The organism is Streptomyces sp. NPDC058092, from assembly GCF_042884935.1.
In the GTDB taxonomy this organism is placed as follows: Bacteria; Actinomycetota; Actinomycetes; order Streptomycetales; family Streptomycetaceae; genus Streptomyces.
This window is the reverse complement of sequence record NZ_JBHVSY010000013.1, coordinates 168,484-224,337: the sequence shown is the minus strand read 5'-3', so window position 1 is coordinate 224,337 and position 55,854 is coordinate 168,484. Positions and strand designations below refer to the sequence as shown.

At 68.2% G+C, this 55,854-nt stretch carries 52 protein-coding genes and 5 pseudogenes (2 of these 57 cut by a window edge); 24 read left to right on the top strand and 33 right to left on the bottom strand.

Annotated features, from left to right (window positions below; all coding sequences use genetic code 11):
* From ACFVV1_RS22880 to ACFVV1_RS22845, 8 genes are all read right to left on the bottom strand, one after another.
* Positions 1-300, bottom strand: the start of a protein-coding gene (locus ACFVV1_RS22880) for a GDSL-type esterase/lipase family protein (RefSeq protein ID WP_389992068.1). It extends 348 nt beyond the left edge of the window; the window shows 300 of its 648 coding nt (coding positions 1-300); its start codon is at positions 298-300; the stop codon falls past the left edge of the window.
* Between the two features lie 160 nt (positions 301-460).
* Positions 461-1,234: a sugar phosphate isomerase/epimerase family protein gene (locus ACFVV1_RS22875; RefSeq protein ID WP_389992065.1), complete on the bottom strand. Its 774-nt coding sequence runs from the start codon at positions 1,232-1,234 to the stop codon at positions 461-463.
* 227 nt (positions 1,235-1,461) lie between these two features.
* Positions 1,462-2,889, bottom strand: a complete 1,428-nt coding sequence (locus tag ACFVV1_RS22870; protein ID WP_389992063.1) for a chondroitinase-B domain-containing protein — start codon at positions 2,887-2,889, stop codon at positions 1,462-1,464.
* A 130-nt stretch (positions 2,890-3,019) separates the two neighbouring features.
* The gene (locus ACFVV1_RS22865; protein ID WP_389992060.1) at positions 3,020-4,453 is read right to left on the bottom strand and encodes a polysaccharide lyase 6 family protein; all 1,434 of its coding nucleotides are present in this window, start codon (positions 4,451-4,453) and stop codon (positions 3,020-3,022) included.
* A gap of 44 nt (positions 4,454-4,497) precedes the next feature.
* Positions 4,498-5,853 carry an alpha-L-fucosidase gene (locus ACFVV1_RS22860; RefSeq protein WP_389992057.1) on the bottom strand — a complete coding sequence of 452 codons (1,356 nt, stop codon included), beginning with the start codon at positions 5,851-5,853 and terminating at the stop codon, positions 4,498-4,500.
* A 150-nt stretch (positions 5,854-6,003) separates the two neighbouring features.
* Positions 6,004-6,870, bottom strand: a complete 867-nt coding sequence (locus tag ACFVV1_RS22855) for a carbohydrate ABC transporter permease (RefSeq protein WP_389992055.1) — start codon at positions 6,868-6,870, stop codon at positions 6,004-6,006.
* Positions 6,867-7,841: a carbohydrate ABC transporter permease gene (locus ACFVV1_RS22850; RefSeq protein WP_389992052.1), complete on the bottom strand. Its 975-nt coding sequence runs from the start codon at positions 7,839-7,841 to the stop codon at positions 6,867-6,869. The genes ACFVV1_RS22855 and ACFVV1_RS22850 overlap by 4 nt, the downstream gene beginning before the upstream one ends.
* Positions 7,838-9,166, bottom strand: a complete 1,329-nt coding sequence (locus ACFVV1_RS22845) for an extracellular solute-binding protein (RefSeq protein ID WP_389992049.1) — start codon at positions 9,164-9,166, stop codon at positions 7,838-7,840. The genes ACFVV1_RS22850 and ACFVV1_RS22845 overlap by 4 nt, the downstream gene beginning before the upstream one ends.
* A gap of 488 nt (positions 9,167-9,654) precedes the next feature.
* On the opposite strand from ACFVV1_RS22845, the gene ACFVV1_RS22840 reads away from it, so the two are divergent.
* The 3 genes from ACFVV1_RS22840 (at position 9,655) to ACFVV1_RS22830 (ending at position 13,504) form a co-directional block, all read left to right on the top strand.
* A complete protein-coding gene (locus ACFVV1_RS22840) occupies positions 9,655-10,665 on the top strand; it encodes a hydroxyacid dehydrogenase (protein ID WP_389992046.1) in 1,011 nt (336 codons plus the stop codon).
* 183 nt (positions 10,666-10,848) lie between these two features.
* Positions 10,849-12,438, top strand: a complete 1,590-nt coding sequence (locus tag ACFVV1_RS22835) for a N,N-dimethylformamidase beta subunit family domain-containing protein (protein ID WP_389992043.1) — start codon at positions 10,849-10,851, stop codon at positions 12,436-12,438.
* A gap of 172 nt (positions 12,439-12,610) precedes the next feature.
* On the top strand, positions 12,611-13,504 hold the full coding sequence (locus ACFVV1_RS22830) for a sulfurtransferase (RefSeq protein WP_389992041.1): 894 nt from the start codon (positions 12,611-12,613) through the stop codon (positions 13,502-13,504).
* Between the two features lie 158 nt (positions 13,505-13,662).
* Here the strand turns inward: ACFVV1_RS22830 and ACFVV1_RS22825 are convergent, their stop codons facing one another.
* Positions 13,663-14,271: a GPP34 family phosphoprotein gene (locus tag ACFVV1_RS22825; RefSeq protein ID WP_389992038.1), complete on the bottom strand. Its 609-nt coding sequence runs from the start codon at positions 14,269-14,271 to the stop codon at positions 13,663-13,665.
* Between the two features lie 646 nt (positions 14,272-14,917).
* Here ACFVV1_RS22825 and ACFVV1_RS22820 point away from each other — a divergent pair.
* The 4 genes from ACFVV1_RS22820 (at position 14,918) to ACFVV1_RS22805 (ending at position 20,247) form a co-directional block, all read left to right on the top strand.
* Positions 14,918-15,862: a polyphosphate kinase 2 family protein gene (locus ACFVV1_RS22820; protein WP_389992035.1), complete on the top strand. Its 945-nt coding sequence runs from the start codon at positions 14,918-14,920 to the stop codon at positions 15,860-15,862.
* A gap of 184 nt (positions 15,863-16,046) precedes the next feature.
* Positions 16,047-16,211: a hypothetical protein gene (locus tag ACFVV1_RS22815; RefSeq protein ID WP_389992033.1), complete on the top strand. Its 165-nt coding sequence runs from the start codon at positions 16,047-16,049 to the stop codon at positions 16,209-16,211.
* Between the two features lie 113 nt (positions 16,212-16,324).
* Positions 16,325-18,706 carry a phosphoketolase gene (locus ACFVV1_RS22810; protein WP_389992030.1) on the top strand — a complete coding sequence of 794 codons (2,382 nt, stop codon included), beginning with the start codon at positions 16,325-16,327 and terminating at the stop codon, positions 18,704-18,706.
* A gap of 365 nt (positions 18,707-19,071) precedes the next feature.
* The gene (locus ACFVV1_RS22805) at positions 19,072-20,247 is read left to right on the top strand and encodes a macrolide family glycosyltransferase (RefSeq protein WP_389992027.1); all 1,176 of its coding nucleotides are present in this window, start codon (positions 19,072-19,074) and stop codon (positions 20,245-20,247) included.
* Positions 20,248-20,483: 236 nt separating this feature from the next.
* On the opposite strand, the pseudogene ACFVV1_RS22800 reads toward ACFVV1_RS22805, so the two are convergent.
* A pseudogene (locus ACFVV1_RS22800) lies at positions 20,484-21,182 on the bottom strand (ATP-binding protein); the annotation flags it as partial.
* Between ACFVV1_RS22800 and ACFVV1_RS22795 the strand changes: the two are divergent.
* Positions 21,123-21,470, top strand: a pseudogene (locus ACFVV1_RS22795) (hypothetical protein); the annotation flags it as partial. The pseudogenes ACFVV1_RS22800 and ACFVV1_RS22795 sit on opposite strands and share 60 nt — an antisense overlap.
* 53 nt (positions 21,471-21,523) lie before the next feature.
* Here the strand turns inward: ACFVV1_RS22795 and ACFVV1_RS22790 are convergent.
* Entirely contained in the window at positions 21,524-21,700 is a 177-nt protein-coding gene (locus ACFVV1_RS22790) for a hypothetical protein (protein WP_389992024.1), read from the bottom strand.
* Between the two features lie 526 nt (positions 21,701-22,226).
* On the opposite strand from ACFVV1_RS22790, the gene ACFVV1_RS22785 reads away from it, so the two are divergent.
* Positions 22,227-22,535, top strand: coding sequence for a hypothetical protein (locus ACFVV1_RS22785; RefSeq protein ID WP_389992021.1), 309 nt, complete (start codon positions 22,227-22,229; stop codon positions 22,533-22,535).
* Here the strand turns inward: ACFVV1_RS22785 and ACFVV1_RS22780 are convergent.
* Together ACFVV1_RS22780 and ACFVV1_RS22775 are read right to left on the bottom strand one after the other, a co-directional pair.
* Positions 22,467-23,000, bottom strand: a complete 534-nt coding sequence (locus ACFVV1_RS22780) for a hypothetical protein (protein ID WP_389992018.1) — start codon at positions 22,998-23,000, stop codon at positions 22,467-22,469. The genes ACFVV1_RS22785 and ACFVV1_RS22780 overlap by 69 nt on opposite strands.
* Positions 23,001-23,118: 118 nt before the next feature.
* Positions 23,119-23,274 (bottom strand): DUF6131 family protein, encoded by a 156-nt coding sequence (locus ACFVV1_RS22775; protein ID WP_389992015.1) that lies wholly within the window; start codon positions 23,272-23,274, stop codon positions 23,119-23,121.
* 511 nt (positions 23,275-23,785) lie between these two features.
* Between ACFVV1_RS22775 and ACFVV1_RS22770 the strand changes: the two genes are divergently transcribed.
* From ACFVV1_RS22770 to ACFVV1_RS22730, 9 genes are all read left to right on the top strand, one after another.
* Positions 23,786-24,178 carry a gas vesicle protein gene (locus ACFVV1_RS22770; protein WP_389992013.1) on the top strand — a complete coding sequence of 131 codons (393 nt, stop codon included), beginning with the start codon at positions 23,786-23,788 and terminating at the stop codon, positions 24,176-24,178.
* A 90-nt stretch (positions 24,179-24,268) separates the two neighbouring features.
* Positions 24,269-24,733, top strand: coding sequence for a gas vesicle structural protein GvpA (locus tag ACFVV1_RS22765; protein WP_389992010.1), 465 nt, complete (start codon positions 24,269-24,271; stop codon positions 24,731-24,733).
* Between the two features lie 3 nt (positions 24,734-24,736).
* On the top strand, positions 24,737-25,450 hold the full coding sequence (locus ACFVV1_RS22760) for a GvpL/GvpF family gas vesicle protein (protein ID WP_389992007.1): 714 nt from the start codon (positions 24,737-24,739) through the stop codon (positions 25,448-25,450).
* A 9-nt stretch (positions 25,451-25,459) separates the two neighbouring features.
* Entirely contained in the window at positions 25,460-25,711 is a 252-nt protein-coding gene (locus ACFVV1_RS22755) for a gas vesicle protein GvpG (RefSeq protein ID WP_389992005.1), read from the top strand.
* A gap of 79 nt (positions 25,712-25,790) precedes the next feature.
* Positions 25,791-26,237 (top strand): gas vesicle protein, encoded by a 447-nt coding sequence (locus tag ACFVV1_RS22750; RefSeq protein WP_389992003.1) that lies wholly within the window; start codon positions 25,791-25,793, stop codon positions 26,235-26,237.
* Positions 26,234-27,049, top strand: coding sequence for a GvpL/GvpF family gas vesicle protein (locus tag ACFVV1_RS22745; RefSeq protein WP_389992001.1), 816 nt, complete (start codon positions 26,234-26,236; stop codon positions 27,047-27,049). The genes ACFVV1_RS22750 and ACFVV1_RS22745 overlap by 4 nt, the downstream gene beginning before the upstream one ends.
* Entirely contained in the window at positions 27,046-27,294 is a 249-nt protein-coding gene (locus ACFVV1_RS22740) for a gas vesicle protein (RefSeq protein ID WP_389991998.1), read from the top strand. The genes ACFVV1_RS22745 and ACFVV1_RS22740 overlap by 4 nt, the downstream gene beginning before the upstream one ends.
* Positions 27,284-27,691, top strand: a complete 408-nt coding sequence (locus ACFVV1_RS22735; protein WP_389991995.1) for a gas vesicle protein K — start codon at positions 27,284-27,286, stop codon at positions 27,689-27,691. Before ACFVV1_RS22740 ends, ACFVV1_RS22735 begins: the two co-directional genes overlap by 11 nt.
* Before the next feature lie 16 nt (positions 27,692-27,707).
* Positions 27,708-27,881, top strand: a complete 174-nt coding sequence (locus ACFVV1_RS22730) for a CsbD family protein (protein WP_389991991.1) — start codon at positions 27,708-27,710, stop codon at positions 27,879-27,881.
* A 286-nt stretch (positions 27,882-28,167) separates the two neighbouring features.
* Here the strand turns inward: ACFVV1_RS22730 and ACFVV1_RS22725 are convergent, their stop codons facing one another.
* The 6 genes and pseudogenes from ACFVV1_RS22725 to ctaD form a co-directional block, all read right to left on the bottom strand.
* Entirely contained in the window at positions 28,168-29,115 is a 948-nt protein-coding gene (locus ACFVV1_RS22725) for an SRPBCC family protein (protein WP_389991988.1), read from the bottom strand.
* A gap of 6 nt (positions 29,116-29,121) precedes the next feature.
* Positions 29,122-30,015, bottom strand: coding sequence for a histone protein (locus ACFVV1_RS22720; RefSeq protein ID WP_389991985.1), 894 nt, complete (start codon positions 30,013-30,015; stop codon positions 29,122-29,124).
* Between the two features lie 487 nt (positions 30,016-30,502).
* Positions 30,503-30,964 carry a 50S ribosomal protein L11 methyltransferase gene (locus tag ACFVV1_RS22715; RefSeq protein ID WP_389991983.1) on the bottom strand — a complete coding sequence of 154 codons (462 nt, stop codon included), beginning with the start codon at positions 30,962-30,964 and terminating at the stop codon, positions 30,503-30,505.
* Positions 30,965-31,166: 202 nt separating this feature from the next.
* Positions 31,167-31,315, bottom strand: a pseudogene (locus ACFVV1_RS22710) (LLM class flavin-dependent oxidoreductase); the annotation flags it as partial.
* A gap of 223 nt (positions 31,316-31,538) precedes the next feature.
* Positions 31,539-31,901 (bottom strand): hypothetical protein, encoded by a 363-nt coding sequence (locus ACFVV1_RS22705; RefSeq protein WP_389991981.1) that lies wholly within the window; start codon positions 31,899-31,901, stop codon positions 31,539-31,541.
* A 48-nt stretch (positions 31,902-31,949) separates the two neighbouring features.
* Complete coding sequence (gene ctaD, locus ACFVV1_RS22700; protein WP_389992130.1) at positions 31,950-33,602, bottom strand: cytochrome c oxidase subunit I; 1,653 nt, start codon at positions 33,600-33,602, stop codon at positions 31,950-31,952.
* A 653-nt stretch (positions 33,603-34,255) separates the two neighbouring features.
* Here ctaD and ACFVV1_RS22695 point away from each other — a divergent pair.
* Positions 34,256-35,950: a GAF domain-containing protein gene (locus tag ACFVV1_RS22695; RefSeq protein ID WP_389991979.1), complete on the top strand. Its 1,695-nt coding sequence runs from the start codon at positions 34,256-34,258 to the stop codon at positions 35,948-35,950.
* A 12-nt stretch (positions 35,951-35,962) separates the two neighbouring features.
* On the opposite strand, the gene ACFVV1_RS22690 is transcribed toward ACFVV1_RS22695, so the two are convergent.
* Positions 35,963-36,709, bottom strand: a complete 747-nt coding sequence (locus tag ACFVV1_RS22690) for a response regulator (RefSeq protein WP_389991976.1) — start codon at positions 36,707-36,709, stop codon at positions 35,963-35,965.
* 242 nt (positions 36,710-36,951) lie between these two features.
* Between ACFVV1_RS22690 and ACFVV1_RS22685 the strand changes: the two genes are divergently transcribed.
* A complete protein-coding gene (locus ACFVV1_RS22685; protein ID WP_389991973.1) occupies positions 36,952-38,289 on the top strand; it encodes a globin domain-containing protein in 1,338 nt (445 codons plus the stop codon).
* Here the strand turns inward: ACFVV1_RS22685 and ACFVV1_RS22680 are convergent.
* Both ACFVV1_RS22680 and ACFVV1_RS22675 read right to left on the bottom strand, forming a co-directional pair.
* The gene (locus tag ACFVV1_RS22680) at positions 38,240-38,890 is read right to left on the bottom strand and encodes a vitamin K epoxide reductase family protein (protein WP_389991970.1); all 651 of its coding nucleotides are present in this window, start codon (positions 38,888-38,890) and stop codon (positions 38,240-38,242) included. The two genes, ACFVV1_RS22685 and ACFVV1_RS22680, sit on opposite strands and share 50 nt — an antisense overlap.
* A gap of 26 nt (positions 38,891-38,916) precedes the next feature.
* The gene (locus tag ACFVV1_RS22675) at positions 38,917-39,396 is read right to left on the bottom strand and encodes a hypothetical protein (protein ID WP_389992128.1); all 480 of its coding nucleotides are present in this window, start codon (positions 39,394-39,396) and stop codon (positions 38,917-38,919) included.
* A 238-nt stretch (positions 39,397-39,634) separates the two neighbouring features.
* Between ACFVV1_RS22675 and ACFVV1_RS22670 the strand changes: the two genes are divergently transcribed.
* Both ACFVV1_RS22670 and ACFVV1_RS22665 read left to right on the top strand, forming a co-directional pair.
* Positions 39,635-40,141, top strand: coding sequence for a pyridoxamine 5'-phosphate oxidase family protein (locus ACFVV1_RS22670; protein ID WP_389991968.1), 507 nt, complete (start codon positions 39,635-39,637; stop codon positions 40,139-40,141).
* Positions 40,142-40,872: 731 nt separating this feature from the next.
* Positions 40,873-41,118: pseudogene (locus ACFVV1_RS22665) on the top strand (LysR family transcriptional regulator); the annotation flags it as partial.
* A 363-nt stretch (positions 41,119-41,481) separates the two neighbouring features.
* On the opposite strand, the gene ACFVV1_RS22660 reads toward ACFVV1_RS22665, so the two are convergent.
* From ACFVV1_RS22660 to ACFVV1_RS22650, 3 genes are all read right to left on the bottom strand, one after another.
* The gene (locus ACFVV1_RS22660) at positions 41,482-42,825 is read right to left on the bottom strand and encodes an enolase C-terminal domain-like protein (protein ID WP_389991966.1); all 1,344 of its coding nucleotides are present in this window, start codon (positions 42,823-42,825) and stop codon (positions 41,482-41,484) included.
* A 53-nt stretch (positions 42,826-42,878) separates the two neighbouring features.
* Entirely contained in the window at positions 42,879-44,216 is a 1,338-nt protein-coding gene (locus ACFVV1_RS22655) for a gluconate:H+ symporter (protein ID WP_389991964.1), read from the bottom strand.
* 106 nt (positions 44,217-44,322) lie between these two features.
* Positions 44,323-44,886, bottom strand: a complete 564-nt coding sequence (locus tag ACFVV1_RS22650) for a dihydrodipicolinate synthase family protein (RefSeq protein ID WP_389992126.1) — start codon at positions 44,884-44,886, stop codon at positions 44,323-44,325.
* A gap of 151 nt (positions 44,887-45,037) precedes the next feature.
* Here ACFVV1_RS22650 and ACFVV1_RS22645 point away from each other — a divergent pair, with 151 nt between their 5' ends.
* Entirely contained in the window at positions 45,038-45,826 is a 789-nt protein-coding gene (locus tag ACFVV1_RS22645; RefSeq protein WP_389991961.1) for an IclR family transcriptional regulator, read from the top strand.
* Positions 45,827-46,205: 379 nt separating this feature from the next.
* On the opposite strand, the gene ACFVV1_RS22640 is transcribed toward ACFVV1_RS22645, so the two are convergent.
* The 8 genes and pseudogenes from ACFVV1_RS22640 to ACFVV1_RS22605 form a co-directional block, all read right to left on the bottom strand.
* On the bottom strand, positions 46,206-48,191 hold the full coding sequence (locus ACFVV1_RS22640; RefSeq protein WP_389991958.1) for an acetoacetate--CoA ligase: 1,986 nt from the start codon (positions 48,189-48,191) through the stop codon (positions 46,206-46,208).
* A gap of 167 nt (positions 48,192-48,358) precedes the next feature.
* Positions 48,359-48,943 carry an RBBP9/YdeN family alpha/beta hydrolase gene (locus tag ACFVV1_RS22635; RefSeq protein ID WP_389991955.1) on the bottom strand — a complete coding sequence of 195 codons (585 nt, stop codon included), beginning with the start codon at positions 48,941-48,943 and terminating at the stop codon, positions 48,359-48,361.
* The gene (locus tag ACFVV1_RS22630) at positions 48,940-49,779 is read right to left on the bottom strand and encodes an MFS transporter (protein WP_389991953.1); all 840 of its coding nucleotides are present in this window, start codon (positions 49,777-49,779) and stop codon (positions 48,940-48,942) included. The genes ACFVV1_RS22635 and ACFVV1_RS22630 overlap by 4 nt, the downstream gene beginning before the upstream one ends.
* A 79-nt stretch (positions 49,780-49,858) precedes the next feature.
* Positions 49,859-50,152, bottom strand: a pseudogene (locus tag ACFVV1_RS22625) (MFS transporter); the annotation flags it as partial.
* Between the two features lie 150 nt (positions 50,153-50,302).
* Positions 50,303-51,220, bottom strand: coding sequence for a TauD/TfdA dioxygenase family protein (locus tag ACFVV1_RS22620; RefSeq protein ID WP_389991950.1), 918 nt, complete (start codon positions 51,218-51,220; stop codon positions 50,303-50,305).
* Positions 51,221-51,259: 39 nt separating this feature from the next.
* Positions 51,260-52,231: a quinone oxidoreductase family protein gene (locus ACFVV1_RS22615; RefSeq protein ID WP_389991947.1), complete on the bottom strand. Its 972-nt coding sequence runs from the start codon at positions 52,229-52,231 to the stop codon at positions 51,260-51,262.
* Positions 52,232-52,300: 69 nt separating this feature from the next.
* Positions 52,301-53,359, bottom strand: a complete 1,059-nt coding sequence (locus ACFVV1_RS22610) for a 3-keto-5-aminohexanoate cleavage protein (protein ID WP_389991944.1) — start codon at positions 53,357-53,359, stop codon at positions 52,301-52,303.
* Between the two features lie 386 nt (positions 53,360-53,745).
* Positions 53,746-54,768, bottom strand: coding sequence for an AraC family transcriptional regulator (locus tag ACFVV1_RS22605; protein WP_389991941.1), 1,023 nt, complete (start codon positions 54,766-54,768; stop codon positions 53,746-53,748).
* A 364-nt stretch (positions 54,769-55,132) separates the two neighbouring features.
* Between ACFVV1_RS22605 and ACFVV1_RS22600 the strand changes: the two genes are divergently transcribed.
* Positions 55,133-55,854, top strand: the 5' portion of a protein-coding gene (locus ACFVV1_RS22600; RefSeq protein ID WP_389991939.1) for a TauD/TfdA family dioxygenase. 364 nt of this gene lie beyond the right edge of the window; the window shows 722 of its 1,086 coding nt (coding positions 1-722); it begins with the start codon at positions 55,133-55,135; its stop codon lies off the right edge, out of view.

Below are 55,854 nucleotides of genomic sequence, written 5' to 3'. Positions count from 1 at the left end.
GATGAGTCCCCGGTCGTAGCGCCGCCAGGTGTCATTGATGCCGATCTTGACCGTGACCACGGTGGGCCGGTGGTCGATGACGTCGGTGGTCCAGCGGGATTCGAGGTCGTACACACGATTGCCGTTGAGGCCCTTGTTGATGATCGCGGGGCCGGGTCCGGTGCCCGTCCGGGCGCGCAGGGTCTGCGCGATCTCGTGGACGTATCCGCTTCCGAGCGACGCGGAATCCGTGCGGTCGCGGCCCGCGTCGGTGATGGAGTCACCGATGAACAGGAGTGTGTCGGTTTCCTTGATGTGCATGTCTGCCGTCCTGGCGTCGGGTCGGTGGGCTGGGGGCCGCTCGTCGAGCAGGCCGCGTACGCGCGAGTCTGTCCCCGGGGGTCCACCTCCTTCCTCTTGACGATCCCCGTGCCGGTGGTTGCCGCGTGATGCACCGGTCGGACGCGCTGCGTGCGGCCGGCTACCCGGGGGTCCCCGGGTGTTGTGCCGCCGCGCGCCGCAGCGTCGCGGCCTCGCGTGCCAGCACGGCGGGGTCGTCGCCGGGTACGAACTCCAGGAGCGCGTCGAGCCGCGCTCCCCGCTCGTCCAGCAGGTCGAAGACCCCGGTCCACAGGTCCTCGCGATCCGCCAGCCGCAGTCGGCGATTGCCCGGCCACCACGAGAAGACGTGCACCGCGCCGACCCGGTCGCCGAGCTCGTCGAGCCCCGCCAGCGCCTCCTCGTCGGGAGCGTCGAGCGGCGGCTGCCAGTAGGTACGGAGATTGTCCGCGCCCACCTCGTCCAGCAGCCGGAGGGTCGAGGCGACGGTGTCGGTGAGGGTCTTCGAATGGAACTCCAGTCCGAGTTCCAACCCGTGGTCCGCGGCGATCCGGGCCGCCTCCCGCAGGCGGCCCGCGATCCCGCACCGGTCCTGCGGTGTGGCGTCCCGCGAACCGATTCCGCCCGCCCAGACCCGCACCCGCGGCGCCCCGAGGAGTACCGCGGCCCGGGCGACCGCCGGGAATCCGGCCGGCTCGCCGGGGACGGCGCGGAAGTACGAGCCGTACGAGCAGCAGGCCAGCCCGTACTTGTCGGATGCGTCACGGGCCGCGCGGACCGTGGCGGGCTCTTCCGGAGGCGCATGGACGTCCGCTCCCCACTCGATCACCTCCAGGCCCGCGTCCGCGGCGTGGCGCGCGACCTCGGCGGCGGGCAGCCGCCGGTAGGTGACCGAGCAGAGCCCCAGCCTGGTCATGGTGCCACCCGGCCCGGCCGGATGGCGGCCCGGAACGCGGTGCGCCGCACCATGCCTCGTCTCCTCATGCTCACGACGTCTCTTTCCTTCGGTCGCCTCGCGGCGGCTCTTCCGTGGTTCTTCCTGGGGCCCGTGCTCCTGGGCCGGCACGGTGGGAGGACGGCAAAACGGTCCGCCCGGGGCGGTCGGGCGGACCCACTCACCGGCGCCCCGTCACCGGTGGCCGCTCACCCTGCGTTCGGACCCACGTCCGCGCTCGTGAGGGGGTGCCGGAGGGCGGGCAGTGTCGAGTATTCGTCGGCGCCGATGTCCCGCGTGCTGCCGCGCGGGTCGCCGTCGATGTCGTCGGTCACGGCCGGGCTGCCCAGGGTGGCCGCGCCGATCGCCGGGCTTCCCGCCGACAGCCGCAGTACCCCGTCGGATCCCTGGCTGAGCCGGGGGTCCACCCGGGTGCAGCCGCCGGAAGGGATGTTGCCGTTGGACGCGGCCCCCCACACGATGTTGCTCTGCCAGGTGAAGCCGGTGGTCGTCCCCATCGCGACGAGGCTGCCGGAGTCACCGACGAACAGGTTGTCGGCGATGACAGCGTCCCGGGGCTCGTACGCCCGGGTCTCGCCCGAGAGCGTACCGGCGTTGCCGAGCAGGGAATTGTGCACGATCACCGCGCGGTCGCACGCGTCGTTGCCCCGCCTCTCCTCGGCCGTCTCGCCCGGGTTGTGGTCGCGGGTGGTGCCGCTGCCGATCACGAGGGCCCGGCCCGACAGTCCGCTGAGGTAGTTGTTGACGATCAGGTGATCGTTGCCGTAGAGGCGCAGACCGTCGGTGCCACCGATCAGGTAATTGCCCTCAACCGCGGAGTGGTTGCCGTGGCGCAGCACGATTCCGCCGCGGCTGTCGCGGATCGTGTTGTACCTGACGGTGTTGTCCGAGGACTTCACCGAGATGGTCTCGGGGTCGCCGTCGCAACGCTCGAACAGGTTGTACTCCACGACCGCGTGGGCGCTGGACAGCGCCCGGCCGCTGACGCCGAGCCGGATCGGCTCACCGCCGTTGTCACCGGTGAAGCTGTGGTCGGAGAAGTGGTTCTTGAAGATGTGGAGGTTCTGGGCCATTGCGGTCGAGCCGGGGCCGTCGACCACGATGAAGATGCCGGCGGTGGTCTTGTCGTGGAAGTGGTTCCGGTCGATCTTCGAGTCGCTCGCCCGCACGACGACCCAGTAGAGGCCGTCGATGTCGGCGAACTGGAAGTCGTTTCGGGTCAACCGGATGGTCGAGCAGTTCGCCGGGAGTTCCATCGTGGTGCTCTGCCGGAAGGCGAAGCCACTGACGGTGATGTTGCTGGAGCTGTCGAAGACGAAGCTGCGTTCGCCTCGCAGCACGGCACCGCCGCGGGTTTTCGAGACGATGGTGATCGGCGCGGCGCTCGTGCCGTTCTTCCCCGAGACGTTGATCGCGCCCCCCGACGGGACGGTGTAGGTACCGTCGGCCAGAACGATCCGGTCGCCGGGTGCGGCGCCGTTGATCGCGCTCTGGAGTTCGGCCAGTGAGCCGACCGGCGTGTCGACCGCCGATGCGCTGCCCGACAGCGTGGTGGTGAGGGGCACGGCGGCAAGCGCTGCCACCGCGGTGCTTCTGAGGAACGTGCGTCGTTGCATGGTGCCTCCTGTGGCGACAAGAACGTACCGTGGCCGGGCCGTACAGCCCCTGCGGCTGGACGCGTCGGGTGACCGGCGGTGGGGACAGCCGGAGGCGGACCGGGCCGGCTGTCCCCGCTCGTGGGCGTGCTCAGCGAGCGTAGGGGCCGACGTCGGCCGGGGTCAGCGGCCTGCGCCTGGGCGGCCTGTTCGCGTACTCGTCGGCGCCCACGTCCCGGGCCCGCCCGCGCGGGTCCCCGTCGATGTCGTGGGTGACGGGCGGCCACCTGAGCGTGCCCGCGTCGATCACCGGGCTGTCCGGGGCCGGCCGGGCGATGCCGTCCGGGCCTGTGAGCAGCTTCGGGTCGATACGGGTGTAGCCACCGGCCGGGATGTTGCCGTCGGCGGCCGCACCCCACAGGATGTTGCCGGACCAGGTGAAACGTACCGTGTTCGCCATCGCGACCAGTTCACCCGAGTCCGCGACGAGCAGGTTGTCGGCGACGGTCACGTCCCGCGGCTCGTGGGGGCGTTGGCTCTCCCCGGAGAGCGTCTGCCCGTTGTTCAGCAGGGTGTTGTACGCGATGACGACCCGGTCGGGTGCGTCGTTGCCGCGGCGCTCGGCGGCCGGCTCTCCGGGAACGTGGTCGCGCTCCGAACCGCTGCCGATCACCAGGGCCCGCCCGGACAGTCCGGCGAGGTAGTTGTTGACGATCAGGTGGTCGTTGCCGTAGATCCGCAGACCTTCCGTGCCGCTGACGAGATGGTTGCCGTCCACCCGGTTGCGGTTGCCGTGCCGCAGGACGATCCCGCCGAAGCTGTCGCGGATGGTGTTGTACCGGATGACGTTGTCCGAGCTCTTGACGGAAATCGCCTCCGGGTCGCCGTTGGCCCGCTCGAACAGGTTGTACTCCACGACCGCGTGGGCGCTGGACAGCGCCCGGGGGCTGACGCCGAGCCGGATCGGCTCACCGCCGTTGTCACCGGTGAAACTGTGGTCGGAGAAGTAGTTCCTGTGGATGTGGACGCGCTGGGCCATCTCCTCCGTGCCCGCGCCCTCGACACCGAGGTAGATGCCGAGCGTGGACTTGCCGTGGAAGTGGTTGTGGTCGATCTCGCTGTCGTCCGCACGCACCATCACCCAGTGCAGGCCCTCGATGTCGGCGAGCTGGAAGTCGTTGCGGGTGAGCCTGATGTGCGAGCAGCTCTCGGGGATCTCCAGGGTGCTGCTCTGGCGGAAGGAGAAGCCGCTGACGGTGACGTGGCTGGACTCGTCGAAGACGAAGCTGTGTCCGCCGTCGAGGACGACGCCGCCGCGGGACCGGGCGACGATGGTCACGGGCGCACGTTCGGTGCCCTGCTTGTTCCGGATGGTGAGGGGCCGGTCCGGCGGGACGGTGTACCTGCCGTCGGCCACGACGATCCGGTCGCCGGGCAGGGCCTGGTCGATCGCGGCCTGGAGCTGGTCGAGCGAGTCGACGGCGGCCGGGGCCGCCGTCGCGCTCGCGGTCAGGAGACCGCCGGCAGGGGCAGCGACCAGCGCTGCCCCTGCCGCGGTACCCATCAGGAACGTGCGGCGTTGCATGGTGCCTCCGTGAGTGAGGTGGTGGACCGGGGCCGGAACCTGTCTCAGCCCTCGGCCCGGCCGTCCGGTGTGTCCAGGTACAGCTCGATGACGGGCACGGGGGTGTCGGGGCGCTGGACGGGGATCTGGAGCGTGAGCGTTCCGGCGGGCTGCCCGCCCATCTCGGTGTTGACCGCGGGCCGGTCCGCGTCGATATGGACCTGGGTGATCTCGGACGCGTCGTTGAGCAACTGCGCGTAACGCACCCGGCCGGCGAGCCCCGGCAGGTGCAGATGGCGCAACGGCCAGGCGAACAGGTGGACGTAGAGGCGGTCGCCGCGCTGGGTGTACCGGCACTCGGTCGGGGCGGTGTACGGGGACGGGCCGCAGCCCCGGACCGACCGCTCGTGCAGGTCCATCCACCGGCCGATTTCCCCGAGGACGGCGACGGCGCGCGGGTCGAGGTCGCCGCGGCCGGTGGGGCCGACGTTGAGGAGCAGGTTGCCGCCCTTGGACACCCCGTCGACGAGCATACGGATCAGCAGGTCGGCGCTCTTGTGGTCGAGGTTGTCGCGGTCGTAGCCCCAGCTTCCGTTGAGCGTCTGGCACGCCTCCCACCGCACGGGCCGCCCGTCCTCGGTCATGGGGCCGGAGGGCTGGTACTGCTCGGGGGTGACGAAGTCGCCGGGGATACCTGTCCTGTCGTTGACGAGGACGTGCGGCTGGAGTTCGCGGATCGTCTCCAGGAGCTTCGGTGAGTCCCAGTCGTCCGGGCCCTTGCCGCCCCACCAACTGCGGCCCGCGTAGGAGAAGTCGAAGAACAGGTAGTCGACGCGTCCGAAGGACGTCAGCAGTTCACGGACCTGGCCGTGCAGATAGCGCTGGTAGTCGCGGATGTCGCGGTCGGCGGTCGCCGCCTTGAACTCCTCGTCGTCGCGCTGCGGATGGGTGCCGTCCACGGGAAAGGACGGGTGGTGCCAGTCGATGAGGGAGTAGTAGAGGCCGACCTTGAGGCCTTCGGCGCGGCACGCCTCGACGAACGGGCCGACGAGGTCGCGGCCGTGCGGGGTGTTGGTGACCTTGTAGTCGGTGAGGGCGCTGTCCCACAGGCAGAAGCCGTCGTGGTGCTTGGCGGTGAGAACGACGTACCGCATGCCCGCCGCTCTGGCCGCTCTTGCCCACTGGGCCGGGTCGTAGCGGTCGGGGTCGAAGTGGTCGAAGTAGACCTGGTACTGCTCGTCGGTCAGTTTCTCGCGGTTCTTGACCCACTCGTGCCGTGCGGCGAGGGAGTACAGGCCCCAGTGGATGAACATGCCGAACCGGTCGGTGGTGAACCACGTCGTGTCCGGGGTCACCGGGGGAGCCGTGGTCGCGGCGGGGACGGACGGGTACGCCGCGGGGGTGTCAGCGCTCGGGGTCATGGGGCATCGCTCCTGGTGGTCGGCGTCCGGTGGCGTGTCCGGTGCGCTGTCGGCGCACCGATCGGACACGACCGGAGGGGCTGGTTGGGCGGTGGGGCGTTCCGTAGGCCCCCGGCCCTTGCGGGACCGACGGTCGGCCGGTTTGCCGGATCAGCCCTTCAGGGCGCCGGAGGACAGGCCGTGGACGAAGGAACGCTGGAAGAACAGGAAGACGATCACGGAGGGGAGCAGGGCCAGCAGGGCGGCGGCCATCACCACTCCGGGGGTGACGGCGGGGTCGATCCGCAGGGTTCGCAGCGCCAGCGGGAGCGTGTAGGAGGAGGAGTCGGTGGAGACGAGGAGGGGCAGCAGGTACTGGTCCCAGATCATGGTGAAGCCGAAGACTCCGATGACCCCGAGCGCGGGCTTGCACATCGGCAGGATGATCTGCGCGAAGATGCGCAGGTCGCCGGCGCCGTCGATACGAGCGGCCTCTTCGAGTTCCCGGGGCACGTCCTTCATGAACTCGGTCATCACCAGGATGGAGAATCCCCAGGCGCCCAAGGGGACGATCATCCCGGCCAGGGTGCCGATGAGGTTGAAGTGGACGACCGGCAGGTCGGAGAGGATCAGGGACAGCGGAAGGGCCAGGATCTCCTCGGGCAGCATCAGCGTTGCCAGGATGGCGACGAGCGCCAGCGTCATCCCGGGGAAGACCTTCCTGGCCAGCGCGTATCCGGCCAGGACGGAGACGGCCACCTGGAGCAGCAGCCCGAAGCCGACCACGAAGAACGAGTTGAGCAGGTATCTGAGCACGCCCTGGTCGAAGGCGATCCGGAAGTTGTCCAGGGTGGCGCCCGAGGGGATGACGCTCAGCTGTGTCGGGTCCTTGACGTGGCTGAAGGCGCTGACCAGCAGGGCCAGCAGGGGCCCGGCGAAGACGATCAGAACCAGCAGGTAGGTGACGGCCTTCAGGATCCGTCCACCCGGGCTCCTGCTCTCGGTCAGGCCCAGCGCGGTCTCGTTCGGCGCGTTCACTTGCTCTCCCTCCGTCGCAACAGGTGGACGACGACGGTCAGGGTCAGCGTCGCGACGAACAGCAGGACGGCTCCCGCGGCGCCTACGCCGAGTCGGTTCTGTTCCAGACCGAGCTTGTAGATCAGGGTCATCACGACCTCGGTGGAGCCGTCGGGTCCACCGTTGGTGAGCAGGAACACCTCGGTGAACACGCGCAGTCCGCGGATCGCGGCGAGGATGAACAGGATGGAGAACACCGACCGCAGTCCCGGCACTGTCACGTGCCATACCCGCTGCAGCCTGGAGGCGCCGTCGACCTTCGCTGCCTCGTACAGGCCCCGGTCCACGCTCGTGAGCCCGGCGAGGAAGATCATCATGTCGTAGGGGGCGCCCCGCCAGATGCCGGTGAGCATGATGGAGGACATCGACGTGTCGGGGTCGTTGATGAATCCCGAGGGACCGATCCCCACCATGCCGAGGAGGGAGTTGAGCATGCCGTCCTCGGTCGGGTGGTACATGATCCGCCACAGTTCGGCGACGACCGCGATCGGCACCACCACCGGCAGGAACGCCGCGGAGCGTACGAATCCGAGGCGGCGGCCCTGCCCTTCCATGAGCAGCGCGAGTACCAGGCCGAGAGCCATCGAGCCGGCGGTCTGCCCGGCGGCGAGGACGACGGTGTGCCAGGCGGCCTCGCGGAAGCCGTCGGACTGGAGCACCGTGGAGTAGTTCTCGGTGCCGACCCACCTGTTTCCGAGGTAGGGCTGGACGTCCTGGAAGGACATGGTCAGCGCGCTGGCCATGGGGATGAACTTGAAGTACAGGAAGAGGAGCAGGGCCGGGGCCAGGAACAGCCATGGCGTCCACCATCGGCCCGCCCGGCGGTTGTGTCCGCGGCGGCCGGCGGCACCGCCGCCGGCCGGGCGGCCCGGGGTCCGGGCGGCGGGACCGGCCGCCGGGAGGGCGGCCGGATCCGCCTGGTCAAGACTCATGACGCGGCGATTCCCTGTTCCTTGAGGATGTCGGCGAGCTGCTTGTCGAGCTCGCCCAGCTTGGTCTTGATGTCCAGGTCGCAGTCGGCCATCAGCGCGTTGACGGTCTCCGCGGTCGTCTGTCGCACCGGGGTCCAGTTCGGGATGGACGGCGCATACCGCCCGGAGTTCTGGTACACCTCGGCGTAGGTCGCCCAGCGGGGGTCGGGGCGGACCTCGGAGATGTTCACCGTCTTGTTGACGGGCAGTTGTACGGTGAACGCGGTGTCGCCCTGCATCCCGGTCTTCTGGCCCTCGGCCGAGATGGCGAAGTCGGCGAAGGCGTCCTGGCCCACCTGGTTCCCGGAGCCCGCCATCAGGTAGACGGAGTTGCCCTCGGCAAGCACGGTGGCGTCCTTCGGGCCCTTGGGCATCGGCACGACCTCGTACTTGTCCTTGCCGAGTGTCTCGTCGAAGCGAGGCAGCAGGTACGGGCCGACGACGAACATGCCGGTCCGGCCCGCCTCGAACGTCTCGTTCGTGGGCGGGGTGTCCATGGTCACGGCACCGGGCTGGATCGCCTTGTCCTTGCAGCCGAGGTCACGGAACCACTGCACGGCCTCGATCGATTCCTTCGTGGTCATCGCGGGCTTGTACGTGCCGTGCCCGGTCTCGGTGATGAAGTCCCCGCCCGCGGCCCAGAGGAAGTTGGAGAAGTACCAGGAGGCGTATCCGCGCTTGGTGGACAGCGGCGCGGCGAGGCCGAAGGTGTTCTTCTTGCCGTCACCGTCGGGGTCCTTGGTGGTGAAGGCCGAGGCCATCGCGGTGAAGTCGTCCCAGTTCTGCGGGACCTTCAGCTTCAGCTTCTCCCGCCAGTCCTTGCGGATGAGCAGCGCGGACGCCTGCGCCGAGTACGGCAGTCCGAACTGCTTGCCGTCCACGCTCTTGCCGGAGTCCAGCCCCCGGCCCACGACCTCCTTGCTGTTCTTGATCTTGTCCAGGTCGATCTCCCGGAGCAGGCCCTGGCTGTGCATGGCGCCGAGTTGCGTCACGTCGTTCATGACGATGTCGGGGAGGTTCTTCTGCGCGGCCCGCTGCTGCAGCTTGGTCTCGAAGTCGTCGAAGATGGCTGTGACCTCGACTTTGTACCCCGTGGCCTTCTCGAAGGCGGCAGCGAGCCCGCGCGTGCCCTGCTCTCCCGGTCCGCCGGGGGTCGTCCTGACCCATAGTTCGAGCGGTGCCTTGGAGTCCTGCTTGGCATCCACTCCCGCAGGCCCGGATGTACAGCTGGTGAGGACCAGTGCCGAAGCGAGGAAACCCGCACCGATCCACCGCGATCTCTGCATGACAACTCCTGTTCTCGCGGCATCACAGCCGACCTGGAAAGCGCTTGCAGCGGACGCTAACCGGGGTCTGAATCCGCGGTCAATAGTCCGATGAATACAAAAAATCTCGCGACGGCTCACGGGAGTCCTGGCGGAGCCACCTCCGCACGCCACCCCAGCGGTCCGACGCCTCACGAGGGGAACTGCCGGCCCGAGGTATTGCCTGATGGGGCAACAGTTCAGCCGTTCAAGGAGCCGACCGGCCGACTCCGCGGCAGCCCCACCCGCTCGCGACAGCCATCGGCGCGGCAGGCACGAAGCAACTAAGCTTAGGTTAAAGGTATTTCCAGTCATCCGATGTATCGTGCTGTCTGTGCGCCGATCAAGGCACTGAACAAGCCACGCCAATCTCCGACATCCGGTCAGACACTTCCCCACACGCCCGAGCAGGCGTCGCGGGTCGAGTCGCTGACGGCCCGTGACCGAAAGAGCTGAGGAGCGCGACGTACATGAACGAGCACGCACCCGGACCGACAGCACTGCTGGTCATGGAGGAAGAACGCAGGGCAGACGTCTATCCCCGCGAGGTTCTCGCCGGAATCGACCGGCTCGTGCACCGGCCGGGTCCACCCCTCACACGGCAACAGCTCGACGAGGATCCCGACGTGCTGCGACGGATCGACGTCCTGCTCACGGGCTGGGGCGCGCCCGTACTCGATGCCTCCCTCCTGGAGCGTGCCCCTCGGTTGCGGGCCGTCCTCGTCGCGGCGGGTTCCGTGCGGCATCTGACCACACCCGAATTCTGGGCACGCGGCATTCCGATCGTCTCCGCGGCCGCGGCCAACGCCGTCCCGGTGGCGGAGTTCGCTCTCGCCCAGGTCCTCCTCGGGCTGAAGCAGGTACACCGCATCACCAGGGACGTGGCGAGCAGCCGTCGTTTCCCGCACAATCCCGAGGTTCCGGGTGCCTACCGGTCACGCGTGGGGCTGATGGGACTCGGGCACATCGGCCGCCTCGTCGCGGACCACCTCAGCCGATTCGACATAGAACTCCTCGCCACGGACCCCATCGCCTCCGCGGACACCGCCCGGCGAACGGGCGTCCGGCTCGTCGGCATCGAGGAGCTCTTCGCCACCTGTCACGTCGTCAGCCTCCATGCCCCGCTCCTGCCTGAGACCCGCGGCGTGATCGGGTCACGGCTGCTGAACTCCCTGGGGCCGGGCGCGACGCTGATCAACACCGCGCGCGGCGCGCTCATCGACGAGAGAGCCGCGGCGGAGGTCCTGCACGCCAGACCCGACCTCACCGCTGTACTCGATGTCACGCACCCGGAGCCGCCCTCCCCCGACTCGCCGCTGTTCGCCCTGCCCAACGTCGTCCTGACACCCCACCTCGGCGGCGCTCTCGGGGCCGAACGCCACCGTCTCGGACAACTGGTGCTCGACGAACTCCGCCGTTTCGTACGGGGCGAGCCGCTCCAGTACGCCATCGACCCCGCCCTCGCCGCGTCCCTGGCCTGACGTCGCGGACGCCGGAGAACCCGGGTGGGGGCAACGGCAGGTGGCGGGCGCGCGGGGACCGGCCCCGGGACGGCCGCGCACGACGCGGCCCGTCCCCGGTTCGGCTCTCCCCGGGTCGTCCCCGAGCGGGTGGCGGGTGACGATGGCCGGTGACAGAACTGAGGGACGGGTACGGCGGGCGACATGAAGCATGGTGAGGGGCAGAACGCCGGGATTCCCGGCCGGCTGGACCGCAGGCTCTTCCTCGCTGCGGCAGCGGGCGGGGCACTGGCCGGCGGCGCGGCGTTGACCGGCTGCCACTCCTCCGCGACCGGGGGGACCACCGGCACCGGGTCCACCCCGCCCGGCACCGGCCGCCCCACCGGCCAGGGGGACAGCGCCCGGGCGGGAGACGCCGACTGGCGGATCCGTTCGATGGGACCGCCCGAGGCCATCGAGGGCTACACCGACAAGGTGAGCGTGTTGCCGGGTGAGGAGTTCGGCTTGTACGTCTCCACCACCGCCCCGGCATTCCGGGTCTCGGCCTACCGCGTCGGCTGGTACGACGGGGCGCAGGCGCGACTTGTCTGGCGTTCGCACCGTGTTGCCGGGTCGGTCCAGGCCCGCCCCCGGCTGCTCCAGGTCACCCGTACCGTACGGGCGGACTGGCGACGCACACTCCACGTCCGCACCAGCGGGTGGCCGGAGGGGGCGTACCTGCTGCGGCTGGACTCGGAGAACGGCCACCAGCGATACGTTCCACTGATCGTCCGCTCGGCAAGCGCGGCGGGCAGGATCGTGCTGATGCACGCCGTGGCGACGTGGCAGGCGTACAACGAATGGGGCGGCTACAGCCTTTACCAGGGCGAGAACGGCGCATACAGCACGCGGTCGCTCGCCGTCAGCTTCGACCGCCCTTATGACCGCAACGGCGCCGAGAAGTTCATGGTCTACGAACGGGCGGCGGTGGTCCTGGCGGAGCGGCTGGGCATCCCGCTCGCCTACACCACGGGCACGGACATCCATCGCGACCCCGGCATTCTCCACAACGCCGCCGGAGCTCTCTCCCTGGGACACGACGAGTACTGGACACCGGAGCAACGGGCCTACGTCACCCGGGCGCGCGACGCGGGCACCAACGTGGCCTTCCTCGGCGCCAACGCCTGCTACCGCAGGATCAGGCTGGAGCCGGACGCCACCGGCGCCGACCGCACTGTCGTCTGTTACAAGACGGATTACCGGAACGACCCGTACCTCGCCAAACACACGGACATGCCGACCAACGACTTCCGCCGGCCGCCCGGCGCCTCCCCCGAGTCCTCCCTGACCGGTGTCCTCTACGAGGGCTATCCCGTGGACGCCCCGTATGTCGTCGACCGGAGCGACCACTGGCTCTTCGAGGGGACGGGCGTGAAGCGAGGCGACTCCTTCGACCACCTGGTCGGGGTGGAGTACGACCGGGTCACTCCGGGCATGCCCACCCCGGCCCCGCTCGAAATCATCGCCCACTCCCCTCTCGTCTGCGCGGGCAAATACAGTCATGCCGACTCCGCCTACTACACCGTGCCGAGCGGAGCGGGTGTCTTCGCCTCCGGGACGATGCGGTGGGTCGAGGCCCTGATGGCGGGCAGCCGCGAGAACGGACGGAACCACGGCATGGACGCCCGTACGGGGGCTTTCGTCACCCGCGCCACGGAGAATCTGCTCCACGCGTTCGCGGCGGGCCCGTGCGGCCGGAGCAAGCCGAAGCCCAGGGACAATGCGAGGGAGGTGTACGCGTCCGCACCACGCTGACGCCATGGATATCGCACCTGTCGGTGAACACCGTTTGCCACAGGCGCGGTCGGGCCGGACGTCCCAGGGGCGTCGAACCGCTGTTGACACGGGCCGAGGGCCGCTGCGATCTTGTGATCGCCGCGCGGTTCGGGCCGGGTGGCCCTTTTCCGGACCTGGACCTGGAGCAGACGTGGGCGACGACATACCGGCGTACGCAATCCGGGAAGATCTTCCCGGCCCGCTCCCGGGCCCTCTGGTCGGGGTCGGCCGGCTGGCGGCGCGGCTCGGCTCGCCGGGGCTGGTGGTCCTCGACGCCTCCGTGGGCACGCACCGCGGCTCCGGGCAGCGGATTCCGGGAGCGCGGCCCTTCGACATCGACGGGGCGCTCTCCGACCACACGGGGCCGCTGCCCCACACGATGCCCGACGCCGACCGGTTCACCGACGAGCTGCGCGCCCTCGGCGTCCACGACTCCGACACCGTCGTCGTCTACGACTGCGTGGGCGTCTACTCCAGCGCGCGTGCCTGGTGGATGCTGCGCGCGATGGGCTTCGACCGGGCAGCGGTGCTCGACGGCGGCCTGCCCGCCTGGGCCGAGGCCGGACGGCCGCTGGAGAACAACCTGCCCGCGCCCGCCGTGGCACGTGGCGACTTCATCGCTCGGCCGCGCCCGGGGCTGATCGTCGGCAGCGACGAGGTGGTCGCGGCCCTGGCCGACCCGGCAGCCGCCGTCTTCGACGCCCGCTCCGCGGAGCGGTTCTCCGGCGCGGTCGCCGAGCCGCGTCCGGGGCTGCGCGCCGGCCATATGCCGGGGGCGGTCAATCTGCCCTTCGGTGAACTCCAGCGCGACGGCCGGATGCTCCCGGCAAACGAGCTGCGCGCCGCGTTCGGCGCCCTCGCAGAGGAACAGGAGCGGCTGTTCTTCAGCTGCGGATCGGGCGTCACCGCCTGCGTTCTGACGCTGGGGGCCGAGCTGGCGGGGTACCGCAAACTGGCCGTGTACGACGGGTCCTGGAGCGAATGGGGGCTGCCCTCGGAGCTGCCCGTCGTGACCGGGGCGAAGAGCGGCGGACCGCTGCGCTGACGCTGTCGGCCGCGTCCTGCGGGCTCCGGCACCGTACCCGCAGTGTCCGCCCCGCTCCCCACACCCCTCTCGCCGAGGTCAGCCGCCGTACGCCCTGCTCGCCGTCGCGCGCGGCGCCCCGACGGCCCTCGTCGCACGGCCGGCGAGCGGCGCCCGCATCACCCGCCTCGCCAAATGTTGTCGAAGGCCGCCTTGTCGAGGGCGCGCCGTTGCCGTTGGAACTCCAGGTCCCTCAACGCGTCATCGACGGCGGCGAGCACCGTCGCCACCGCGTCGTCGGCCACGCCCCGGGGGGCACCGATCGGCTTGTCGCGGATTCCGACGGCCGCGGCAAGGGCGGCGAGAACGGGTTCATCGGACATCCAGCGGTCGGCCGCCTCGCGGCGAGCGGAGGTGTCGGCCAACACCATCCGACTGGACCGGGAAGGCGTCCAGTGCGTGTGCCGTTGCCGGGTGAGTTGCCCTTCCGCCTCCAGGGCATCCAGATAGGCCGTGGCCAGACCGCGCCCCCTGCGCCACAGCCAGTCGTCGAGCGACTCGTACGGCGCTTCCCGGACAAGCGACGACGCGGCCTCGTCCAACAAACGGTCAGCCATGGCCGGCGGGTGGCTCGGCACGATCTGATCGCCGTCCAGCCTGATGGCCTCCGCGCCCAGGAGGTCGATCAGTTCACCGCCCGCGAGCGCCAGTGACAGATCGCCTCTGTCCACCGGATGTCTGGTCGACATGTCCATGGCGGCGATCAGGAGGTCCCTCGGTGTGGTCATGAATGACTCCACGCGTCAAGGGCATCAGCGGCGATGCGTCACTGAGCGGTTGGCCCGGCGCCCTGCATGACACCGAGTGGCAAGGCCGGCTGTCCGTATCGGTGGCCCCGCTGTTGCCGCACGGATCGGCTGTGCGTAACCGACGGGAGTGAAGCTCGGCCGACCGACCCCTCACACCAGCATATGGAGCACGGACGGCAGCTGCATCCCGCGCCGATCGCCGCGGAGCGTGGGCGGCCCCCTGTTCGCCAAGCCCGGACGAGGCCGACGCCGTCGTGCGGGCGGCACGCCGACTGCTGGACGACGCGCCGGGCGGGGTCGCCGACCGGACCTTCCTGCCCTTGGACGCGCTCGCCCATTCGGTCCCGCCAGAAGTGCTGCCGGGCCATGGCGTGCGCACACTGGACGCGTCCCGGAAGCCTCGTCGGCGCTGCTGACACCGAAGCTGAACCGGGGCCATGCTGACGCCCGGGCCACTCGGCAGACATCCGGCGCCGATGCCGCCGCCTCTCCGGACCGTTGGAACGCACGGGGCGGCCGGCTGCCTTCGCTGCCGGCGGTCGCAGTCCCGCGGGTTCCGGGTTGCCGACGCTGTCGGGCACGGTGCCCGAGGCGCTCGTACGACGCGACAAGGAGCTGGCCCACGATGGATGAGAAGCCGGCGAAGCGCATAGCTGCATTCATCGAACCGTTACGGGTCGAGCCCGGTTCCAGGGTGGATCTTGCCAAGGACTTCGACGCCCGCTACAAGGCCCGTTCCCTGACGAAGAAGCACGGCGTGGAGCTGCTCGGCGCCACTACCGCACTGCTGGCCGACCATCAGGCGCGGCTGGCCGCTCAGGACACGTACGGTGTGCTCGTCTGCCTTCAGGCACTGGACGCCGGTGGCAAGGACGGAACGATCCGTCATGTCATGAGCGGGGTCAATCCGCAGGGCGTCAAGGTGAGCAGCTTCAAGGTGCCGTCCGCCGAGGAACTCGGCCACGACTACTTGTGGCGGTACGCCCGCCGCTTGCCCGCCCGCGGTGAGATCGGGATCTTCAACCGTTCCCATTACGAGGAAGTCCTCGTGGTGAGGGTGCACCCCGAGAACCTTGATCGCCAGCGGCTGCCTCCGTCGGCGAAGGCCGAGAGTGTCTGGGACCGCCGCTTCCGGGAGATCAACGACTGGGAGCACTACTTGTCCGACAACGGGTTCAAGGTGGTGAAGATCTTCCTGAACGTGTCGAAGGAAGAGCAGCGGAAGCGCTTCCTGAAGCGGATCGACGTGCCGGAGAAGAACTGGAAGTTCTCGGCCTCGGACGTCCGGGAGCGCCGGTACTGGGACGACTATCAGCGAGCGTTCTCCGAGATGCTCTCGGCCACCAGCACACGCTGGGCCCCGTGGTACGTGATACCCGCGGACCGGAAGTGGTTCGCGCGCTTGTGTGCGGGGGCCGTGCTCGTGCACACGCTGATCGACATCGCTCCGCAGTACCCGACGGTCGGTGCCAGGAAGCGAAAGGAACTGCTCGACGTCAGGCGCCAACTGGAGGACGAGTGGTCACCGTCGCTCTCGTCGGGCCGGCCATCACCGTCGGTCTCCTCCTGATCGAACCGGGTACGTCGCACTTCGGCAGCCCGGCCATCGGCTCCTCGATCGCGTTCACCTCGTGCGCGCTGTGCCTGATCGTGGCGGCGTTCAAGTGCCGCAGTGAGACCCACTCCGCACTGACGCCGGACACGTTCGACAGCAAGCAGACGAACTGGGCCCCCTGGGAGAGCTCGCGCTCGCGGTGCTGGTCACCCAGATGGACGCGTTCCGTCGGATGCCGGGAACCGCCCAGCTCGATCTCCGGCAGTTCGCCTGGGCACTCCTCCCCGCCATCGGGCTGCTGGTGCTCCAGGAACTCGGCAAACTCTCGGCCCGGCGCTCACGCCGCACAAGGTCACCCCGATGAACGCGGCGCGCGGACGGTATCGGCGCATACGTGTTGCCCAGAACCGGCCACGCCGCCACGTCACGGGCCCAGCAGAGAACTCACCCTCTTCACCGCACAGATGGAGACATGACATGACCACTACTTCGGACTCGGCCCGCACGCTCACCGACGAGGAGGCAGCCTCCCTCGACGCCCACTGGCGCGCAGCGAACTACCTCGCGGCCGGGCAGATCTACCTCGTGGCGAATCCGTTGCTGGCAGAGCCTGTGCGCGCCGAGCAGATCAAGCCTCGGCTGCTCGGCCACTGGGGCACTTCCCCCGGCCTGAATCTCGTCTACACCCATCTCAACCGGATCATCAAGAACCGGTCCCAGGAGGTGCTCTGCATCTGGGGCCCCGGGCACGGTGGTCCGGCGGTGCTGGCCAACTCCTGGCTGGAGGGCACCTACACGCAGACGTATCCGGACGTCACCCGGGACGCCGAGGGCATGGCTCTGCTGTTCCGACAGTTCTCCTTCCCCGGCGGCGTGCCCAGCCACGTCGCGCCGCAGACTCCCGGCTCCATTCACGAGGGCGGCGAGCTGGGCTACTCGCTCTCCCACGCCTATGGGGCCGCGCTGGACAACCCGGCCCTGCTGGTCGCCTGTGTGATCGGCGACGGTGAGGCGGAGACCGGCCCGCTGGCCACCTCCTGGCACGGCAACAAGTTCCTCGACCCCGTCCATGACGGGGCGGTGCTCCCCATCCTGCATCTGAACGGCTACAAGATCGCCAACCCCACCGTGCTTGCCCGGCTGCCCGAGGGCGAACTCGACCAGCTGATGCGCGGACTGGGGCACGAACCACTCCACGTCACCGGCGACGACCCCGCAGCCGTGCACCGTGCCATGGCCGCCGCCATGGACACCGCCGTGGACAAGATCCGCGCCATCCAGCAGGCCGCACGCCACGACGGAGAGCGCAGTCGCCCGCGCTGGCCGGTGATCGTGTTGCGCACACCGAAGGGCTGGACCGGACCCGTCGAGGTCGACGGCCTGCCGGTGGAGGGCACATGGCGCGCCCATCAGGTCCCGCTCCCCGCCGTACGGGACAACCCGGAGCACCTCTCGCAGCTGGAAGACTGGCTGCGTTCCTACCGCCCCGAGGAACTCTTCGACCCCACCGGACGTCCCACCGAACAGGTACTGGCCTGTGTACCGGAGGGTGACCGCCGGCTCGGAGCCACCTCCCATGCCAACGGTGGCCGACTGCTGCGCACCCTGCCGGTACCGCCGCTGGAGCAGCACGCGGTCCCCGTCCACAAGCCCGGGACCGTCCGGCACGAACCCACCCGGGTCCTGGGCGGGCTGCTGGAGCGCATCATGTCGGACACCGCGCAGCGCCGGGACTTCCGCCTGTTCGGCCCCGACGAGACTGCCTCCAACCGGCTTCAGGCCGTCTACGGTGCCACCGGCAAGGCCTGGCAGGAGCAGACGCTGCCCACCGACGAGAACCTGGCGCGGGACGGCCGGGTGATGGAAATCCTCTCCGAGCACACCTGCCAGGGCTGGTTGGAGGGGTACCTGCTCACCGGCCGCCACGGCCTGTTCTCGTGCTACGAGGCGTTCGTCCACATCGTCGATTCCATGGTCAACCAGCACATCAAGTGGCTGCACACAGCTCGTCAGTTGCCCTGGCGTGCGCCGATCGCCTCGTTGAACTACCTGCTCACGTCGCATGTGTGGCGCCAGGACCACAACGGCTTCTCGCACCAGGACCCCGGATTCATCGACCACGTTCTCAACAAGAGCCCCGAGGTGGTCCGCGTCTATCTTCCTCCGGACGCGAACACGCTGCTCTCCGTCGCCGAGCACGTGCTGCACAGTCGCGACTACGTCAACGTCGTCGTCGCCGGCAAGCAGCCGTCCTTCGACTGGCTCGACATCGACCAGGCACGTGCCCACTGCGCACGCGGCGCCGGCATCTGGGAATGGGCCGGCACCGAGAACGGTGATCGCGAACCCGACGTCGTTCTGGCCTGTGCCGGTGACGTCCCCACCCAGGAGGTGCTGGCCGCGGCCGACCTGCTCCGGCGCCACCTGCCGGACCTGGTGTTCCGTGTGGTCAACGTCGTGGACCTGACCCGGCTGATGCCCGCCACGGAGCATCCTCACGGCATGCCCGACGCCGAGTTCGACGCGGTCTTCACCACGTCCCGGCCGGTGATCTTCGCCTATCACGGCTACCCGTGGCTGATCCACCGGCTCGCCTACCGCCGGGCCGTCCACCCGCACCTGCACGTACGGGGTTACAAGGAGTCGGGCACCACCACCACGCCGTTCGACATGGTGGTCCGCAACGACCTGGACCGCTACCGACTGGTCATGGACGTCATCGACCGGGTTCCCCACCTCGGCGCCCGGGCCGCAGCGACACGGGAGGCCATGGCGGACGTCCGCAATCGCCACCATGACTGGATCCGCGAGCACGGCGACGACCTGCCCGAGGTCGCCAACTGGGCCTGGTCGTCGTGACGCCTTGAACCGGCTTCCCTCCCCGTTCGAGTCAGCCGTACATGAGCGCGGCACCACCGCGGACACCAACAGATCGGTCTTGCTGGGGAAATGCCGGTAGATGCTGGGGCCCGAAGCGCCGATGTCCTCGGTGCTGACGGAACAACCCGGCCCGCAGTACTCGCAAAAATGCTGTGCCGAGAGCCCGGAGGCGGATTAGAGTCCCGGGCATGTACTTCCTTCAGTTCTACGGCTGACGCGGACAGGCAGGACCCCGTTCCTGCGCTGCATACCCGTGCGCCCCGACACCAGGCATTCCGTCCGGTTCGGTGGCGCACCGGCCAGCCGTGTCCGTTTCGCCGCAGACCTGAAATGAGTGATCTTCCATGTCCCGTCGCCGTGCCCACGTCGCGATGGTCGGTATTCCCGCCGTCAGTCACGTCCTGCCGAGCCTTGAGATCATCCGCGAACTGGTAGCCCGCGATTACCGGGTGACGTACGCCAATGACCCGGCAGTGGCCGACCTGATCGCCGCCACCGGCGCGGAATTCGTCCCGTACGACTCCGTCCTGCCGGTCGCCGACAACAACTGGCCGGACGACCCCATCGCCGCGATGGACCTCTTCCTCGACGACGCCGTTCAAGCTCTCCCTCAGCTACGCGCCGCATACGACCACGACAGCGCGGACCTCTACCTGTACGACATCGGCGCGTACGCCGCGCGCGCCCTGGCCGAGGCACAGGACCGTCCCGTCATGCAGTTGTCACCGACGTTCGTCGCCTGGACGGGCTACGACCAGGACGTCGCGGCGCACGTGTGGGAGCTGCCGGGCGCCGACGCGTACCGGGCGAAGTTTGCACAGTGGCTCACCGATTGCGGGGCGTCCACCACCGATGTGGACACCTTCTCGGGCCGTCCCGCGCACGCCCTGGCCCTGATCCCGCGAGCGATGCAGCCGCACGCGGATCAGGTCGACGACGACACGGTGACGTTCGTCGGCCCCTGTTTCGGCACACGGGCGGCCGATGGCGGCTGGACGCGTCCGGCCGATGCCGAGAACGTGCTGCTGATCTCGTTGGGCTCGGCGTTCACACACCGGCCGGAGTTCTACCGCCAGTGCCTGGCGGCCTATGGGAACCTGCCCGGCTGGCATGTCGTGCTCCAGATCGGGAAGTACACCGACCCCGGTGAACTGGGCACCATCCCTGCCAACGTCGAAGTGCACTCGTGGTTGCCTCAGTTGGCGGTTCTGGAGCAGTCCGACGCGTTCGTCACCCATGCGGGCATGGGCGGCAGCAGTGAAGGGCTGTTCACCGGTGTTCCCATGATCGCCGTCCCGCAGGCCGCCGACCAGTTCATCAACGCCGACAGGCTCGTCGAACTGGGGGTGGCCCGCCGCATCGACACCCCGGACGCCACCGCAGCGAACCTGCGGGCAGCGCTTGCCGAGCTGGTCACCGATGCGGAGACCACCCGGCGCTCGGCGCTGCTGCGAGCCGAAGCACGAGCAGAGGGCGGCACCTCGCGGGCTGCCGACCTGATCGAGAACATGCTGGGCTGATCTCCAACTCACCACGGCGCGTGGGGTGGTGCAGCACCACTCCGGTGTTCTCCACCCCACGCCCGTTCCCCCTCGCCCCGGTCGCAGGCGTCCATTCGGACGTAGTGGAGCGTGCCTCTGCCGGCAGGACCTTCGCAGCGTCGTCGATGACGCCGTGCCCCCATCGGTCTCGCCATCCCCCCCACACGTCGTCATCGCGCCGGCCCCGACACCAAAGTTCCCACCGTGATCGTCAAGGAGCGCGCGGAGGGCCGTTCATCGGTCAGGGTCAGGGTGAGCCCGCGGTTGAGGAAGGCCATCTCCTGGAAACGCCTGGCCAGCGTCTCGAAGGAGTATTCGGTGGTCTCGAAGATGTCGCCGTCTGCCCAGAACGTCAGCGAGGTGCCCGTCCGGGGGGTGGCCTCGTGTCGGGCCAGCGGGACGGCGGGAGCACCGTCCCTGTAGTCCTGCGTCCACCGGTAGCCGTCGGTCCAGATCTCCGCCGACAGCCGTGTCGACAGCGCGTTGACCACCGACAGACCCACACCGTGCAGACCGCCGGAGACCGCGTACCCGCCGCCCCCGAACTTCCCGCCCGCGTGCAGCACGGTCAGCACCACCTCGACGGCCGGCCGCTTCTCCACCGGGTGCATCCCCACCGGGATGCCGCGGCCGTTGTCGACCACCCGCACGCCACCGTCGGCCAGGATCGTCACGTCGATCCGGTCGGCCACCCCCGCGAGTGCCTCGTCCACGGAGTTGTCCACGAGCTCCTGCACCAGGTGATGGAGCCCCCGCTCGCCCGTGGAGCCGATGTACATCCCGGGCCGCTTGCGCACGGCGTCCAGGCCGTCCAGAACAGTGATCGCGTTGGCGTCATACGACGCCGCCCCTACATGGCCGGGCTGCTCGGATCCGGGGGTATCGGTGGCAGTGCGAGTGTCGCAAGTGGTCACAGATGCTCTCTTTCGGGCATGGCAGACCGCGCTCCCGCACCACGGTGCGGGAGCGGCCGGACAGCTGGCGGAGTGCCCCGGCACGCATGTGCGCACGAGGCGGCACTCGACGCGGCCTACGCCGACACGATCGTCACCACCCGCCACGACGACAACGGTCGTGTCACCAGCTCCGTCTCCGCCCCCTGGCTGCAAGCAGACATGCTCGAAGCAGCTGAGCTCTCCGACGGCCAGAACGTCCCGGAGATCGGGTCCGGGGGCTACAACGCCGCCTTGGCTGCCGAACTCGACCAGGACCAGGGCCACGACGATCAGGCTTTCCGCAGCTCCGGGGCCGATGTTCACATCGGGGGCCCCTTCTCCACGAGCCCCTCTTCCTGGGCGGCACGACGGCCGACGGCCATGGAAGTGACGGGTCCGGCAGCCGCCGAGAGCAAGGCGATGAACAGGAGCTTGACGGCGGTGCGGCCCGCTCCCGTTTCGAGAGCCAGTGCCAAGGCGATCAGCGGAAGGCCCACGCTCGGAGTGCGGCGTCGCCCGCGCCGGCGAGCAGTGGGACCGCGGGCGCAACGTGCTGACTGTGCTTGCTGCCGCGGGCACCGGTCCCGAGCATGTCGCCAAACTCAACATCTGCCTCGTCAACGGGGCCGACGCACAGGTGGGATACGCGGCGTCGCGATCAGCGTGGGGCAATCACCGCACAGCCATCACGGTTGTTTCCACCGCAGGACACGCTCGCCCAGGCGCGCTCGTGGAGATCGACGCAGTAGCGATCATTCCTGAATAGGACGAACCTACGGATCGAGACTGCAAAGGCGTAACTCGCCGCGTGGCCGATGACAGCGCCGTAGCACGATGGGCAGACGGGACGTGTCCGGCCCTGACGTGCGGCCAGAACAGCTCCTCCGCGGTTGAGCAGCGGCCTGTACGGGTCGGCGATGCTGAGCCGTACAGGCCGCCGCCGTCTTCCCAGGCCAACAGTCGCCGCCTCACTCAAAAGCGGGTCGCACCCCCTTCTGCCGCATTGCGCGAAGATCCGGGGTCATGACGGACCCTCAGCCGCCTTCGCCGTCCGAGGCGGACGACATCGAGCGCCACCCCTGCCCGCGGTGCGCGGCCGAGCCCGGTTCACCATGCCGCTCGCGCGGCGGGGCTGTCGCCGGCAGCTACCACACCGGCCGCTTCACCAAGGTGCCCCGGCTCGCGAAGCTGCTGCGGGTGCCGACCCCGGCCGACCGGGGCCCGGGGCAGTCGTGGCGCCCCGGCACCCCGCCCCCGGCGCTCTCACCGCTGCTGACCATCGTGCAGGAGCTCGTCGAACAAGGCGCGGTAGTGGACCATCGCACCCCGTAGTTCTTCCGTGGTGGCCTGATGCCTACTGCTGCGGACATCGACGTCGTGGGCGACGCGGTAGTGCTCCAGGGTGCGGCCATGTTCAACCGACAGGTCGCTGACCTGTTGTTCGAATCCCTTGGTCGGGTAGCCGCGCTCGCTCATGAGCGCGGTCACGAGCCGGTCGGCTTCGTGGACCGCGTCGTCCGGCTGGTCGACAAACCGCCCTTGCGCTCGGCTCCAGCCCTCGGCGTACTTGTCCCGCTCCGTCGCCGACAGTGGCGTGATCTCCAGTGCGTCGTGGCGTTGTTCGCGCTCACGCAACTCGCGTTCGCCCGCCCGGCGGCTCTCTTTGTCCTCCACGGCCCGCTCGTACTCCGGGCCGAACCGCTCTTTGAGGTGACGTCGGCGTACGACCGTCCACGCCACCAGTGCGCACAGCAACAACACGATCACGATGATCGCTATGAGGGTCCCAGTCGACATAATTCCTCGCTTGCATCGCCGAAAAACAAAGAACGGGCAGAGCTGTTCCCGCCCGTCTTCCCCGGCTTCTTCCTTCTTCTACCGCCTCCCCGGCTGACGGACGAGTGGCTCCACCGCTCTACCAGTAGTGCCTTCGACCAGCGACTGCGTGCCCCAGCGATCCCAAGACCCACAGGACAGCCCCGAGCACCACGAGAACGATCCCGATCGTCCACAGTATGGAGATACTGGTCACGAACCCGACGACAAGCAAAATAATCCCGAGAACGATCACAATGCGCTCCGATCTCGCATAGGACTTCCCTTCTCACTGTGATCCCTGCGCGCCGCAAGAGCAACTGTTCATAAAATTGGCGGGCCACTTGGAAACGGTCCTCACGTGGCCGGCTCTCCCGAACGCCTGGCCGGCTCTCCCGATGACCGCCTGCCGGAATGACCGCCTGTCGGAAGAGCCGGAACCGAGAGTGCACCAGGGTTCCACCCCGAGCGATACGCACACGGCACTGACCGTCACTGCGCTCGCCGTCAGCACCCAGGGTCAGCCCAGCGAAGGACAATTACCTCCTCGGGGTATAGCGCGTTCACCGGTCGCAGCGTTTCTCGCGGGGCGGTGGGCGTTACTGAGCCAGCAGGACTTTCGTACGTGATTGCGAGACTGCACCCAGCCTTGTACGGAGCCGTGCGAGGTAGATCGAGATGCGGTCAGCCCAGGCCGTATATCATGTAATGGCGTCTTGTGAATGTGGCGCGGGCAGCATGTCGTCTCCGAATTCCGGAGAGGGAACATGGCCGTAGGCGAAGAGGACGAGACAGAGCGTGTCCGGCGTCCGTCCAGCAAGAAGCCCGTCAAGAAGACCAGCAGGAAAACCAGCACTGGACGGGCCGGCAGCCGAACGAGCGAAACGGAGCGCGCGTCCCGCCGGGTCTCGGCCCCGCGGGCCATGCGGTACGCAGCTGAGCAGCTCCAGGAGCTTCTCGGGCGAGCTCCCGAATCCGTCTCGGCGCTGAAACCGACGGAAGACGGCTGGCAGGCGGACGTGGAAGTCTTGGAGCTGGAACGTGTCCCCGGCACGACCAGCGTGATGGCCAGCTACCGGGTGATGCTGGACGAGGAGGGCGAACTGGTGGCGTACGAACGCACCCGGCGCTACACCCGAGGGCAGATCGACCGGGGCTGAGGCCCGGCATCGCACCGCCGCAGCACCGTTCGCCGGACGAACGAGCAGGCCGCGCCGGCAGCCAGACGTGAGCCGCTGAAAGGAGGCACCATGACTGTGGTGCCGCAAGGCGGAGGAACCATTTCCAGGGGCGGCGGAGGAGGGTCCGGGAGCCTTTACGACATCGTCGACCTGATTCTGGACCGCGGCCTGGTTATTGATGTCTTTGTGCGTGTATCGCTGGTGGGTATCGAAATCCTCAAGATCGATGCCCGCATCGTCGTGGCGAGCGTGGACACCTACCTGCGCTTCGCAGAGGCCTGTAACCGCCTCGACCTGGAGGAGGGCCGCAAGGCGCCTTCCCAGCTGACCGACCTGGTCGGCGAGGTGACCGAGGGCGGAGCGCACGGGAAAACCAAGGGAGCCCTGAGCGGCGCCGCTGAAGTGCTGACCGATGCCCTCAAGGGAGGACAGGACGACGAGGACACCGAGCAGTCCGGAAAGAGGCGCAAGGAGCCCGAGGAGAGGCGGGAGCGGCCGAGACGTCGGCCTGCCGCCCGGCGCCGCGAGGAGTGAGTCATGGCCGTATACGTCTACTCCATCGTCCTGACCACCCATCCGCAGCGCCTGGACGGCCTCAACGGGGTGGGGGACCCGCCTGCGACCCTCCGCACGGTGCACACCGAAAAGCTGTCCGCGGTCGTCAGCGACGCCCCCAAGGAGCTACGGCCCAAACGTCGGGATCTCGGCGCACACCAGGCTGTCCAGGAGCAGTTGATGGCCGACGGCACGGTTCTGCCGCTGCAGTTCGGCTTCACCACCACGGACGACGAAGCTGTCCGTACGGTTCTGGAGGACCGCGCGGATGAGTTCAGCGAACGGTTGCGGGCGTTGGAGGGCTGCGTCGAATACCACCTGAAGGCCGCCCAGGACGAGAATGCGATGCTGCGCCAGATCCTTCAGGAGTCCGCTGAGGCGCGCGAGCTCAACGACGCGATCAGAAGTGGCAGCAGTAGCCCGGAACTGCCACTCGCCCTCGGGGAGTTGGTCTCCCAGGAAGTGCAGGCGCGGCAGGATCAACTCGCGGCCGGAGTCCTCGATGCCCTGCGCGGATTCGCGCGGGAGGAACGCTCGTCGCAGGCGACCGGGAACGACTTCCTGAGTGTGTCCTTCCTCGTGGAGCGGGACAACGAGAAGAGCTTCCTCAGCGAGGAGCAGGGTCTCGCCAAGGAGCTGGGCGAGGACTTCGACCTGCGACTGCTCGGTCCGCTGCCCGCCTACAGCTTCGTCTAGGGAGCCCTCATGGGACTGCTGACTCAACTCGCGACCCTTCCGCTGGCGCCGGTGCGCGGCGTGGCCTGGGTCATGGAGCGCGTCGTCGAGGCCGCGGAGAACGAGTACTACGACCCAGAACCCGTCGAGCGGGAACTCGCCGAACTCGAGCGACAGCTCGTGGCGGGAGACATCGACGAGGAAACATTCGACCGGCGCGAGGACGAACTGCTGGACCGGCTGGACGAGATCAGGGCCCATGTCCAGGGCGCCGATACCTGATCGCGGCAGCCGGCGGAACAGTATTGCCCGGCGTTCCCGTTGAAGCGCCGGGATACCAGGGAATCGAGGTGCAGCGGCCGTGACCGAACCCGTCGCCAGGAGGCTGGGCGACCTCCCGTCCAGGTCCGCTCCGTACGGCCAGGGCTCCTCGGCCAATCTCGCCGACATCTTGGAGCGGGTCCTGGACAAAGGCATCGTCATCGCAGGCGATATCCAGATCAACCTCCTGGACATCGAACTGCTCACCATCAAGCTGCGCCTGCTGGTCGCCTCGGTGGACAAGGCGAAGGAAATGGGCATCGACTGGTGGGAGCACGACCCCGCACTGTCCTCCCGCGCCAATGACGGCTACCGGTCACTCGCCGACGAGAACAAGCGGCTGCATGCCGAGATCGCGGCGCTGCGCGAGGACCGTGAGCTGCCACCGACCGAGGACGAGGAGAGCCGTGTTTCGGCTCCCCGCCGCACCTCACGCACCAAACGGGCAGATTCCAGCCCCCGCAGCGAGAGGCGGGACGAGCCATGACCGAGGCCATCGCCTACGCGTACGCCGTCGCACGGGACGCCGACGGATCACTGGAGGAGGTTCTCTCCGGGCTCCCTGGAGTAGCGGATACGCCGGTGCATCTGGTGCGTGCAGGACAAGGCGACGATGTGGTGGTCGCCGTGAGCCCGGTACCCGAGCGGGACTTCCAGGAAGCCGCGCTGCGAGCCCATCTTGAGGACTTGGACTGGCTGGAGTCGGTCGCCCGCGCCCATCACCGTGTGATTGAGGCGCTGGCCGCCCGCACCACCGTCCTGCCACTTCGTCTGGCAACGGTATACCTGGACGACGAGCGGGTACGACTCATGCTCCGTGCCCGCCACGAGGCGTTTGACGGCCGACTGACCGACCTCGCAGCGCAGGTGGAGTGGGGCGTCAAGATCTATGTCGAAGCGGCCGCGGCGACCGAGAGTCCTGCCGACCGACCCACAGATACGGACCTGAGCCCCGGGCGGGCCTACCTCACCCGGCGCAGAGCACAGCGACACGCCCGCGAAGACGCCTATCGGGACGCCGAACGGGCAGCTGAGCGGGTCGAGGCCGCCGCCCGCACCCATGCGGTTGATCGCGTCCAGCACCGGCCGCAGCAAGGCGAACTCGCCCGCAGGCCGGGAGAGAACGTCGTCAACGACGCCTACCTTGTGCCGCTGCAGCATGCCGAAGGTTTCCGCGCCGACGTGATACGGGCCGCCGAAGGACTTCCCGGGGTACGCGTCGAAGTCACCGGGCCGTGGGCCCCGTACTCCTTCGCCACCCCGGCCGAGGCCGAACCACTCAAGAGGGCCGCGCCATGAGGGCGGCGGGCAGCCTGCCGGCCACATCGGAGGAGCCGCTGCCGGAACGACAGATCGCACTGATCGACCTGCTGGACCGGTTGCTGAGCGGAGGCGTGGTCCTCACCGGTGACGTCGTGCTTTCGATAGCCGATATCGACCTCGTACGCATATCGCTGCGCGCGCTGATCGTCTCCATCAGCGAGCAGAATCCCTCCCCGTGGAATGCCATCTCAGCACCCGTAGGAGACGACCATGGCAGGTGAGGACCGCCCTCCCGGCAACCGCCTCGACGAGGTCGCCGACGCCGCCGCCCGCGCCTTCCGCATGCTGCCCGCGGTGCCACAGGACGTCCCGCCCCGGGGCGGGACGGGGGCGCGAAGGCCGGCTCACCGGGTCACCACAGACCCGGACACAGTGGAACGGGACCTGATCAAGCTCGTCCTCACCCTCGTCGAGCTGCTGCGACAGCTCATGGAACGCCAAGCCCTGCAGCGGGTCGACGCAGGAGATCTCACCGAGGAACAGGAGGAGCGCCTGGGAGCAACTCTGATGATTCTGCACAGTCGTATGATTGAACTCTGCGCCCGATACGGCCTTTCCATGGAAGACCTCAATTTGGATCTCGGACCGCTCGGAACTCTGCTGCCACCACCCGAATGACCCCAGGGAGCACGACATGGGCATCGGAAAGAAGACCAAGAACATCGGAAAAATAGCAGAAGGGAAAACAAAGGAAACGGCCGGGAAGGCCGTGGGCAATGAAAGCCTGGAAGGAAAGGGAAGGGCCCAGAAGGCGAAGGGAAAAGTGAAGCAGGTAATTGAGAAGAGCAAGGACACCTTCAGGCACTGAAGGACATGCCGAGGAATTGACAGCCACGACGCAGACCCGCCGCACCCCGGGCAACGGCGGGCCCGCGTCCGGTGCGCTCACTGCCTCGTCCGCGCTCGGGAACACATCGCTGCGCTTTCGGATCCCCTTCGCCGCGTGCCGGATTTCCAGGGACAGCTACTACCGTCCCCTGCGACCCGCCGGTGACGACACGACCTCCCCTCACAAGCTCGTCCACCAGGTGGCTGCACCGCTCCGCCAGGACATGAATGCGGCCGTCCACCGTGGGGCTTGACGGGGCCTCAACTCACCCCTCTTCTTCGTCGCCTTCCTGCTCTTCGTCGCTCTCTTCCCAGTCTCCATCCTCCTCGTCCTCACCCTCGTCCTCCTCCTCGTCCTCCACGTCGTAGTCCTCGGCATCCTCTCGGTCGTAGTCCTCGGCTTCTTCTTCCTCGAGAGCCTCTTCGTGGGTCTGTACGACCTCGCCGTCGCGGATTTCGCCTCGCCAGCCCTCCGGCTCTTCATCGGTGAACGTGACATGGCGCTGGAAGTGTTTGAGGTCCAGCCGAAGTCGCCGTCCCTGAGCGCGCCACAGATTCCCGGTCTTCTCAAAGAACCCCGAAGCGTAGTATTCAACGACCAGAACAATGCGGGTCAATCCGGGCGCCAGTTCATGAAAACTGACTGCACCTCGAGTCGACCCTTTGGCCCCCTCGGACGTCCAGACGATGCGTTCGTCCGGTACCTGCTCCTGAACGGTCGCTTTCCAGCCCCGGGTCGAAGGACCGACCTTGGCCTTCCAATTGCTGGACGTCTCACCGATCCGAGAAACATCCCGTACGCCCTTGGTGAAGCTGCTGAACTTCTCGTACTGCGTCCAGTGGTCGTAGGCCGTACGCAACGGCACACCGACATCGATGACCTCGATGATGTTGGTGACCTTCTTGTCTCCTGACTTGCGCCCCTTTCCGCCGCCGAGGACTTCCTGGGCCTTCCCTACGACCTTGTCCTTGACGTTCTTCGCTGTTCCGGAGAGCACGGCCTTGAGGGGGGAGTCGCCTCCGAGGAGGTTGGCTCCGATCTGGGAGAGTGATCCACCGTTCTCGCCGACGTCGGTGAGCTGGTCCGTCACGTCGATCAGCTTGTCTCCGGCCCTTTCTGCCAGATCCCCCACCCGAGCCCTCAGATAGTCCCCGAGTTCTTCACGAAGTCGATCGAGTCCCGAGTTCGCGTTGTCCTGTTCCGTTTTCGACATGACCTGTTACCTCCGGCGCTCAACGCGTGATGATGCCTTCTTGGTACTTTTCCTGGCAGTCTTCTTCGCAGCGGGAGCAGTCTTCTTCCCTGCGGCAGTCTTCTTCGCGGGGGCCTTCTTGGCTGCGGCCTTACTCTTCGCGGTTCTCTTTGCTGCCGTCTTCTTCGCGGAGGTCTTCTTGGCAGGCGCCGACTTCTTGGCTGCGGGTTTCTTGGCGGGCGCTGTTTTCTTCGCAGCGGTCCTGCCGGAGGCCGCCTTCTTCCTGGTGGCCTTCGTTGCTGCCGGCTTTTGCCCACCTCTCTTCGCGGGGGCTTCCCGCTTGGCCGCTTCACGTCGGCCAGCGGCCGGCTTGACCGACTCACGCTTTCTTGGCGCAGGCTCCTCAGCAGCTCGGGGAGCGCGACGGCGGGGCCGCTCTTCAGGCTCTTCCTCCGGCTCCGCTTCCTCGCCTTCTTCCTCCTCGTACTCCTCTTCGTGCTCCTCTTCCCCCTCGTATTCCTCTTCCGGCCCCGCGCCCTCGTCGCGCGCGTACTCGTCCTCGCTCTCCTCCTCTTCCTCTTCGTCCTCCTCTTCCGGTTCTTCCCCACCGCTCTCGAGCTGGAGTGTTCGCTCACGGAGCGAATCGGCGAGCGTCGTCATCCGACGGTTGAAAGAAGTAGTGACGGCCTCCCGGCCGGCATCCATGACCTCCCCGCGCAGCTGCTCACCCAGTTCCGCAACCTGGGGGATCTCCCCGAGCTTGCGCATCCCTTGAGTCACGAGCTGTCGCGGTTCAAGTCCGAATTGACGTCCGGCGATATAGGACGCCACTGTGAGCGCGAACCGGCCTTTCTTCGTGCGGCCCAGCACATAGCCGCCGGCCAAAGCGGCGGCAAGCAAGATCTTGTTTCCGCTATTCATGTGTACGTCACCTTTTCATCGGTATGCAGCCGATCGGCGTCTGCGCAGGAGGCCGCCACTCACCGGCATTGCTCTTGCCATATCTCCAGAGTGATCGGTGTCCTGGTCTACGCATCCCGAGCGGGCCAACAGGCCCCTTTGGGCACGGCGCAAAGGAGCCTGACCGGCTGTGTGACGGACTGCGTGGACGGCGCACGGCACGTGCCGTAGAGCCACGGGGGTTTGCTGTCTGTGCAGCCCGCCATATGGGTCACAGCCGCCGCTCCGTCGTGGCTGGGGTGAGACGCCGCAGAACTGCCGCCTTGCCCCTGCGCCGGGACCCGCAACGGGACATCGCTTGAGCGTCGCAAAGAGCCCTCCGACTCCGAAGCCCTGGAGAAGTGCTCCGCCTGGCCGCTCGATGCGGAATCGTCGTTGCGAGCGATCCGGATTTCGTGGAACTTATCGGCAATAATGGTGTATACGTAGCATTCGGCTGGGACTACGGCTATGCCCCTGGCGTCCTCCGATCGGGGCCGGAGGACGCCAGGGGCATCTTCGGATAGACCTCGCGAACGTTGATGTGGACGAGGCGGAACGCGAAGCTGGGAGCCAACGCAAGGCCTATGGAGGTCAATGCCGAGGAGGGCGGTGGGCCACGCGGCGTACGCCTCTGGGCCGACCCCGCTGGGCGCTCTTCTGTCAGGTCGCCGCGACTGACCCGGATGACCCCCGCGTGCCCGGACAGCAGTGCGTTCAATCGAGTGGGGAGCACCGCCGCGGCCGACGTGTCGATGGCGGTCGCACGGGCAGCCCCATAGCGGGCGGCGGCGATCGCCACTGCGCCGGTACCGGTCCCCACGTCGAGCACCTCGGCTCCCGGTGACAGATGTTCGAGCCGCAGAGCGGATACCAGCATGGCTGTGTCTTCCTGCGGCGCGTAGACACCCGGAGGCTTGAGGAACTTCACCTGTCTCGTCCGTCTCTGAGAGATCACTCAGGGCGGCCGGCAGAGTCTTCCGCCCAGTCGAGGAAGGTCTGCTGATGGTCACCACCGACCTGGACGAACGTGATCACCATGACGCCCGTCGCGGCGTAGGGACGTACTGCTTGAAGTTCGACGCCGTCACCGCGCGGAATGGAATCCTCGGCGTCGTCATCGAGGGTCTCCTGGAGCCGAGGCCGAGCCGGAACCTCACTGGGAGAGCAGCTGCATCATCGATGCCTTCTGGGCGACCACGGCCGGGTGGTATCGCATGCTGGCGCACGTCACGTACGTCATCCACGGGATCCGCGACGTGGCCTCTGCGGTGACGCCGAGGCTCTGTCGAGCCGATGCCCTCGGCAGGGCTGTGACGGGGGCGCCGTTCCACCAGGGACCCGAGGAGCGAAGGGTCCAGGCGGTTGGCCGAGTACCGTGAGGTGCTGTTCCCGCTGGAGTTCTTCGCGGGTGGACAGCCTCAGCGTTGCCCACACACACCTCGCGTCGGTCGCCAGTCCATCTCATCGAAGCCGATGAGGCGTTCCGGTACACGAGGGGCGGCTCATTGCTCGTCCTCGGTGGTCCCGACCTGGCCGGCGGTCCGTACCGGAAAGAGCGCGGACCAACGAGCCTCCTCCTCCCGCTGCTCCAGGCCCCGTCGCAGCCACGCCTGGACGGACAGGGACACCACGGCGGTGGTGCCGGCGACCGTCAGCAGCGCGACCATGCTCGGATCGACCGGCATGAGCAGCAGAAGCATCGTGAGGGCCGCCGATCCCCACCCGGTCAGCACAGCGGCCGCGGCCAGCCGCCGGGAGCGCGGCCGGTCCTGGCCCGCCCGCAGATCGATATAGGCAGGCAGGTACCAGACGTTGCCGGATGCGAAGAGCACGACGACACCGACCGCCAGAACACCGTGGGACATCGGGCAGCACTCTCCTGAGGGCGGGGCTTGCGGGGGGAGATGGAAGGGTCAGTGCGGTACAGCGGGTTCGAGTTCGAGTGCGGCGATCTCCGGATGGTGCAGATCGAAGGCCGGGGACTCGCTGCGGATACGGGGCAGGGAAGTGAAGTTGTGCCGGGGCGGCGGACAGGACGTGGCCCATTCCAGGGAGCGGCCATAACCCCAGGGATCGTCGACGGTGACCTTCCTGCCGTACTGGCTGGTCTTCCAGACGTTGTAGAAGAAGGGCAGGAACGACAGCCCGAGGAGGAACGAGCCGATGGTGGAAAGGGTATTGAGAGCGGTGAAACCGTCAGCGGCGAGATAGTCCGCGTACCGGCGCGGCATTCCCTCGGCTCCAAGCCAGTGCTGCACGAGGAACGTGAGGTGGAAGCCGACCGTCAGCACCCAGAACGTGATCTCGCCCAGGCGTTCGTCGAGCATCCTGCCGGTGAACTTCGGCCACCAGAAATGGAATCCGGCGAACATCGCGTACACGACCGTGCCGAAGAGCGTGTAGTGGAAGTGGGCGACAACGAAGTACGAGTCGGAGACATGGAAGTCCAGTGGTGGTGAGGCCAGGATCACTCCGGTCAGTCCGCCGAAGACGAAGGTGATCAGAAATCCGGTGGTCCACAGCATCGGCGTCTCGAAGGACAGCGACCCCTTCCACATCGTGCCGATCCAGTTGAAGAACTTCACTCCGGTCGGTACGGCGATCAGGAAGGTCATGAAGGCGAAGAAGGGCAGCAGTACGCCACCGGTCACATACATGTGGTGGGCCCAGACGGTGACGGACAGTCCGGCGATGGCGATCGTCGCGGCGACGAGACCGATATAGCCGAACATCGGCTTCCGGGAGAAGACCGGAATGATTTCGGAAACGATGCCGAAGAACGGCAGAGCCAGTACATAGACCTCGGGGTGGCCGAAGAACCAGAAGAGGTGCTGCCACAGAAGCGTGCCTCCGTTGGCGGGATCGAAGATGTGTGAGCCGAACTTCCGGTCCATCTCCAGCGCGAAGAGCGCCGCGGCCAGGACCGGGAAGACCAGGAGGATGAGTACGGCGGTCAGCAGTACGTTCCAGGTGAAGATCGACATCCGGAACATGGTCATTCCTGGGGCACGCATGCAGATGATGGTGGTGATGAAGTTCACCGCTCCGAGAATGGAACCGAATCCGGAAAGCGCCACGCCCATGATCCACATGTCGGCGCCGACGCCCGGTGAATGCGTGGCGTCGGACAACGGGGCATAGGCGAACCATCCGAAGTCGGCGGCGCCCTGAGGAGTGAGGAACCCCGCGGCGGCGATCAGTGAACCGAAGAGGAACAACCAGTACGCCAGCATGTTCAGCCGCGGGAAAGCCACATCGGGTGCGCCTATCTGAAGCGGCATGAGCCAATTGGCGAATCCTGTGAACAACGGCATCGCGAACAGCAGCAGCATCACCGACCCATGCATGGTGAATGCCTGATTGAACTGCTCGTTGGAAACGATCTGCGTCCCGGGACGGGCGAGTTCGGCGCGCATCACGAGTGCCATCGCGCCGCCGATCAGGAAGAAGACGAACGCGGTGACGAGATAGAGCGTGCCGATCTGCTTGTGGTCGGTCGTCGTCAGCCACGAGACGACGATCCGCCCGCGAGACGAACGGCCCGGCAGATCGGTGCCGGGTTGCATCGCCGGCTCTTTCGTGTCGGCCCGGGTGGCCCGGCGTCCGTTCCTGGTGGAGTGCGCGTCGGCGATGGCGGCTCCGGGGTCGGGGGGCATGGGCCCCTGTGAGGGAGCGGCCTGATTGCCCTGCGATTCCATTGCGTCCACCGGACCGTGTCCTCCAGCTGTTGCGGTTCTTCGAGCGCTCCCCGGCCGCGCGGGGCGGCGGGGAGCGGTCGGAAAGGTCCGGCGGATCACGAGGGGACGGACCGGACCTTCCCGGCCGCACCATGCTGGCCGTGCCCCACGAAGCCCTCCAGGGACCGACAGGTACCTTCCACGGGGCCGACCGGCCCTGCTGCCGATGCGTCAGGCAGCCGACCGGCCTCATCCGAGCCGGTCCCGGAGGCGGCAGTGCACCGCCGGACCCTCGGCCCCGTGGCTGCCGTAGGCTGATCGTCCGTGGACCGGTCCCAGCCCTGCGGTGATCCGGTGAGCAATTTCCCGGCATACGGCACACGGACCCAGAGAGCGGCGCCCCGATGACAGAGACAGCACCTACCGCGCCCGACTCCCCTTTCGGAGTCCCTTCTCCCGGCTCCGCCTCCCCCGCCCCCGATTCGCCCGGAGCCCCCTGCCCCGGTCCGGCGACCTGGCCCGAGCCCAGTCGGCCGGACAGGATGCGCAGTCTGCTGGATGCCGTGATGAGTCTGGGGCGGGGCCTGGAACTGCCCGAGGTGCTCCGCGGGATCGTGGAGGCCGCGGTGACCCTGACCGACGCGGAGTACGGAGCGCTCGGCATTGTCGGGGACGGGCAGAAGCTGCTGGAGTTCCTGCCGGTCGGCATATCGGAGCAGCTCGCCGCCGTGATCGGCCAGACGCCGTGCGGGCGCGGAATCCTCGGTGAGCTGATCCGTCACCCGGAACCGCTGCGGCTCACCGATCTGAGCAGCCATCCGCGCAGCTTCGGATTTCCGCCCCATCATCCCCCGATGCGCACCTTCCTCGGGGTGCCGGTGCGGGTTCGCGACGAGGTGTTCGGCAACCTCTACCTCACCGAGAAGCGCGGCGGGGTGAGCTTCGACGCCGACGACGAGGCGGTGCTGACCACCTTGTCGATCGCGGCCGGGGTCGCCATCGACAACGCCCGCATGTACGACGAGAGCCGTCGCCGGGAGCGGCGTCTGGAAGCACTGGGCGAGATCACTCGCACCCTGCTCTCGGGGACGGACGCCGACGAGGTGCTGCATCTGATCGCCGAGCGGGCGATGGAGGTGGCGGGGGCCGACCGGGCCGCGATTCTGCTGCCGACGCCCCCCGTGCCCCTCTCCGGAGCTTCGGAGACGTCCGGGGCTGAGGAACGTCTCACCGTTGCCGTCGCCCACGGCCGGGACTCCGAACGCGTAACGGGGCTGTCCGTACCCGCGCGGGGATCACTGGCCGGACTCGCCGCCCGTACCGGGACACCGGTGCACTGCGCCGATGTCCGTACCGATCCCCGGGCCCACCCGTTCGGCGCCGGTGCCGAGGACGGTCTGGGTCCGGTGGTGACGGTGCCTTTGCGAGTCGACACGGGGGCAAGGGGCGCACTGCGCCTGGGGCGGCCGGTGGACCGCCCGCCGTTCGACGACACCGAGGTCGCGCTCGTCTCGGGCTTCGCCGACCAGGCGGCCATCGCCCTGGAACTGGCCCGTAGGCGGGACGAGTCCGAGGAACTCGCCGTCATGCACGACCGGGACCGGATCGCCCGCGATCTGCACGATCTGGCGATCCAGCGTCTCTTCGCGACCGGAATGACTCTCCAGAGCACCACGCGTTCCATCGCGGACCGGCCGGACGCGGCCGAGCGGGTCAGCCGGGCGGTGGATGATCTGGACACCACGATCCGGATCATCCGGTCCACCATCTTCGATCTGCGGACAGCCGACGGTTCGGGCCGCGGCGGGCTGCGGCACCGGATGACGGAGACCGCTCGCACGGCGGCACACGCCCTTGGTTTCCGGCCCTCTGTGCGGATCGACGGGCCGGTGGACACCACGGTGCCGGACGAACTGGCCGAACACGTGGTGGCGGTCGCCGCCGAGGCGGTGTCCAATGCCTCTCGCCATGCCCGTGCCACTCGTATCGGCATCGTGCTGTCGGCCGACGAGGCGGTGACCCTGACCGTCACCGACAACGGCATCGGAATCCGGGACGGTGTCACGACCGCGCCCGGGACAGGGGCAGCGGTCGATGCCGACGAACCGGCGACCGGGCGCATCGGAGGGCTGGCCAATATGCGTACGCGAGCAGAGTTGTGCGGCGGCACACTGGCCATCGAACGGCCGGCGGACGGCGGCACCCGGATCATCTGGCGCGTGCCGCTCCACGACTGACCTGAGTGCCGGTCAGCTTCTCGGGACCGGGGGCCACTTCTGGCGGTCCTTGATCCGGCCGACGAGCATCGCGGCCTGGATTCGGCGGCCCACGCCCAGTTTGGCGAGGATCGAGGAGATGCGGTTCTTGACGGTCTTCTCGGCCAGGAAGAGACGTTCCCCGATCTCACGGTTGGTAAGGCCCTCGCCGATGAGATCCAGGATCTGCCTTTCCCTGGGCGTGAGTCCGTCCAGTTCCGACGCCTCCGACGCCTCGGCAGGGGTTCGCTGGGGGCCCCGCAGCCGTGCCATCACTCGGGCGGTCGTCCGTGGATCGAGCATCGAGGTGCCTGCCGCGACCGTCCGTACGGCGGCGACCAGATCGGCTCCGTTGATCTGCTTCAGCACGTACCCCGCAGCGCCCGCCATGATGGCGTCGAACAGCGCCTCGTCATCATCGAACGACGTCAGCATCAGGCAGGCGAGTTCGGGCATCAGGGCACGCAGTTCCCGGCATACCTCGATACCGGCGTGGTCACCACCTTGGTCGTCGCCGAGGCGTACGTCCAGTACGGCGACCTGCGGTCTGCTGGCCGGTACGCGGGCCAGCGCCTCCCGGGCGTCGGACGCCTCGCCGACGACCTCGATGCCGTCCTCGGCTTCCAGCAAATCGCGTACGCCGCGCCGTACGACCTCGTGGTCGTCGAGGATGAAGACGCGTACGGGGGCCGCGGACTGCGACGGGGTCGTGCTCAGTGGGGACTTCGCGGACTCGTTCACATCATGCTCGATCGGTTCGGGGAGAGGGCCGGAACCAGTATGTGCCCGTCCGCGTGCCTGTTCGCGCCGGGGTGCCACCGCATGGCAAACGGTGTGTGAACAGGGCCGAAAGGCCCTGTGACCGGGGCCGGTCAGCGGGCTGGACGCGGTGCCATACTGGCGCCCGCCCAGATCGTCCGGGCGCCACGGACATCTCCCTTTCCCGGCCACCCCACTGCGCTGCACCGAGGAGTCACCGGCCCATGAACACCCCGAGCGAGGACTACCACGCACTGCTCGCACGGCATGACGCGATGCGGCTGCGACGACGCATCCTGGCCCCGTCCGGCAGTCGTCCCGAACCGTGGAGCGCCAAGGCCCCACAGGCGTACGACGGAACGGCCGACCAGCTGCTGATCAGCGACTCCCTACCACTGGTGAGCCCGCTGGAGGAGCTGATCGCCGCGCTGTACCGGCTTCTGTTCGAGCGGCATCCGTATCTACGGTCGTTGTTCCCCGAGTCGATGGCGTTCCAACAGGTCCATCTCGTAGGGATCTTCCGCTATCTGATCGGCAATCTGCACCGTACCGACGAGATGATCGACGTCTTCGGGCAGTTGGGGCGCGACCATCGCAAGCTCGGTGTGCGCCCCGCGCATTTCGAAGCCTTCGAGGCGGCACTGATCGAGGCGCTGCGCATGCGCGCGGGCGCCCGGTGGACCAGTGCGCTGGAGTACGCCTGGCTGCGGATGCTGCGGCTGGCTGTTTCGGCGATGGTCAGGGGCGCGGACGAGGCGATCGCCGAACCGCCCAGCTGGGAGGCGACAGTGACCTCGCACGAACGCCGCACGCCCGAACTCGCGGTGCTGCGGGTACGGCCCCATCAGCCCTACGCCTTCGAGGCCGGGCAGTACGCGTCCTTGGAGTCGCCGCTGCTGGAACAGGCGTGGCGTCCCTACTATCTGGCCCGCGCGCCGCATCCGGACGGTGAGCTGGAGTTCCATGTACGGGCCCGGGGCGCCGGCGGGGTGAGCGATGCGCTGGTGCACGGTACGCGGGAGGGCGGCGCCGTCCGTCTCAGCGCCCCACGCGGCGCGTTGACGCTGCCCGATCACATTCCGTCCGCAGACATTCTGCTGATCGGCTCCGGTACGGGCTGGGCTCCGATGAAGGCGTTGCTCCAGCGGATCGACGCCGACCGGTCCCGTGCGCACCGGGTACGGCTGCTGCTGGGTCTCGCCGCGCCGGAGGAGAGGGCGGCGGCCGAAGAGATGTACGACGCGGCGTATCTGGAGGCGTTCCGGCGCGGACGCCCCTGGCTGACCGTCATCGCGGCTGATGCGACGGATGCTCGCTTCGCGGGTGCCGGGCTGCGGGCCCTGAACGGAATACTGACCCCGCATCCTGGGGGCGCCGCCCGGCAGCACGCCTTTCTGGCCCTGGCCCCCGAGGGCTCCACGACCGGGCCGGCGCGGGCCGTCTCCGCGCGGCTGGTCGCCGCCGGAGTACCGGCCGCGCACATCCATCACGAGACCACCGGCATCGTCGCGGTCACAGAAACGTCTGCCAGTACGACCAGAACCGGGTTGCTATCAGCATGACGATGGCCAGGCACCAGGTCACCGGCACCACGAGGGGGAACTCCAGCACCGCCGCGACCAGGGCGCGTGGGGCGGGCAGGACGCCATGACGCAGATTGTGCACCGTGGTGTGCCAGAACATGAGGATGGTGACCACCCACACGAGCACGCACCACAGGCAGAGGGCGCCTATGTCGTACAACGCCTGCGTCATCAGCCACATGCAGAAGCCGACGCCGAACAGCGTGCCGAGGTTCAGCCCCAACCAGTACCAGCGCCGATAGCGTGCGCCTGCAAGCAGGCCCGCGCCGGTCCCCATCACCACCCCGAAGGCGACCAGCCCGATGAGCGGGTTGGGAAAGCCGAACACCGACGCCTGCTCGCTGCGCATCACATTCGTGCAGGACACCACGGGGCTCAGCGAGCAGGCGGGCACGAAAGCGGGGTCGGCGAGCAGTTCGAACTTGTCGATCGTGATGACGAACGAGCCGAGCAGCCCGAGCGCGGCGGTGACAACCAACAGCCACGCGAACCCCCGCCTCGCCCCGGCGCACTCCCGGTCGTAGCGCTTCCCGGACGCACTGGCGCAGGCCCGGTCGTCGGCCTCGGGTCCTTCCGCCACCCTCCCCGCTCCACGCTCCGACAGTTTCATGTCCGCCCCCGTACGGAACCGTCCGGCCAGACGACCTCCACCCGGATTCCTCGCGCACGCGCGAAGGCAACCAGATGTGCGGTGGCGTCCCGGCCGTCCGACGGCGATCCGTCCCACACGGCGAGCACGGTCCGGCACGCCTCCACCAGACGTTCATCGGCGCTGACACACGCGTTGCGGTCGGCCGGATCGAAAGCCAGCAGCCGTACGTGTTCGGCCAGGACCAGCAGTTCGCCTGCGGCCGACCGGTCCCGCTCGGGCAGCACGGCGGGAACAGCACCCTGGACCGGCAGCAGCACTGTCAGCTTCCGCCCGGTCTCCCGGGCGGCCCGCCCGAACACCAGCGGCAGCCCCGCCCCGACCCGCACCAAGGCGGTCGCACCTACTGCCAAGCGGTCCAGCCACGCTCTCAGTTCAGCTTCCACCAGTTCCAGGGTTCTGTTGCCGAGGTCTCTGTGCCCGACTACTGCGATCACCACGTTTTCCTCCTGCGCGCACCCGCACCGTCCGAACGCTCCCGCATGCCACGCCACGGCCCGGCCCAGAAGCCGATACTTGACCGGCTCGCAGCATGCGATGTACCGCAGTGAACCCATCGGAGGTCCGACGCCGCTAGGGCCGTTCGGCCCTGAGGCCGTTCGGCCCTGGCGTGGGGACGGCGCCACACGATGTACTCGTGCGGCAGGTGAGCAGACCAGGAGACGAGGCAGCCCCATGAGCCACTCATGCCATCAATCGCCGCAGCCGTCCGTGCGCACGGCTGTGACCACACCATCGGAGGCGGCACCGTTTTCGGGTTCGGCGGCCACCGTGCCGCGCCGCACGGTCGAGTTGACAGATACTCAGGCTCTGAGCCTGCTCGGCAGGGCGTCGCTCGGGCGGATCGTCTTCACCCAGCGCGCGCTGCCCGCCATCCGACCGGTGAACCATCTGCTGGACCGCGGTCAGATCGTCATCCTGACCCATCAGGACTCGGATCTGTTCGCCCAGGCCCGCGACCATGGCGATCGGGGAGTCGTGGTCGCCTACCAGGCCGACGACATCGATCCGCTGACCCATCTGGGCTGGAGTGTCGTGGCCACGGGGTACTGCCGCCCGGTCGCCGATCCGGACGCGCTGACGCGCTACCGGCGGCTGCTCCGGCCCTGGTCGGGCCCGGTGATGAACTGTGCGGTACGCATCCGTCCACATCTGGTCACCGGAATCCGGCTGTCCGTCTGACACTGTACTTAAAGAGCGTTCTTGGTCGCGCAACGGGCGCAGGCCGCCGGGCGAGCTGGAACGAGTATCGGCCGGGACCGGGCCGTGACGTTCGGTCGAGCGGCTCGGGGCGCGGGACCACGGACGTCATGGACACCGGGCCATCTCCTGTGGGAGTAGGTGGCCGACACCTGGGCGTTGCGGTGACCGAGGATCGTCATGATGGTCTGGATCTGCGCTCCGCCCTCGGCGAGCTGGGTTCCCACGGTGCGGCTTGTGTCCGAGGTGGCCGTGTGCGGACGACGCCGTGTTGTCATTGGCCTGCACTGTTGCGGATACGGCTTTGGCAATGCTGTTGCTCGTGGGTGTTGCATTTCGATGGCATCAACGTGATTTAGACCCCCCGGTTCTGAGTGATGGCACCAACTACGGTGCGCCGTGCCCCCGAGGCCGGCTGTGGTCGGCCTCGGGGGGATCCGCCGGACAGTGCACGAGGGGTGGCCGCCCGCGTCGCGGGCGGCCTGCTGCCAGGCAGCACGCTCGTCGCGGCGCCACAGCCCGTGATCCAGGACGACATCGTTGCCCGGCCTCCAGTTCCTTGCGGTCGATGCCGGGCGGGCACCGGCCGCGTGGACGATCGGGCACCCTGGCCTCGATCCGCCGCTGGCTCAGGAACCATCTGAGGCTCCGGCCTCAGACGCGATCGATGACCTCTTGGAATCCGGCACTCGTCGGGCACCGGATCTCGACGCTTCGGCACCGAGCACCCGCTGGACACCATCGCCGACTCCCGGTCACTGGCGACCTACGTCGGCGAGCAGACCCGCCGACACGGCTTGCGGCGCATCGCCGTGCGCGATCCGACCCCGGTCCACCCGCACTCACTGGTGTGCCACCGCGACAACCTGCACCCGGCACTTGCTGCGCTCCGCGACCACCTCTCCTCCGGGCGGTGCGAACATCCCGACGCCGAGACCTGGAAACCGGCATGGGCATAGTGGTCAGGACCAACGCGTGACCCAGCGCCGGCCACGAGCCGAGAGGACGCCCGGCCTCCGGCAACGTCAGCCGGCTTGCTCCGCGAAGGCCGCGAACCGGAAGCCGCGTCAGGCGGCCGCCGGGCCACACCGCTCCCCGGCAGTGGATCGCACGCCCGACTTCAGGGGTCGGTGGATAGAGGCACCACACTCCATGTCAGACGTAGCCAGTGATCTTGCATGCAGCCTTCCACCCGGCCGCCTCGAAGCGGCAGTCCGACAAGATCGCCTGCTACGTCGATCGTCGTGGCCGCCACCGCCCCCGAACCGAAGCTCCGCTGCACGGCCGGCTCTCGCGGCTCTCGGGCCCTGCTCGTCAGCTCACTACACCGCCCGGTGCTGGCGCACCAGGCAGGAGCGCTTGGCGTCGAACGTCCAGCCGGGCACGAGGTACTGCATCGCGGCCGCGTCGTCCCTCGCCCCCAGCGCCTCTTTCCGGTAAAGCTCGTGGGCCGCGAGGAGGCGGCCCATGTCGAGTTCGACCCCCAGGCCGGGGGTGTCGGGGACGGCGATCTCACCGTCGACGATCCGTGGCGGGGTGACGGTGAGCCGCTCCAGGCCCTCCTGCCAGATCCAGTGCGTGTCCAGGGCGTTGTACTCACCCGGGGCCGCGGCGCCGCAGTGCGTGATCATGGCGAGTGAGATGTCGAAGTGGTTGTTGGAGTGACAGCCCCAGGTCAGGCCCATTGCGTTGCACAACTGGGCCACGCGTACCGAGCCCTGCATCGTCCAGAAGTGCGGGTCGGCCAGCGGGATGGACACCGCCTGCAGGGCCAGTGCATGGGTCAGCTGCCGCCAGTCGGTGGCGATCATGTTGGTTGCCGTCGGGAGGCCCGTGGCGCGGCGGAACTCGGCGAGGACCTCGCGCCCCGAGTAGCCGCCCTCCGCCCCGCAGGGGTCCTCGGCGTAGGTGAGCGTGCCCACCAGCGGTGAACACAGCTCGACGGCCTCGCGCAGGGACCACGCGCCGTTCGGGTCCAGGGTGATCCGGGCCGCGGGGAAACGGTCCTTGAGCGCGCGTACGGCCTCGACCTCCTCTGTACCCGTCAGGACTCCGCCCTTGAGCTTGAAGTCCCGGAAGCCGTACAGGCCGTAGGCCGCCTCGGCCTGGCGGACGATCGCCTCGGACGTGAGGGCCTCCTCGTGCCGGATGCGGTACCAGTCGACGTGCGAGTCGCGTTCCCGGACGTACTCCAGGTCCGTGCGGTCGGGGTCGCCGACGTAGAAGAGATAGCCCAACACCCTTACGGAATCCCGTTGCTGACCATCACCCAGCAGAGCCGCGACCGGTACGCCGAGGTGCTGGCCGAGCAGGTCGAGCAGCGCCGACTCGACGGCCGTAACGGCGTGCACGGTGGTCCGCAGGTCGAAGGTCTGGGCACCTCGTCCGCCCGAGTCGCGGTCGGCGAACCGGCTTCCGATCTTGCGCAGGACGCTCTTGTAGTCGCCCACCTTCGCGCCGACGACCAGTGCCCCGGCATCCCGCAGCGTCTGGGTGATCTTCTCGCCGCCGGGCACCTCCCCCAGTCCCGTACGGCCGTCGGAGTCCGTGAGGACGACGATGTTGCGGGTGAAGAAGGGGCCGTGGGCACCGGAAAGGTTCAGCTCCATGCAGTCGCGGCCGGCGACGGGATAGACGGCGAAGTGGGTGATGGTCGGCTGGCTCATGCTTGTCGGTTTCCTTGGATACGAGGGTGGAGGCGGCGTTGTGATCAGGTGCTTCAGAGGCTGAGGACGTCGAGGACCCATTCGCCGGCCAGGACGCCGCCCAGGCCGAGGACCGCGAGCACCGTCGTATAGGTGGTGCGGACCTTGATCGCCTGGACGACCGAGAGGTTGAAGTACTCCTTGAACAGCCAGAATCCCGGGTCGTTGACGTGGGAGAAGGCGATCGACCCGCACGAGACGGCGAGCACCATCATCTCGGGGTGGGTCCCGCTGCCCGCCAGGAGCGGCAGCACCACGCCGGAGGCCGTGACGACGGCGACCGTTGCCGAACCGAGCGCGACGCGGAGGATGACAGCGATCAGCCACGCCAGGATGATCGGCGAGACCGACCAGCCCTGCGTGACGTCCTTGATGTAGTCGGAGATCCCGCCCTGGACGAGGACGTTCTTGAAGGCGCCGCCCGCGCCGATGACCAGGAGGATCATCGCCATCGCCTGGGCCGCCGAGGAGCAGGAGGCGCTGACGTCCGCCATGCTGCGGCCGATCCGCGGCCCGAGCGCCCAGGCCGCCAGGACGAGGGTCAGCAGGAGCGCGATCGGTGCCGAGCCGATGAAGGCAACCACGTGCAGGAACGAGTTCTCGCCGGCCGTGACCATGTCGGTCACGGCAGCGCCGGCGATCAGCACCACCGGGAAGAGGGCCACGAACAGCGACCAGCCCATGCCGGGCATCTCCTCGTCGGTGAACTCGCGCTCACTGACCAGGCCATTGGGTACGGAGGGATTCATCGCCCTGACGAACGGCAGGCGCGGCCACACCAGCGCGATGAGCGCACCGGCCGGTATGGCGATGAAGAGGCCGTAGAAGAGGGTGTGGCCGACGGAGGCGTGGAAGGTCGCGGCCACGGCGGTCGGGCCGGGGTGCGGCGGCAGAAAGCTGTGCATCGTGGACAGCGCGATCGACATCGGGAGGCCCACCCACAGCAGGTTCACCCTGGTGACCCTGACCAGCGTGAACGCGATAGGCACGATGATGATGAAGGCGACCTCATAGAACATGGTCACACCGATGAGCATGGACGTGACCACCATGGCCGCCTGGACCCAGCGCGGGCCGAAGGCGTCGAGCAGCCGGCCCGCGATCCGCTGGGCGGCTCCGGAGTCGCCCATGACCCGGCCGACCATGGCGCCGAGCCCGATGGTGAGCATCGTGTCGCCGATCTGCCCCCCGATGCCCTCCGCCAGGACGTCCGGGATGCCGGCCACCGGAATCCCCTGGACCAGCGCGACGCCGACCGCCACGATCAGGAGCGCGGCGAAGCCGTTGAGTTTCAGCCGGGTCATCAGGAACAACAACACCAGAACGCTGATCCCGACTACGAAGAGCGGCATGTCAGTTCTCCTTTGAACTGTCTGATTGTCGAATCGAGTGGTCCCACCGCCGAACTGCGGCGGCTCCTCGCCGGAAGCCGTCGACCGAGGCGGTGGACGGGCGGTCTCAGGCGGTACGTCGGCGAATGGCGCCGACCAGGTTCAGCCCGGCGTCGGGGATCTGCTCCAGGTCGGCGAGGTCGGCCGGGCAGGGGTCGGTGAGCGGGGCGCGTACGGGGCCGACCGGCAGTCCGCGCCGCCGGGCCGCGGCCTTGACCAGGCACACGGCGTAACCCGGGGCCCGGTCGCGCAGTTCGACCAGCGGGATGCAGAAGTCGCACAGCAGCTTGCTCACCGCCGCGTTGTCGCCGTCGCGCAGGGCCGTGAAGCAGGCGTCGGCGATCTCGGGCGCGAACGCGTGGACGGCCGGGACGCCGACGGTGGCGTACGCGCGGGCCTGGATCCCCGCCACCACGGGAAGTCGGCCATCGGCCACGTCGACCGCAGCCTCGACGACCGCGCGGTACTCGTCCTCGTCCAGCGCGCTGAACTCTCCGGTTCCGCAGGCCGGGAACACCGCGCCGGGTGCGGTGGCCACCTGGGCGGTCAGATACGTCCGGTACGAGTCCAGGTCGAGGCTGCCGTCGTCCCGGAAGCTCGTGAGGGGGAAGGACAGCACTCCGCCCGCCATGCCCTCGCGCAGCCGCTGAGCGATGCCTTCGGTTTCCACACTGAACCACTCCCATCCTCATATGCAGATGGCGAATATGTATGCGAACGGAGCTAAGCGGTTGAACGGGAAACGGTCAAGGGGTTCGACAGCACGGATCTACGATGTGGCCATGCCTGGGAACAGCGGGGTCCGTGGAGTGAAGTCGGCGGCCCGTACCGTCGAACTGCTCGAACTGCTCGCCGCACGGGGCGACCGGCCGGCCCGTCTGGACGAACTCGCCGAGGAACTGGCCGTACCGCGCAGCAGCATGTACCAACTGCTGCAGACCCTCGTCGGCTGTGGCTGGGTGCGCTCCGACACGACCGGATCCCTCTACGGCATAGGGATCCGCGCCCTGCACACGGGCACGAGCTACTTGGACAGCGACCCGCACGTGCGCGCGGTCCGCCCCTACCTCGACGAGGCTTCGGACGCGCTCGGCGAGACGATCCATCTGGCCCGGCTCGACGACTCGAACGTCGTCTACCTCGCCACGCGCGAGTCCCACGAGTACCTGCGCACCATCAGCCGCGTCGGCCGCCGGATCCCGGCCCACGCCGGTGCACTCGGCAAGGCGCTGCTCGCCGAGCGCCCCGACGACCGACTCCCGCTCCCCGACGCCCCTTTGGCGGCCCTCACGGAGAACACGCACACCGAACACGCCGCGCTGCTCGCCGACCTGGCCACAGTGCGCGAGCGCGGCTACTCCATCGATCGCGAGGAGACAGTAACTGGCATCGCCGGCTTCGGCTTCGCCCTGCGGTACGACTCACCGGCCACCGATGCCATCAGTTGCTCGGTGCCGGTAGCACGACTCAGCGAGGAGCACGGGGCCCGGATCGTCACGGTCATGCGGGAGACGCGGACGAAGATCGAGAGTGTCCTGTCGCCCGCCTCAGGCGCTCCCGACTGGCGCTGACCCACCGACGCGCCTCCAACCGGTCCTCTCCGGCCAAGCGGTCAGGACGCGGCGGCTCGGCGACGACTTCGAACCCGCCTTCGGCGTGGTGACACTCCCGGAGACGGCCACCGCGACACACCGGGCGCGTTCGCACCTGCCGTCGAGCCCGAAACCGCTGCCTGGGGATGCGGACCTGTTCTACGGAGCGCCGGCACGAGTTCGCGCCGCGCAGCGGAGACTGCAGTGATGAGATCCGCAACGCCACTACGCGGTTCTGGCCCAGCTGGAGACCGAGGCGTCCACTGCTCAGCGACCGGCCGATGTGGAACGGGTCTCCGCCCCGGCCCGGCTCTCAGTAACAGGCAGATCTTTTACCACCTCGGCGTCCGCTTCGGTATCAGGAAGGTAGCCTGCTGGCGAACCCCTCGAACCAGGCCAGCATCTCGGGGTGGGTGACGGCGCCCTCGGCGGTCACATCGGCGGCGCGAGCTCCCTGGATGATGCGCTTGACGGGGACCTCCAGCTTCTTCCCGGTCAAGGTGCGCGGCACGGCGGCTATCGGAACGATGACGTCCGGAACGTGCCGAGGTGAGAGCGTGTGTTTGATCGACGTCGCGATGGTACTCCGAAGTGTGTCGTCGACTGATTCCCCTTCGGCGAGGACGACGAAGAGCGGCATGATGTACCGGCCGTCCGGCAGTTCGGCGCCGATCACCAGACTGTCTGCGATCTGGGGAAGCTGCTCGATGACGGCGTAGATGTCGGCGGACCCCATCCGCACGCCCATACGGTTGAGTGTTGAATCCGAACGCCCCGCCACCACGACCGACAGGTCCGGGTCGACCGTGACCCAATCCCCGTGCCGCCAGACTCCGGGGTATACATCGAAGTAACTCGCCAGATAGCGTTGATTCTCCGGGTCGTTGACGAAGTGCAACGGCATCGAGGGAAGCGGTGCCGTCACCACCAACTCCCCCTGCTCCCCGACAAGCGGCTGTCCGGAGGCATCCCAGGCGGCGATGGCAACACCGAGCGCGGGACACTGGATCCGGCCGGCCCGCACCGGCAGGAGCGGGGAACCCCCCGCGAGGACCGAGCAGATGTCAGTCCCTCCGCAGATGGACTGCAGCCAGGCGTCGGGGGCGAGACGGTCGTAGACCCAGCGCCATGTGCTGTCGGGAAGCGACGAGCCGGTCTGCAGGATGGACCGCAGAGCGCTCAGGTCGATCTCAGCTGCCGGGTGTGCATCCGCTTTCTCTGCGGCGACCAGGTAGGCCGCTCCCACGCCGACCATCGTCGCGCGCGTCTGTTCGGCGACCTTCCAGACGCCATTGACGTCGGAGTACGTGGGGCTGCCGTCGTACAGGACGATCGTGGCACCGTGCAGCAGGCCGCCGACCATGAAGTTCCACACCATCCAGCTGGTGGACGTATGGAAGAAGTAGCGGTCGTCGCTCCGCAGGTCGGCGCCGAGGCCGAGGGCCTTGAGCAGTTCGACGACGATGCCGCCGTGACCCTGCACGATGCCCTTCGACACGCCCGTGGTACCCGATGACCACAAGATCCACAGGGGGTGGTCGAAGGCGACGTCGGCGAAGGTGAGTTCGGCCTGGTTGTCGAGAAGCGTGGACCACGTGTGCTGCTCCAGCCGAGACCGCTGCGACCACGGTGAGGTGGTTGATGACGTGCAGAGGTGGCCGACCGCGATCAGATGCCGGACCGTGGGCAGCCCGTCCACGATCTCAGCGACCGCCGGACGTCGGTCGAATTTCTTCCCCCCGTAGAAGTAGCCGTCCGCGGCCACCAGAACCGTCGGCTGCGCCTGCTGCAGCCGCGCGAGCACGCTGGCCGTACCGAAGTCCGGCGAGCACACGGTCCACACCGCGCCGACAGCGGCACTGGCCAGCAACGCGACCACGGCATGCGACGTGTTCGGGAGGTAACCGGCAACGCGGTCACCAGGCCCCACGCCCATCTCGCGAAGGGATGCGGCGACAGCGGCGACGTCGCGTCCGAGCTGCCGCCACGACGTCTCCACCGGAACGCCGCCTTCGGAGACACTGATCAGGGCCGGGCGCTCGTCGGTGGTACGGGCGAAGCATTGCTCGGCGAAGTTCATCCGCGCTCCCCCGAACCAGGAGGCTCCAGGCATCGACGCGTCGGCCAGCACCTCCTCGTAGCCGCTGACGGCGTCGAGGCCGTAGAACTCCCATACAGCTGCCCAGAAGGAGGGCACGTCGGTGGTGCTCCACCGCCACAGTTCCGGGTAGTCGGAGAAGGACAGTACCCGCGTTTCACTAAGCCAGCGCATGAAGCCTGCGATGTTGGAGCTTTCGGCCGTCGAGCGGCTGGGGGACCACAGCGGGTCGGCATCGGTACTCATCAGCGCCTCCAGGGCGGGGTCGTGCGGGTGGGGACCAATACGCGGAGGCCGGCCGGGGGAAATACCTACGGGACGGACCGGCATGCCTATGGCGATGGGCGCCGGGGGCGCACGGCTCCTCCCTGCCCGGGGCCGGCAGGAGGGAGCGTGGGTAAGGCCGTGGCCGGTCAGGCGGATATGCCGGACGAGGCTTGGCCGAGCTCGCGGACGAGCTCCTCCGCCCGGGGCCATGCGCCGTAGCCGGAGGCAGGGTTGAGGTGTCCGACCGCGCCGAGGTCCACGAGGCGGCTCCCCCATGCCCGGGCGAGATCGGCAACGCGATCGGCAGCGGCCAGGGGGTCGTTCGTACTCGCCGCGACGATACTGGGGAAGGGCAGGGGTGTCCGCGGCGTCGGCGTCCAGCCGTTTTCGCGCAGGGCTTCCAGGGTGGGGTAGCCCTCCGGCAGCGGCGTGTCGAAGTCCGGCGGCGCCGCCAGCAGTGCGCCCTTGACGGGACGCCGGTGTCGTTGCGCCCAGTGCACGGTGGTCATCACCCCGGCACTGTGGGCAACCAGTACGACGGGCCCGGAGATGTCCGTCAGCGCCTTGTCCAGTGCGGCGACCTGGGCGTCGCGGCTCAGCCTGTCCTTCTCCAGCGGGGGAACGGTTCGGGCGTCGGCGATCTTGTTGGCGAGGACGGTCTGCCAGTGGTCCGGCACGTGATCGCGCAGTCCGGGGACGATGACGACCGTCGGCTGTGCACTGAGACTCATGACTGCAACTCCGGGGTCTTGGGCGCCAGGTCGGGGAGCAGCCCCAGGCGGCGCAGGTCATTTTCGTAGGAGAACTTGCCGATGGTGAAGGCCACGCTGCCCGCGAGCGCGACGAGCGGGATCAACTGCAGTGCGCCGAGCAGGCCCAGGTGGTCCGCGAGCATGCCCGTCACCGCGGGCCCGGGGGCCAGCCCGAGCAGGCTGTTGGCCAGAGTGAGGGTGGCGAAGGCCGTCGCCGCGATGGCGGCGGGGGTCAGATTGGCCACCATGGCGGCCGCCGGACCAGCGGTGCCGCCGGCCACCAGGGTCCCGGCCGCGATCAGCACGAGCTGCAGCGGGCCGACCGCCAGGTGGAATCCCGCCATCAGCAGCACGAACGACCCGAGAGCGCAGACGATCGCAACGATCCACTTCCGGGCCGCGGCCTTCCGGCTGACGCGGTCCGCGACGATCCCGCAGAGGATCATGCCGATGCCACTGATCAGCGCGAAGACCCCGGCGGCCAGGCCGGCCTTCGCAGGAGGCATGTCGTAGTACCGGTTGAGGAAACTGGGTATCCACGCGAGCAGGGCCATTGCGATGAACATCTGCAGCCCGCTGCCGATGTAGGCGCAGACCACGGAGACCGAGGAGAACAGCTTCGGCAGCTGGGTCCGGATGGGGGTGCGTTCGCCGGACATGGCGCTGTTACGGATGGACGCCGGGCCCAGCCTCTTCTCGGTGACCACGAGGCCGTAGACCGCGGCCAGGACCAGTCCGAGGATTCCCATGGCGCCGAACGCCCAGCGCCAGCCATGCTCCTGGGCGATCACACCGCCGACCGACACGCCCAGCACGGATCCGAACGCCCCCCCCTGCCATGAAGGCTCCGGAGAGCGTGGCCCGCAAACCGATGGGGAACACGCTGAGGACCACCGCGATGCCGACGCTCCCGTAGGCCGCCTCTCCGACGCCCACCATGAACCGGCCCAGGAACATCTGGCCGTAGCTCGCGGAAATGGCGCAGCCCAGGGTCGCCAGGCTCCACGCCGTCGCGGCGATGACCAAGATCTTGACCCGGCCCCAGCGGTCCGCCAGAAGCGACAGGGGGAAGGTGAGCACACCGACCATCAGGGCCACGATGCCGCTGAGAGAGCCCAACTCGGCGTCGGAGAGCAGCCATTGCGCTTTCAGCAGGGGAAAGACCGCGTTGAGGACCTGTCGCGACATGTAGTCGGACAGCAGAAGCCCAAAACCGAGCGCGAACACCAGCCAGGCATAGCTACGGGATACAGCCGGCGGGGCGGGAGACGTCGCCGGCACCGTTGTGCCGGCAGTGTGCAGTCCCATGGGCATCACCTTTTCGTCTCTGGTCGGGGCTCAGAAAGGTCCGTCGCCGACAATCCCCGCGCGCTCCATCTTGCGGACGGCGGGCCAGTAGTCCTGGACGGCGTAATGCTGGGTGGAGCGGTTGTCCCAGATGGCGACGCTGTTCTTCTGCCAGCGCCAGCGCACCTGGTACTCGGGGACGGCCGCCTGGCTGATCAGGTAGTTCAGGAGACTGCCCGCTCCCGGCGCGTAGTCCTGGCCGAAGCGCACGTTCTCGGGCGTGTGGTAGTTGACGAAGTGCGTGGTGAAGGCGTTGACGAAGAGAATCTGCTCGCCGGTCTCCGGGTGGGCACGCACCACCGGGTGCTCCGGGTCCGGGAAGCGGGCCTTCAGCTGGTGACGTTGCTCCGTCGGCATCACAGCGCCGAAGGTCGCTTCGATGCTGTGCCGCGCACGCAGGCCCGCGATCTGCGTCTTGATGTGCTCCGGCAGCCTGCGGTAGGCCTCAGCCATGTTGACCCAGATCGTGTCACCGCCCACCTCCGGAGTTTCCACGCAGCGCAGCACGGCGCCCATGGGCGGGCACGCGCGCCAGGTCGCGTCGCAGTGCAGCGCGTTCTCGTAGTGCTCGGGTTTGCTGTCCAGATCCTTGTAGATGCGGACCAGCCCTGGGTGGTCGGGGTCGCTGCCGACCACCGGATGGTCCTCCAGCGGGCCGAAGCGCCCGGCGAAGGCGATGTGTTCGGTGCGCGTGATGTCCTGGTCACGCAGGAACAGGACCTTGTACTCCAGCAGCAGCGCCTTGATCTCGGCGAACAGGTCGCCGTCGCGCGCGGCGTCGCCGAGGTTCACACCGGACAGTTCGGCACCGATGGTGCAGGTCAGCGGCTCAACCTTGATCGAGGTACGGAGGACGCCCGGACGCACCAGGGCGGGCGTGTCTTCCTTCGGGCGGGCGGTCTGGGGCATGTGCTCACTCCTGGGGGTGACGTGCGGGGCACGGCGAGCTCAGACGGCGAAGACGGAAGATCCCGTGGTCCGTCCCGCTTCCAGGTCACGATGGGCCTGTACCGCGTCCTGAAGGGCGTAGCGCTGGTTGGTCTTGATCTTGATGCGGCCGGCCGCGACGTGTCCGAACAGCTCCCCGGCCAGGGCTTCCCGCTCCGCCGGCTCGGCGATGTAGTCGGCCAGCGCGGGGCGCGTCACGAACAGCGAGCCGTGGATGGCCAGTTGCATGGCGTCGAGCGGCGGGACTCCGGAGGCTGTGCCGAAACACACCAGCAGGCCGCGGCGTTGCAGCGAGGCCATGGATCCGGCGACGGTGTCCTTGCCGATACTGTCGAAGACGACCGGGACGCCCTTGCCGTCGGTCAGTTCACGCACCCGCTCGGCCACGTTCTCGCGCCGGTAGTAGATGATGTGCTCGCAGCCGTGGGCGCGGGCGACCTCGGCCTTCTCCTCGCTGGAGACCGTGCCGATCACCGTGATGCCGAGCAGCTTCGCCCACTGGGAGACGATCAGACCGACGCCGCCGGCCGCCGCGTGGAGCAGCACGGTATCGCCGGAGTTCAGCGGGTGGATCCGGCGCAGCAGGTACGCCGAGGTGAGTCCGCGCATGGTCATCGCCGCGGCGGTCTCGCAGCCGATCTCGTCCGGCAGTTTGATCAGTGAATCCGCGGGCATGACCCGCTCCGTGCTGTACGCACCCAGCGGACTGCCGGTGTAGGTCACACGGTCGCCCTCGGTGACATGCGACACACCCGCGCCCACGGCCTCGATCACACCCGAAGCCTCCACTCCGAGCCCCGCAGGCAGCGGAGCCGGGTACAGGCCTGTGCGGAAATAGGTGTCGGCGAAGTTGAGTCCGACGGCGACGTGCCGGATCCGTACCTCGCCCGGACCCGGGTCGCCGACGGTGACTTTTTCCCACCGCATGACGTCAGGGCCACCGGTTTCGTGGAATCGAACGGCGTGTACCAAGGCGTGCTCCGTTTGCTCGTGTGCGGGGCGGCGGGACGGGAACCCGGACCGCCGCCCGTGGGGGTCGGGTCAGCTCTTGAGGTCGCGCAGTATGGAACCGCGTTGGCCGGGGCGGCGGTTGGGCACCATGCCGAGCTGGGCCAGGGTCTCGTCGGCGTCCGAGTACACTTCGCCGATCTTGTAGATCTTCTTCGCCTCCTGCCCGGTGGCGATCTCACGCCCGAGCGCATGGGCGATCTTGACCATCTGCTCGACCTGTTCCACGGAGGACATCCGCTCGCCCTTGTGCCGCCACAGGTTGTCCTCGTTGCCCACCCGCACATGCGTGCCGAGGGCGATGCCGATCGCGTTCATCGGCGCCACCGCGCGCATGGATGCCTCGATGGTGAGCACGGCACCGTCCGGGACACGGCGGATGAACTCGATCAGGTCGGCCGGGTGCCGGCCGGCGAAACCGCCGCCGATCGCAACGTAGTTGAGCACCAGCGGCCCGCTGTAGATGCCCTTGCGGATCAGCCGCTCGACGGTCTCCAGCTGAGCCATGTTGGCGAGTTGGAAGTGCGGCTGGATGCCGCTGGCGCGGAGCCGCGTGAGGTGTTCGAGGTAGAAGTCCGGCCCGGCCTCGACGACCATGTCGCGGTAGGCCTTGTACATGGCCGGCTTCGCGATGGAGGTGCCCTCGATGTCCTCGTCGTCGAAGAGCTCGACGATGTTCATCTGGTTGGTGCCGATCGCGATCGTCACCTGGTCCGGCCGGGGGGTGATCTCGGCCAGCATGTGGCGGGTGTCGTAGCTGAGCCACTTGGCGTCGCCGCCCTCGTCCTCGGGGGCGAAGGAGATCGACCCGCCTATCTGCAGGACCATGTCCGGCACGGCCTCACGCAGCCGGGCCATCAGCTCGTTGAACATGGACATGCGCTTGGATCCGTGGCCGTCCAGCTCGCGCACGTGGATGTGCAGCACCGTTGCACCGGCGTTGTAGCAGTCGACCGCCGCCTGCACGTGCTCGTCCATGGTGAGCGGTAGGTCGTCGGCGTCACCGGGCAACCACTCCGGACCGTAGGGCGCGGCCTGGATGACCAGCCTCTCCTGGTTCTCCGGATACAGGGAGTCGTCGAAGAAGTGCATGGTCCATCTCCTTTGTCGGATGGGTCTTCACTCGCCGCACGCATCACTGCCTTCGATGCGAGGCCCGGAGGGCTTGCGAGGAGCGGACGCGGGAATGCAGACGGGGTTCCCGGGCTCGCCGGGGTCTCGGATACGATCAACAGGCCCGGGAGGGATCATTCGGCTGCGGGCAGGGTTTCTGCCCGTCCCCGTGGGACCGGCCGTGTCCCTTGCGGTGAGGCAACGTTAAGGGCGGGCCAGGGCGCGCGCTTGACCGAGGGTGACAGAAGACTTACCGCTTGGGGACATGACTTTCCCTCGCGGCCGTTGTCCCCAGCCCCAGTCAGGGAAGTGCCGAGTTATGGCGTGAACGGCCGTTCCACGCCCCTGTGCAGAAACCTGGGTGGTCACTCCTCGCCGGAAGGCTGCTGCCTGGTCCCGCGGACCCGCCACTCCCTCGGGCTGGAGCCGAACCGCTCGCGGAACCAGCGCGAGAAAGCACTCGGTGCCGAGAATCCCAGGAGTCCGGAGATCTCCGTGAACGAGCGGCGCGGGTTCGCCACGAGTTGCTCCGCGAGCTGGGTTCGTGTGGCGTTGAGAACGGAGGAGAACGTCTCGCCCGAGGCCGCGAGGTGCCGGTGGATCGTCCTCCGGTCGATGCCGAGGCTGTCGGCGACCTGCTCGATCGAACAGCGCCCGGTAGGCAGCAGGACTTCGATCAGCTCACGCACGCGGTCCAGCACGGTGGTGTCCTTCGAGACCGCGATGGACTCGAAATACTGCCGGGCGTAGGTACGCAGCAGCGGATCCGACATGGGGTTGGGAGCCTTGAGATCGCTGGCGTAGAAGACGATCCCGTTGAACTCCCGGTCGAATTCCACTACGGGGCCGAAGAGGCGCCGGTGGGTACCGGGATCCGCCGGCGCGTCGTGCGTGAAGCACACGGACAACGGCTGCCACCGGGCACCGAGAAAGCTGCGGAGGACCCCGTGGAAGGCGCCCACGGCCAGCTCCGTGGCCTGGCGGGCGGCCATGGCCTCACCCAGCTCGAGGCTCACCTTGAGGGTGGCCAGGCCGTTCGCCCCGGAGAGCCGGCTGCGGAGCATCTCGTTGTACATGTGCTCATGGCGGACGAGAAGTTCGAGGGCACTGCGGACATCGGGCTCGTCGCGCAGGACCAGACTGATGGGACCGAGATTGGAGAAGCTGCGTCGCTCGGCGAGGAGCAGGCCGAAGTCTGCGCGCCGTGAGGCCGCCGCCGAGAGTTCCAGCAGCTGCGCGACCGCCGCGCCGGGGATCCATCTGTCCTGGACCGCGAGGCCGACAGGGTCCAGGCCCACGCGCTTCATCAGGGCCCGCGCATCGATGCCGAGCGACTGGCTGACCTCGACATAGTTGTTCAGCGCTGCATTGCGGACAAGAGGCTTCATGGGTGCGCTCCAGGGGGCTCTGTCCCCAAGTGATAAGTGAGATGTCACGTCACGTCAAGCCATGGGCCACGTCGTGACCTAGCGTTGCACCACTGCGGTGGGGTTCTCGGCCTGGATACGGCGTCCCGGCCGATCGGAAATCCAGCGGGGAGCACCATCGCAAACAAATCCAAGTGCTGACCAGCCCTGAAGAGGCGGCACGGAATTTCCTGCGGACCAATGAATTCTGGACAAGGACACGCACCGAATCCGTCAGAAATATTCCACAAGGAAAGGAGAGAGGTCGTACGCAAGATTTCTGTTCCAGCCGGCAATGAGCTGCACACGAGTCCGAAGAGAGACGTACGACCTGAGGGAGGTCACCATGACGAGCGTGATCAACGTGCTGCGTCGGCCCTGCACCGGGCCGGCCGTGTGGGCGGGTCCGGACCTGGCGGACTCCGAGGAATGGGTCCTGCAACTCTCGCCGGCGCAGATCGACGAACTTGAGGCGGCCCTGCGCGCGGTGCGTTCCCGAGGCCTTCCGCTGCTGAGGATGACCGCCGGTGACTTTCCGCTGCCGACCCTGGCGGGCGAACTGGAACGCATCGCCGGCGTACTGGAGAACGGACGCGGATTCGTGCTCATCAAACGCATTCCGGTCGAGCGATACAGCCAGGCGGCGGCGAGCACCATTTTCTGGGGATTGGGCCAGTACCTGGGTGTTCCGGTGTCGCAGAACGCATCGGGCCACATGCTCGGCCACGCCCGGGACACCGGCCGTAGTCCTGCCGACGCGGGAACGCGCGGATATCAGACCAGAGCGAGGTTGCCGTTCCACACCGACGGGTCCGATGCTCTCGGGCTGCTGTGCCTGCGAGCGGCCCGCTCCGGCGCACGGACCGCCGTCGTCAGCTCGGCAGCGGTCTACAACGCCGTCCTGGCACGGCGACCGGATCTGCTCGAGCGGCTGTACCGCACACATTCCCTCGACCTACGGGAGGAGCAAGCCCCTGGCGAGCGCCCGTACGCCGCGGTCCCGCTCGTGTCCTGGAGCGGGGGCAAACTCAGCATGCGCTACAACCGCTGTTACCTCGAATCCGCACA

Coding starts and splice junctions, on each gene's coding strand:
- ACFVV1_RS22685 (WP_389991973.1), top strand. CDS start 36,952: ATGAACACCCCGAGCGAGGACTACCACGCACTGCTCGCACGGCATGAC.
- ACFVV1_RS22820 (WP_389992035.1), top strand. CDS start 14,918: ATGGATGAGAAGCCGGCGAAGCGCATAGCTGCATTCATCGAACCGTTA.
- ACFVV1_RS22605 (WP_389991941.1), bottom strand. CDS start 54,768: ATGAAGCCTCTTGTCCGCAATGCAGCGCTGAACAACTATGTCGAGGTC.
- ACFVV1_RS22705 (WP_389991981.1), bottom strand. CDS start 31,901: ATGTCCCACGGTGTTCTGGCGGTCGGTGTCGTCGTGCTCTTCGCATCC.
- ACFVV1_RS22765 (WP_389992010.1), top strand. CDS start 24,269: ATGACTGTGGTGCCGCAAGGCGGAGGAACCATTTCCAGGGGCGGCGGA.
- ACFVV1_RS22720 (WP_389991985.1), bottom strand. CDS start 30,015: ATGAATAGCGGAAACAAGATCTTGCTTGCCGCCGCTTTGGCCGGCGGC.
- ACFVV1_RS22770 (WP_389992013.1), top strand. CDS start 23,786: ATGGCCGTAGGCGAAGAGGACGAGACAGAGCGTGTCCGGCGTCCGTCC.
- ACFVV1_RS22850 (WP_389992052.1), bottom strand. CDS start 7,841: ATGAGTCTTGACCAGGCGGATCCGGCCGCCCTCCCGGCGGCCGGTCCC.
- ACFVV1_RS22740 (WP_389991998.1), top strand. CDS start 27,046: ATGAGGGCGGCGGGCAGCCTGCCGGCCACATCGGAGGAGCCGCTGCCG.
- ACFVV1_RS22620 (WP_389991950.1), bottom strand. CDS start 51,220: ATGCCCCAGACCGCCCGCCCGAAGGAAGACACGCCCGCCCTGGTGCGT.
- ACFVV1_RS22875 (WP_389992065.1), bottom strand. CDS start 1,234: ATGACCAGGCTGGGGCTCTGCTCGGTCACCTACCGGCGGCTGCCCGCC.
- ctaD (WP_389992130.1), bottom strand. CDS start 33,602: ATGCAACCCGGCACCGATCTGCCGGGCCGTTCGTCTCGCGGGCGGATC.
- ACFVV1_RS22635 (WP_389991955.1), bottom strand. CDS start 48,943: ATGAGTCTCAGTGCACAGCCGACGGTCGTCATCGTCCCCGGACTGCGC.
- ACFVV1_RS22695 (WP_389991979.1), top strand. CDS start 34,256: ATGCGCAGTCTGCTGGATGCCGTGATGAGTCTGGGGCGGGGCCTGGAA.
- ACFVV1_RS22610 (WP_389991944.1), bottom strand. CDS start 53,359: ATGCACTTCTTCGACGACTCCCTGTATCCGGAGAACCAGGAGAGGCTG.
- ACFVV1_RS22785 (WP_389992021.1), top strand. CDS start 22,227: ATGACGGACCCTCAGCCGCCTTCGCCGTCCGAGGCGGACGACATCGAG.
- ACFVV1_RS22870 (WP_389992063.1), bottom strand. CDS start 2,889: ATGCAACGACGCACGTTCCTCAGAAGCACCGCGGTGGCAGCGCTTGCC.
- ACFVV1_RS22730 (WP_389991991.1), top strand. CDS start 27,708: ATGGGCATCGGAAAGAAGACCAAGAACATCGGAAAAATAGCAGAAGGG.
- ACFVV1_RS22660 (WP_389991966.1), bottom strand. CDS start 42,825: ATGAGCCAGCCGACCATCACCCACTTCGCCGTCTATCCCGTCGCCGGC.
- ACFVV1_RS22780 (WP_389992018.1), bottom strand. CDS start 23,000: ATGTCGACTGGGACCCTCATAGCGATCATCGTGATCGTGTTGTTGCTG.
- ACFVV1_RS22745 (WP_389992001.1), top strand. CDS start 26,234: ATGACCGAGGCCATCGCCTACGCGTACGCCGTCGCACGGGACGCCGAC.
- ACFVV1_RS22805 (WP_389992027.1), top strand. CDS start 19,072: ATGTCCCGTCGCCGTGCCCACGTCGCGATGGTCGGTATTCCCGCCGTC.
- ACFVV1_RS22650 (WP_389992126.1), bottom strand. CDS start 44,886: ATGGCGGGCGGAGTGCTGTCCTTCCCCCTCACGAGCTTCCGGGACGAC.
- ACFVV1_RS22835 (WP_389992043.1), top strand. CDS start 10,849: ATGAAGCATGGTGAGGGGCAGAACGCCGGGATTCCCGGCCGGCTGGAC.
- ACFVV1_RS22670 (WP_389991968.1), top strand. CDS start 39,635: ATGAGCCACTCATGCCATCAATCGCCGCAGCCGTCCGTGCGCACGGCT.
- ACFVV1_RS22640 (WP_389991958.1), bottom strand. CDS start 48,191: ATGAGTACCGATGCCGACCCGCTGTGGTCCCCCAGCCGCTCGACGGCC.
- ACFVV1_RS22655 (WP_389991964.1), bottom strand. CDS start 44,216: ATGCCGCTCTTCGTAGTCGGGATCAGCGTTCTGGTGTTGTTGTTCCTG.
- ACFVV1_RS22760 (WP_389992007.1), top strand. CDS start 24,737: ATGGCCGTATACGTCTACTCCATCGTCCTGACCACCCATCCGCAGCGC.
- ACFVV1_RS22840 (WP_389992046.1), top strand. CDS start 9,655: ATGAACGAGCACGCACCCGGACCGACAGCACTGCTGGTCATGGAGGAA.
- ACFVV1_RS22725 (WP_389991988.1), bottom strand. CDS start 29,115: ATGTCGAAAACGGAACAGGACAACGCGAACTCGGGACTCGATCGACTT.
- ACFVV1_RS22735 (WP_389991995.1), top strand. CDS start 27,284: ATGGCAGGTGAGGACCGCCCTCCCGGCAACCGCCTCGACGAGGTCGCC.
- ACFVV1_RS22860 (WP_389992057.1), bottom strand. CDS start 5,853: ATGACCCCGAGCGCTGACACCCCCGCGGCGTACCCGTCCGTCCCCGCC.
- ACFVV1_RS22810 (WP_389992030.1), top strand. CDS start 16,325: ATGACCACTACTTCGGACTCGGCCCGCACGCTCACCGACGAGGAGGCA.
- ACFVV1_RS22865 (WP_389992060.1), bottom strand. CDS start 4,453: ATGCAACGCCGCACGTTCCTGATGGGTACCGCGGCAGGGGCAGCGCTG.
- ACFVV1_RS22845 (WP_389992049.1), bottom strand. CDS start 9,166: ATGCAGAGATCGCGGTGGATCGGTGCGGGTTTCCTCGCTTCGGCACTG.
- ACFVV1_RS22825 (WP_389992038.1), bottom strand. CDS start 14,271: ATGACCACACCGAGGGACCTCCTGATCGCCGCCATGGACATGTCGACC.
- ACFVV1_RS22645 (WP_389991961.1), top strand. CDS start 45,038: ATGCCTGGGAACAGCGGGGTCCGTGGAGTGAAGTCGGCGGCCCGTACC.
- ACFVV1_RS22755 (WP_389992005.1), top strand. CDS start 25,460: ATGGGACTGCTGACTCAACTCGCGACCCTTCCGCTGGCGCCGGTGCGC.